At 51.7% G+C, this 54,293-nt stretch carries 39 protein-coding genes, 2 tRNA genes and 13 pseudogenes; 22 read left to right on the top strand and 32 right to left on the bottom strand.

The genetic code is table 11. From position 1 onward, the window contains the following. Window positions 1–141: 141 nt before the first annotated feature. The 4 genes from CS369_RS22735 (at window position 142) to CS369_RS01100 (ending at window position 2,767) form a co-directional block, all read left to right on the top strand. Window positions 142–708 carry a fimbria/pilus outer membrane usher protein gene (locus CS369_RS22735; RefSeq protein WP_244664684.1) on the top strand — a complete coding sequence of 189 codons (567 nt, stop codon included), beginning with the start codon at window positions 142–144 and terminating at the stop codon, window positions 706–708. Between the two features lie 66 nt (window positions 709–774). After that, complete coding sequence (locus CS369_RS22740; RefSeq protein ID WP_244664685.1) at window positions 775–1,344, top strand: hypothetical protein; 570 nt, start codon at window positions 775–777, stop codon at window positions 1,342–1,344. After that, window positions 1,274–1,876 carry a FimD/PapC C-terminal domain-containing protein gene (locus CS369_RS22745; protein ID WP_244664692.1) on the top strand — a complete coding sequence of 201 codons (603 nt, stop codon included), beginning with the start codon at window positions 1,274–1,276 and terminating at the stop codon, window positions 1,874–1,876. The genes CS369_RS22740 and CS369_RS22745 overlap by 71 nt, the downstream gene beginning before the upstream one ends. Window positions 1,877–1,879: 3 nt before the next feature. Next, window positions 1,880–2,767, top strand: coding sequence for a spore coat protein U domain-containing protein (locus tag CS369_RS01100; protein ID WP_196905676.1), 888 nt, complete (start codon window positions 1,880–1,882; stop codon window positions 2,765–2,767). Between the two features lie 33 nt (window positions 2,768–2,800). On the opposite strand, the gene fadJ is transcribed toward CS369_RS01100, so the two are convergent. From fadJ to CS369_RS01115, 3 genes and pseudogenes are all read right to left on the bottom strand, one after another. Continuing rightward, on the bottom strand, window positions 2,801–4,969 hold the full coding sequence (gene fadJ, locus CS369_RS01105; protein ID WP_196905677.1) for a fatty acid oxidation complex subunit alpha FadJ: 2,169 nt from the start codon (window positions 4,967–4,969) through the stop codon (window positions 2,801–2,803). Beyond that, window positions 4,966–6,285 (bottom strand): annotated as a pseudogene (gene fadI / locus CS369_RS01110) (acetyl-CoA C-acyltransferase FadI). Before fadI ends, fadJ begins: the two are co-directional and overlap by 4 nt. A 229-nt stretch (window positions 6,286–6,514) precedes the next feature. Next, window positions 6,515–6,811 carry a YfcZ/YiiS family protein gene (locus CS369_RS01115; protein WP_196905678.1) on the bottom strand — a complete coding sequence of 99 codons (297 nt, stop codon included), beginning with the start codon at window positions 6,809–6,811 and terminating at the stop codon, window positions 6,515–6,517. Window positions 6,812–7,205: 394 nt separating this feature from the next. On the opposite strand from CS369_RS01115, the pseudogene fadL reads away from it, so the two are divergent. Further along, window positions 7,206–8,492, top strand: a pseudogene (gene fadL, locus CS369_RS01120) (long-chain fatty acid transporter FadL). Between the two features lie 77 nt (window positions 8,493–8,569). Here fadL and mqo read toward each other — a convergent pair. Next, a pseudogene (mqo, locus tag CS369_RS01125) lies at window positions 8,570–10,156 on the bottom strand (malate dehydrogenase (quinone)). Between the two features lie 324 nt (window positions 10,157–10,480). Beyond that, entirely contained in the window at window positions 10,481–11,266 is a 786-nt protein-coding gene (gene mlaA, locus CS369_RS01130) for a phospholipid-binding lipoprotein MlaA (protein ID WP_196905679.1), read from the bottom strand. A gap of 352 nt (window positions 11,267–11,618) precedes the next feature. Here mlaA and CS369_RS01135 point away from each other — a divergent pair. Further along, a tRNA-Arg gene (locus CS369_RS01135) sits at window positions 11,619–11,693 on the top strand. A gap of 1,098 nt (window positions 11,694–12,791) precedes the next feature. Next, window positions 12,792–12,917: pseudogene (locus CS369_RS22750) on the top strand (excalibur calcium-binding domain-containing protein); the annotation flags it as partial. Window positions 12,918–12,941: 24 nt separating this feature from the next. Here the strand turns inward: CS369_RS22750 and CS369_RS24970 are convergent. From CS369_RS24970 to cspG, 3 genes and pseudogenes are all read right to left on the bottom strand, one after another. Next, window positions 12,942–13,109, bottom strand: a pseudogene (locus CS369_RS24970) (ash family protein); the annotation flags it as partial. A gap of 758 nt (window positions 13,110–13,867) precedes the next feature. Next, window positions 13,868–14,062 carry a cold-shock protein gene (locus CS369_RS22760; protein WP_244664693.1) on the bottom strand — a complete coding sequence of 65 codons (195 nt, stop codon included), beginning with the start codon at window positions 14,060–14,062 and terminating at the stop codon, window positions 13,868–13,870. Between the two features lie 17 nt (window positions 14,063–14,079). Continuing rightward, window positions 14,080–14,292 (bottom strand): cold shock protein CspG, encoded by a 213-nt coding sequence (gene cspG / locus CS369_RS01145; RefSeq protein WP_196905680.1) that lies wholly within the window; start codon window positions 14,290–14,292, stop codon window positions 14,080–14,082. 593 nt (window positions 14,293–14,885) lie between these two features. On the opposite strand from cspG, the gene CS369_RS01150 reads away from it, so the two are divergent. From CS369_RS01150 to CS369_RS01160, 3 genes and pseudogenes are all read left to right on the top strand, one after another. Continuing rightward, window positions 14,886–15,704, top strand: coding sequence for a hypothetical protein (locus tag CS369_RS01150; protein WP_196905681.1), 819 nt, complete (start codon window positions 14,886–14,888; stop codon window positions 15,702–15,704). Between the two features lie 175 nt (window positions 15,705–15,879). Continuing rightward, window positions 15,880–17,315, top strand: a pseudogene (locus CS369_RS01155) (MFS transporter). A gap of 445 nt (window positions 17,316–17,760) precedes the next feature. Further along, entirely contained in the window at window positions 17,761–18,318 is a 558-nt protein-coding gene (locus CS369_RS01160; protein ID WP_196905682.1) for a hypothetical protein, read from the top strand. Between the two features lie 330 nt (window positions 18,319–18,648). On the opposite strand, the pseudogene CS369_RS01165 reads toward CS369_RS01160, so the two are convergent. Next, window positions 18,649–19,718 (bottom strand): annotated as a pseudogene (locus CS369_RS01165) (alkene reductase). A gap of 548 nt (window positions 19,719–20,266) precedes the next feature. Here CS369_RS01165 and ypdK point away from each other — a divergent pair. Further along, window positions 20,267–20,338, top strand: coding sequence for a membrane protein YpdK (ypdK, locus tag CS369_RS01170; RefSeq protein WP_195314225.1), 72 nt, complete (start codon window positions 20,267–20,269; stop codon window positions 20,336–20,338). A gap of 122 nt (window positions 20,339–20,460) precedes the next feature. Here the strand turns inward: ypdK and CS369_RS01175 are convergent, their stop codons facing one another. The 19 genes and pseudogenes from CS369_RS01175 to CS369_RS22785 form a co-directional block, all read right to left on the bottom strand. Next, window positions 20,461–21,306 carry an A24 family peptidase gene (locus CS369_RS01175; RefSeq protein WP_196905683.1) on the bottom strand — a complete coding sequence of 282 codons (846 nt, stop codon included), beginning with the start codon at window positions 21,304–21,306 and terminating at the stop codon, window positions 20,461–20,463. A 127-nt stretch (window positions 21,307–21,433) separates the two neighbouring features. Beyond that, on the bottom strand, window positions 21,434–21,841 hold the full coding sequence (locus CS369_RS22770) for a type II secretion system protein N (protein ID WP_244664687.1): 408 nt from the start codon (window positions 21,839–21,841) through the stop codon (window positions 21,434–21,436). Next, window positions 21,842–22,192: a hypothetical protein gene (locus CS369_RS22775; protein ID WP_244664688.1), complete on the bottom strand. Its 351-nt coding sequence runs from the start codon at window positions 22,190–22,192 to the stop codon at window positions 21,842–21,844. It lies immediately after the preceding gene. Beyond that, window positions 22,182–22,694: pseudogene (gspM, locus tag CS369_RS01185) on the bottom strand (type II secretion system protein GspM). Before gspM ends, CS369_RS22775 begins: the two are co-directional and overlap by 11 nt. After that, entirely contained in the window at window positions 22,691–23,962 is a 1,272-nt protein-coding gene (gspL, locus tag CS369_RS01190) for a type II secretion system protein GspL (RefSeq protein WP_244664689.1), read from the bottom strand. The pseudogene gspM and the gene gspL overlap by 4 nt, the downstream one beginning before the upstream one ends. Window positions 23,963–23,973: 11 nt before the next feature. Next, on the bottom strand, window positions 23,974–24,963 hold the full coding sequence (gene gspK / locus CS369_RS01195; protein WP_196905684.1) for a type II secretion system minor pseudopilin GspK: 990 nt from the start codon (window positions 24,961–24,963) through the stop codon (window positions 23,974–23,976). Further along, on the bottom strand, window positions 24,960–25,598 hold the full coding sequence (gspJ, locus tag CS369_RS01200) for a type II secretion system minor pseudopilin GspJ (protein WP_196905685.1): 639 nt from the start codon (window positions 25,596–25,598) through the stop codon (window positions 24,960–24,962). Before gspJ ends, gspK begins: the two co-directional genes overlap by 4 nt. Continuing rightward, complete coding sequence (gene gspI, locus CS369_RS01205; RefSeq protein ID WP_196905686.1) at window positions 25,595–25,960, bottom strand: type II secretion system minor pseudopilin GspI; 366 nt, start codon at window positions 25,958–25,960, stop codon at window positions 25,595–25,597. Before gspI ends, gspJ begins: the two co-directional genes overlap by 4 nt. Beyond that, window positions 25,957–26,556 (bottom strand): type II secretion system minor pseudopilin GspH, encoded by a 600-nt coding sequence (gene gspH / locus CS369_RS01210; RefSeq protein ID WP_196905687.1) that lies wholly within the window; start codon window positions 26,554–26,556, stop codon window positions 25,957–25,959. The genes gspI and gspH overlap by 4 nt, the downstream gene beginning before the upstream one ends. 25 nt (window positions 26,557–26,581) lie before the next feature. Then, window positions 26,582–27,046 carry a type II secretion system major pseudopilin GspG gene (gene gspG / locus CS369_RS01215; protein WP_196905688.1) on the bottom strand — a complete coding sequence of 155 codons (465 nt, stop codon included), beginning with the start codon at window positions 27,044–27,046 and terminating at the stop codon, window positions 26,582–26,584. Window positions 27,047–27,087: 41 nt separating this feature from the next. Further along, complete coding sequence (gene gspF, locus CS369_RS01220; protein WP_196905689.1) at window positions 27,088–28,314, bottom strand: type II secretion system inner membrane protein GspF; 1,227 nt, start codon at window positions 28,312–28,314, stop codon at window positions 27,088–27,090. 1 nt (window position 28,315) lies between these two features. Then, window positions 28,316–29,803: a type II secretion system ATPase GspE gene (gspE, locus tag CS369_RS01225; protein WP_196905690.1), complete on the bottom strand. Its 1,488-nt coding sequence runs from the start codon at window positions 29,801–29,803 to the stop codon at window positions 28,316–28,318. Next, window positions 29,800–31,611 (bottom strand): type II secretion system secretin GspD, encoded by a 1,812-nt coding sequence (gspD, locus tag CS369_RS01230; protein ID WP_244664694.1) that lies wholly within the window; start codon window positions 31,609–31,611, stop codon window positions 29,800–29,802. Before gspD ends, gspE begins: the two co-directional genes overlap by 4 nt. Before the next feature lie 83 nt (window positions 31,612–31,694). Beyond that, window positions 31,695–31,829 (bottom strand): hypothetical protein, encoded by a 135-nt coding sequence (locus CS369_RS24355; RefSeq protein ID WP_280514695.1) that lies wholly within the window; start codon window positions 31,827–31,829, stop codon window positions 31,695–31,697. Between the two features lie 6 nt (window positions 31,830–31,835). After that, window positions 31,836–32,609, bottom strand: a complete 774-nt coding sequence (gene gspC / locus CS369_RS01235) for a type II secretion system protein GspC (protein WP_196905691.1) — start codon at window positions 32,607–32,609, stop codon at window positions 31,836–31,838. Between the two features lie 51 nt (window positions 32,610–32,660). Beyond that, entirely contained in the window at window positions 32,661–34,673 is a 2,013-nt protein-coding gene (locus tag CS369_RS01240; RefSeq protein WP_196905692.1) for a glycosyl hydrolase family 28 protein, read from the bottom strand. Window positions 34,674–34,759: 86 nt separating this feature from the next. Next, complete coding sequence (locus CS369_RS24360) at window positions 34,760–34,894, bottom strand: hypothetical protein (RefSeq protein ID WP_280514696.1); 135 nt, start codon at window positions 34,892–34,894, stop codon at window positions 34,760–34,762. 54 nt (window positions 34,895–34,948) lie between these two features. Next, the gene (locus tag CS369_RS22780; protein WP_244664690.1) at window positions 34,949–35,419 is read right to left on the bottom strand and encodes a hypothetical protein; all 471 of its coding nucleotides are present in this window, start codon (window positions 35,417–35,419) and stop codon (window positions 34,949–34,951) included. Further along, window positions 35,350–36,321, bottom strand: coding sequence for a hypothetical protein (locus tag CS369_RS22785; protein ID WP_244664691.1), 972 nt, complete (start codon window positions 36,319–36,321; stop codon window positions 35,350–35,352). The genes CS369_RS22780 and CS369_RS22785 overlap by 70 nt, the downstream gene beginning before the upstream one ends. A 617-nt stretch (window positions 36,322–36,938) precedes the next feature. Between CS369_RS22785 and gspB the strand changes: the two genes are divergently transcribed. Beyond that, window positions 36,939–37,424, top strand: coding sequence for a type II secretion system assembly factor GspB (gene gspB / locus CS369_RS01250; protein ID WP_280514697.1), 486 nt, complete (start codon window positions 36,939–36,941; stop codon window positions 37,422–37,424). Window positions 37,425–37,450: 26 nt separating this feature from the next. Here gspB and gspS read toward each other — a convergent pair whose 3' ends face one another. Together gspS and alaC are read right to left on the bottom strand one after the other, a co-directional pair. Next, window positions 37,451–37,852 (bottom strand): type II secretion system pilot lipoprotein GspS, encoded by a 402-nt coding sequence (gene gspS / locus CS369_RS01255; protein WP_196905693.1) that lies wholly within the window; start codon window positions 37,850–37,852, stop codon window positions 37,451–37,453. A 165-nt stretch (window positions 37,853–38,017) separates the two neighbouring features. After that, window positions 38,018–39,244 (bottom strand): alanine transaminase, encoded by a 1,227-nt coding sequence (gene alaC / locus CS369_RS01260; protein ID WP_196905694.1) that lies wholly within the window; start codon window positions 39,242–39,244, stop codon window positions 38,018–38,020. Between the two features lie 660 nt (window positions 39,245–39,904). Here alaC and dgcN point away from each other — a divergent pair. The 3 genes and pseudogenes from dgcN (at window position 39,905) to CS369_RS01275 (ending at window position 42,814) form a co-directional block, all read left to right on the top strand. After that, window positions 39,905–40,907: pseudogene (gene dgcN, locus CS369_RS01265) on the top strand (N-acetyltransferase DgcN). Further along, window positions 40,904–41,884, top strand: a pseudogene (gene dgcA, locus CS369_RS01270) (N-acetyl-D-Glu racemase DgcA). Before dgcN ends, dgcA begins: the two co-directional pseudogenes overlap by 4 nt. 69 nt (window positions 41,885–41,953) lie before the next feature. Beyond that, a complete protein-coding gene (locus CS369_RS01275; RefSeq protein ID WP_196905695.1) occupies window positions 41,954–42,814 on the top strand; it encodes a D-amino-acid transaminase in 861 nt (286 codons plus the stop codon). A 134-nt stretch (window positions 42,815–42,948) separates the two neighbouring features. Here the strand turns inward: CS369_RS01275 and CS369_RS01280 are convergent. Continuing rightward, a pseudogene (locus tag CS369_RS01280) lies at window positions 42,949–45,340 on the bottom strand (DUF3772 domain-containing protein). 928 nt (window positions 45,341–46,268) lie between these two features. On the opposite strand from CS369_RS01280, the gene CS369_RS01285 reads away from it, so the two are divergent. The 7 genes and pseudogenes from CS369_RS01285 to CS369_RS01325 all read left to right on the top strand — a co-directional run bounded on the left by CS369_RS01285 (window position 46,269) and on the right by CS369_RS01325 (window position 52,929). Next, window positions 46,269–46,421, top strand: coding sequence for a hypothetical protein (locus CS369_RS01285; protein WP_210769471.1), 153 nt, complete (start codon window positions 46,269–46,271; stop codon window positions 46,419–46,421). Then, window positions 46,421–48,532 (top strand): autotransporter-associated beta strand repeat-containing protein, encoded by a 2,112-nt coding sequence (locus tag CS369_RS01290; RefSeq protein ID WP_196905697.1) that lies wholly within the window; start codon window positions 46,421–46,423, stop codon window positions 48,530–48,532. Before CS369_RS01285 ends, CS369_RS01290 begins: the two co-directional genes overlap by 1 nt. Then, window positions 48,487–49,176, top strand: coding sequence for an autotransporter-associated beta strand repeat-containing protein (locus tag CS369_RS01295; RefSeq protein WP_196905698.1), 690 nt, complete (start codon window positions 48,487–48,489; stop codon window positions 49,174–49,176). The genes CS369_RS01290 and CS369_RS01295 overlap by 46 nt, the downstream gene beginning before the upstream one ends. 85 nt (window positions 49,177–49,261) lie before the next feature. Then, the gene (locus CS369_RS01305) at window positions 49,262–49,672 is read left to right on the top strand and encodes a hypothetical protein (RefSeq protein WP_196905699.1); all 411 of its coding nucleotides are present in this window, start codon (window positions 49,262–49,264) and stop codon (window positions 49,670–49,672) included. Beyond that, window positions 49,669–50,880 (top strand): autotransporter-associated beta strand repeat-containing protein, encoded by a 1,212-nt coding sequence (locus tag CS369_RS01310; protein WP_196905700.1) that lies wholly within the window; start codon window positions 49,669–49,671, stop codon window positions 50,878–50,880. Before CS369_RS01305 ends, CS369_RS01310 begins: the two co-directional genes overlap by 4 nt. A 27-nt stretch (window positions 50,881–50,907) precedes the next feature. Beyond that, window positions 50,908–52,660: pseudogene (locus tag CS369_RS01315) on the top strand (autotransporter outer membrane beta-barrel domain-containing protein). Between the two features lie 192 nt (window positions 52,661–52,852). Beyond that, a tRNA-Arg gene (locus CS369_RS01325) sits at window positions 52,853–52,929 on the top strand. A gap of 326 nt (window positions 52,930–53,255) precedes the next feature. Here CS369_RS01325 and CS369_RS01330 read toward each other — a convergent pair. Beyond that, window positions 53,256–54,219, bottom strand: a pseudogene (locus tag CS369_RS01330) (nuclease). Between the last annotated feature and the right edge of the window lie 74 nt (window positions 54,220–54,293).

Here is a 54,293-nt window from a genome sequence, read left to right on the forward strand (position 1 = left end):
TGATGGCCTCTCCTGAAAGAAAAACACCCTGCCAGCGTACCGCTACAGGGTGGGGGTGACCATCTCATTAGCCCCTACACCGACGATGGCAGCCGCTATCGTCGCTACGATACCTATTGGCGCTACAGCGACAGTGATCGGATGGTCAGCTACCAGTTTGGCGATCTCATCAGCAACTCGCTGACCTGGAGCCAATCAGCACGTATGGCGGGTCTGCGCATAGGACGTAATTTCAATCTGCGACCGGATATCGTCACCTATCCCATGTTGCAATATGCAGGCTCTACTGCGGTACCCAGCACGCTGGATCTGTTTATCAACGGCTTTAAAACCAGCAGTATGGCGCTCAACTCCGGCCCGTTCACCCTGACCAATACGCCCTATCTCAACAGTGCGGGTGAGGCGACAATCATTACCACCGATGCACAAGGGCGACAGATTGCTACCAGCGTGCCGTTTTATGTATCCAACACCCTACTGCGTCAGGGGCTTAGCAATTTCGACCTCTCCGTTGGCGTGCTGCGCCAAACCTACGGGCTAGAGCAGGATCGCTATGCATCAGATCCCGCATTCAGCGGCTTGTATCGCTATGGCGCCACACAGAACCTGACGCTCGCCGGCCATGGTGAAACGGTGCGTGACCTATCCCTGCTCGGCGCAGGTGCAGACATGGCCGTGGCGCGTTGGGCTACGCTCAGCACTGCCTAAAGTCACAGTGAACGGGACGGACGCGGACAACAATATGTCTTCGGCTACTCCTACTATGGCAATACCGTGGGGTTTAACGTTCAGCATCAGCGCCGCACGTTGCGCTATCAAGATCTCAGCACTTACGCTACACCGGGGAACATGAGCAAAGAGAGCCTGCAAGCCACCCTGAGCAGCATGTTATTTGGCCCGGCAAACGGTACCATCGGGATTGGCTATTTCGCCATTACCCCATTTAACGATCCGCGCACTGAGTTAGTGAATTTTTCCTATACGCGGCAGCTCTGGGGCAACAGTACGCTCTATATGGCGGCCAATAAAACGCTGGGCGATCGCGGTTACAGTGCACAGATTCAGGTGATTATCCCCTTTGGCAACAGAGATACGTTCAATACCAGCATGCAACGTAACAACCAGGGAGAGAACCTCACGACGCTAGGAGTGACGCGCACCCTTCCCCTCGATGGAGGTTTTGGCTGGAACCTGGCCTACAGTGCAGGCAACGATCCTTATCATCAAGGGACACTCAGTTGGCTCGGCCAGTATAACCAGATACAGGGGGGGCATCTATGGCAACGAGGGGAGCCAAACGCACTGGGGAGAAATGAGCGGCTCGGTAATCTATCTGGACGGTAGCCTATTCCCCAGCAACCGCATCAATGACGCCTTTATTGTGGTCGATACGCAAGGCTATGCCGACGTGCCAGTGCGCTACGAAAATCAGTTAGTTGGCTATACAAACCAGCAAGGACGGCTGCTGATCCCGTGGGTAACCTCCCACTACCCGGCGAAGGTGGAAATCGATCCGCTCGCTTTACCACCTGACGTAGACATCTCGGGCGTTGAAACCCGGTTAGCCGTGAAGGAAGGCAGCGGCACGTTGGCCTCGTTTGCCATTAAAAAGGTGCGTTCAGCCAATATAGCGCTACGAAACAGCAGCGGTGAAGCGCTGCGCGTTGGTACCTGGATTACCGATGAAACCAGCGGCAACACCACCATCAGTGGCTATGACGGTTTGGTCTACTTCGCCCATTTAGGTATTCACAACCGCCTGTCGTTTACTCAGGAAGATGGACGTCGTTGTCACGTGCAATTTTCACTGCCAGAGCAGCAATTCATGCCGGCACGGATTGGCCCACTGACATGCCAATCCGATAACCAAGGATAAAAAATGCGTATACTTTTCAAGTTCTTCTCACTTGTCCTGCTCGGTTTCAGTTATGCGCCAGTGACATGGGCGCAGTGTCGTGTGCCCAGCACTTCATCTTTGCTTGGCAGCGTCAGCTCGATCACACTTAACGGAGCATCGCAGACCTCTCAAGCCAGTACTGGTTTTAACTGCGACGCGCCCATGCTGTCACTGGCAGGCAACAACCGCGTCATTGCGACGTTCGGCGCCGGAAATAACGCCTCCGCTGGCCTGCGTCAGTTAAAACACACCACGAAAAGTGATGTTCTGCCCTATACGCTTTGCGTCGATCAAAGCTGTAGCAACATACTCGCCGTTAATGGCTCATACACCTGGAGTAGTCAGATGCTCTTGGGGCTATTAGGGCTGTTTACCGGCCCAAACAACACCTTGCCGCTGTGGATAAAAACAAGCACCGGTGCCGTGCTTTCTGCCGGCACTTATACCGATGTCATCGCCATTAACTGGGACTATCGCGTTTGCGATATTGGTGCATTCGATCTTTGCCTGTACTATTTCGGCACACCGACTTCCAACATCACGCTAACGCTTACTGTCACCAACGATTGCCAGATTAGCAATACCAACAATATCGAGTTTGGCAGCGCAGCCTTTCCCTCCGCCTTCACGGCTATCAACAGCAGTGTGGGCGTGCGTTGCACTAAAGATGGCGCTTACAGCGTAACGTTAACCATCACGCACCCTGACGATGCCAATTGGCGTCGGATGACCGAGAGCAACAGCTACGCGGGCACCGGCACTGGGGCGACGCAAACCATCCCTTTTACTGCACGCATCAACGCAAGCCAGGCCAACAAACCGGCCGGAAGCTACAAAGATACGGTGAGCGTGGCGGTGACCATCAATTGACGCCCTTCCAGCTGATGCCGGAAGGAGGAAAGATTAAGGATGAAAACGCGCCGCTTTTTCCCGCATGGTCAACAGGCGCTGACACGGGGCAAAACGGGGGCCATACTGATGCTCGAACGTTTCCAACGTTTTGACCACTGCATCAATACCCAAATGATCCATATAGTGGAACGGCCCTCCCAGGAACGGTGGAAAGCCAATGCCAAATACAGCACCGATATCACCGTCACGTGCGCATTGGATCACCCCTTCATCCAGACAGCGTGCCGCCTCATTTAGCATCATCATAACACAGCGTTGCGCCATCAACGCAGGATCAAGATGGGCTTTTGGCGTTACGCCCAGCAAGGGGTAGATAGCGCTGTCCACCTCGCGCGGTGCGCGCCAGAAACGGCGCTGGACGCCATAACGGTAAAAGCCCTTGCCGTTCTTACGCCCTTTGCGTCCATCCTGCAAAATGGCCTCGAAAGTGGCTGGTGCCTGAAACCGCTCGCCCCAAGCCGCCACCAGTATTGGCACTATCTTGGTCGCCACATCAATGCCCACTTCATCGAGCAGGGTTAACGGGCCAACAGGGAAACCAAAGCGCACCAGCGCGGCATCCACGGTTTCCACCGGCTCGCCTTCCAACAGGCAATAAGCGGCCTCATTGATATAGGGAGCCAGAATACGGTTAACATAAAATCCGGCTTTATCGGCCACCACAATGGCGGTTTTCCCCTGCTGGCGGGCAAAGGCTACCGTGGTGGCGATGGTTTCAGGGCTGGTCCCTGAATGGGGAATCACTTCCACCAACGGCATTTTGTCTACCGGGCTGAAATAGTGCAGACCGATGACCTGCTCAGGGCGCTGCGCCCGTTCGGCGATCTGATGTATAAACAAGGAAGAGGTGTTGGATGCGAACAGAGTTTCCGGGCGTGCGTACTGTTCAATATCTGCCACCATGCTCTGCTTGAGCGCCAGATCCTCAAACACCGCCTCGACAACGATATCGGCATATTCAAAACCGTGATAATCGGTGCTGCCCGAGACCAACGTCATCAGGCGCTGGCGTTCCGCTAGTTTCATACGTTTGCGCTGTACGCGCTTACTCAGCAATTCCCAACTGTAACGCAGCGCGTGGTTGATACCTTCTTCGTTGATATCCTTGATACGCACCGGAAGCTGCGCGCGCTGGGCAGTGACACAGGCGATACCGCCGCCCATCAATCCACCACCGAGCACACCGACACGGTGTATTTCACGCGGTTCAGCAGACGCTCCCGCCTGCTTTTTCAACGCATTGGTGGCAAAAAACAGGCTACGCAACGCCGCTGAAGCTGGCGTCATCACCAGTTTGCCAAACGCGCGCGCTTCCTGTTTGTACCCTTCGGCCAGTCCTTTATCCATACCCCGCCGTACCACCTGAATGATACGATCGGCCGCAGGGTAGTTGCCCTGAGTTTTGACGCGCGTCTTCTGCTTCACCACTTTAAACAACACGTGGCGTACCGACCAACTGTTTACCAGAGGCGTGCGCCAGGGCAGTACCGACTGTTGCCGCTTCCCTTTTTTCAGCAACGCAGCCGCCGTTTCCAGCAAAATACTGTTGGGAACGGCATCATCGATCATCCCCAACTTGAGCGCCTGCCGCGCTTTTACCGAGCGGCCCGTCAAGATCAAATCCAGCGCGCGATCGACGCCAATCAGTCTGGGTAAACGCTGCGTTCCGCCCGATCCCGGCAATAAGCCCAACTGCACTTCCGGTAATCCGAGTACCGTTTTTTCATCCAGCGAGCAGACACGATAATCGCAGGCCAACGCCAGCTCAAACCCGCCACCGAGGCAAGGGCCGTGGATCGCCGCAACCAGAGGAAAAGGCAAGTCACCAAAAGCGGCAAATGTCTCCTGCCCTTGCCGCGCCAGTGCTTCCGCCTCTTCTGCCCGCGTGCAGGCATCAAGCATGGAGATATCCGCGCCCACAATAAACGAATCAGGCTTACCCGATATCAAAATGACGCCACGCAGTGCCGCATTTTGTTGCGCCTGACGAAGCACCGTTTGCACTTGTTCAGCAAAAGTGCTTTTCAAGGTGTTCATCTTATCGCCCGGCACGTCCATGGCGATCACGGCAATATTATCGGGCCGTATAGAGAGCGAGAATGCCGAGGAGGTTGCCTCGACCTCGCTCGGTGCGTGCTCAACAGAGTGCACTTGTTTCATGGTGTGACCTCCAGAACCATTGCCGCTCCCAGTCCCCCCGCTGCGCAGGCGGTAACCAGCCCAAACCCGCCGCCGCGCCGCTGCAACTCATGCAGGGTCTGCGTAATCATTCTGGCACCCGTGGCCGCAAACGGATGACCGTAAGCAATCGAACCGCCCAGCACGTTGAATTTGTCCATGTCCACGTCCACGTCTCCCAATGCCGAGGTGCGCCCCAGTTTATCCCTTGCAAAATCAGCGCTGGCGAACAGCTTGACGTTTGCCAGCGTCTGCGCCGCAAACGCTTCGTGCATATCAATCAGCGTAAGATCGCTGAGGCTAAGACCCGCGCGATCCAACGCCAGCGGCGTGGCATACGCTGGTCCCAACAGCATATCTTGCTGAACACCAATGGCAGTAAACGCATAACTTTTCAGATAGCCCAGCGGGGTTAACCCGAAGCTGCGCGCCTTTCCTTCACTCATTAAGAGTACAGCAGCGGCGCCGTCGGTGAGCGGAGAGCTATTGGCCGCGGTGACAGAACCATGCAGACGATCAAACGCGGGCGATAAACGGGCGTAATGCTCCAGCGTCGAGTGATGACGAACGTTGTTATCCTCTTTGAGCGTTTGGCGGTACGGAGGCACATAAGCGGTCATCACTTCTTGGTGCAGCACGCCTTGTTGCCAGGTTTTCGCCGCCAGTCGGTGCGAGCGATGAGCAAAAGCATCCTGGTCGGCACGGGAAATACCGTAGGTTTTTGCCATCTGTTCAGGAGTATCTCCCATACGCAGCCCGGTGGAGTACTCGGCCACCGGGGGCGAGACTGGCAACAGATCGCGCGGACGCAAGCGCGACAGCAATTTGAGCCGTTGTCCCAACGTGCGAGCTTTACTTAGATCCAGCAGCGTCATCGCCAGATTTTTGGTTACACCGATCGGCGGCAGTGAGAACATGTCGGCTCCGCCCGCAATTCCCACGTGCGCAGTGCCCGTCATAATGCTTTCGGCCACATTGACCACGGACTGAAAGCTGGTCGCACAGACCCGGGAAACGGTGTAGGCATCGGTATGCACACACATTCCGGTGCCCAGCACAATTTCGCGCGCAATATTGGGCGCAGCCGGCATTTGTACTACCTGACCAAACACCAACACATCTACCTACTTGGGATCGATGCCATACCGTATCAGCAGTTCGCTCACCACCATTTTGCCTAAATCCATGGCGGGAATACCGCGATACGCGGTCGCTTGACGAGCGAAAGGCGTGCGCAATCCACTGACGATCGCGACCCGTTTGCCGCTCCGGGTTATCAGGGGTAACACCTCGCTCATAAACACTCCTGTAAACAGAGAATTAAGTATATGTTCTAACAGGTCAGACCTGAATAGAGTGTTAACCAGAGCATTACATTAAGCAAACCCTTTTACTACAAAATGCTAGTGCGCGCTGTCTGTAACCGGAGGTGAAATCTGAAAGGGGATGGCAAGACGAAGAATGGGGACAAGAAAAGGGGACATGCACAACGTGCGGCGCGCTGCACCGCACGTTATCACTGGATGCTTAACGTAATCCCAGTTGGAAAATCAGCGTTTCAGCCTGGCAGCTGAACGTGAAATCAATATCCAGTTGTACGCCACCGTTCACGTCAGCAAAACGACTGTCGATCTGGCACGGCTCAGATTCTACTGCACGGGCTTTTTCCGTTAGCACCGTCAGCGTGGCCTGCGGAGCGGCACGGTCAGCAAATACTTTGCTGTAAGATGCCGTGCAGTCGGTGTTGTCCATTACAGTACCGACATCGACGCAGCAGCAAGCGGCAGTTTTTTCAGCAGAACATTTATTTATTGCGTTTGTCATGATGCTTTTCCTCTACGGGTAACGATCTGCCCGGGCAGATTTGATCCGGTTCAAAAATATCATTTTTCCCGCTATTTTACTCAGCAGGCCCATCAAGCACTAGAACTTACTGCATGTAAGGGCATTTAGTGATCAAGCTCACATCGTTTTGTTATTATTAGGTATAATTAACTCACCGTAGACCGCACTTTTCTTAACGAATGTGTTAACTGGATCTGGTTTTTACATCAATCCGGAAATATTTCTAACACAAACTTGCAACATATCCATGCTCCCCACTTATACTTTCGCCAACTGGTCTGATTTGTCAGCCCACCTGCGCCCCCTACAATGCGCGTCCCTTGTTACGGTATGTAACAAAGTCAAATAACAAGTACACGATGAGGTTTTGGTCATGAGCCAGAAAAACCTGTTTAAACACTCCGCAGTAGCGATAGCAGTGGCACTGGTTTCAGCACAAGTTTCCGCCGCAGGCTTCCAACTCAATGAATACTCTTCATCCGGGTTAGGGCGTGCATTTTCTGGCGAAGGTGCCGTGGCCGATAATGCGACATCCGGCAGCCGCAACCCCGCCACCATGACAATGTTCGATCGCACCACGGTTTCTGGTGGCGTGACGTATATTAACCCAGATATTGATATTTTCGGCTCAAATCGAGTTACAGGTAATGATGCCAGTGCGAAAAATATCGCCCCGCACGCTTGGGTGCCAAACATGCACCTTATCATGCCGTTAAATGAGTAGTGGGCGATCGGTGCTTCAGCTACTACCAACTACGGATTAGTAACAGAATTTAATGATAACTATGCAGCAGGTTCGATTGGTGGCAAAACCGATCTGGTTACTTCTAACTTGAACCTGAGTGCAGCTTACAGATTGAATCAGCACTTTAGCTTTGGCCTGAGTGTAAATGCTGTTTATGCAGATGCAACTATTGTGCGTCATCTAGGGGACCTGAATGGGCTTCCCCCAATTAATGGCGGTCTTCCGCGTTCTACTGAAATATCCCGTCTAGAAGGTAAAGAATGGGGCTACGGTTGGAATGCCGGTATTCTGTATGAAATTGATAAAAATAACCGCTTCGGTCTAACCTACCGCTCAAAGGTTGATATTGACTTCAGTGGTGATTACAGCAACCAACTGCCAGCAGGGTTGGGTGGACTTAATGGGGCAACAGTGCCGGGTAAATTGACGCTGAACCTCCCCGAAATGTGGGAAATTTCTGCTTACCACCGTGTAGCCCCACAATGGGCAGTACATTATAGTATGGCCTATACAAGTTGGAGTCAGTTCACTGAACTGAAAGCAGCGGGTAGCAATGGCAATACCTTGTTTGAAAAAGAGGAAGGGTTCCGTGATGCTTATCGTATCGCACTCGGCACTACATACTATCACGATGATAATTGGACTTTCTGCGCCGGTGTTGCATTTGACGATAGCCCAGTCCCAGCAGGCAAACGCACCATTCCTATTCCAGACCAAGATCGTTTCTGGTTAAGCACTGGTACCACGTATGCATTTAACAAAGATATGTCCGTGGATGTGGGTGTTTCCTATATGCATGGTAAGAGTGTCGATATTTCCGAACATGCTCCAGGGGCCTTCAATTCTGTCGCTTATGACTTTAGCTCCAAAGGCCGCGCCTGGCTTTACGTCGTTAACCTGAATTACACTTTCTAATCACCAATAGTGATCTACACGAAAGGTCGCTAATGCGGCCTTTCTCTTTTGCTTAAAGCACTACAGCTTGCGCTGTATTACTCCGGCTTCACTTCAATGTAATTCAGGTGCAGCGTGTCGCTGGTGTAACGGCGGATCTGGTTGGTAAGATCGATATCGCCATCCAGTTTTTTGCCGTAAGAAGGCACGATAGCCTTCAGTTTGCTCTGCCATTCTGGCGTTGCTACCTGTTGCTTAAACACTTTTTCCAGCAGACTCAGCATGGTCGGTGCTGCGGTTGACGCCCCAGGAGAAGCGCCCAGTAGCGCAGCGATAGTGCCATCCTGCGAGCTGACGATCTCGGTGCCCAACTTCAGTACACCGCCTTTATCCGCATCCTTCTTGATAACCTGAACCCGCTGTCCGGCAACCGCCAAGCGCCAGTCTTCCTTTTTGGCCTCGGGGAAATACTCTTTCAGCGCAGCGAAACGAGCGTCATCATCCATCATCACCTGTCCGATCAGATATTTAACCAGATCGAAATTATCCAGCCCGACATGCGTCATTGGCATCAGGTTTGACAGCGTGACTGAACCCGGTAGATCCCAAAATGAGCCATTTTTCAATAACTTACTGGAGAATGTGGCAAAAGGGCCAAACAGCAGCGCAGGTTTACCGTTAAAGATTCGCGTATCCAGATGCGGCACGGACATCGGCGGTGCGCCCACGGAGGCTTTGCCATACACTTTTGCCATATGTCGTTTTACGATGTCAGGATTGTCGGTGACCAGAAACTCCCCGCCCACCGGGAAGCCGCCATAGAGTTCCGCTTCGGGGATACCGGATTTTTGCAATAACGGCAGTGCCGCCCCGCCCGCGCCAATAAAGACAAACTTGGCATTGATAGCATGCTCTTTCTCACCGTCCTTCAAATCCGCATAGATAATGCTCCAGGTGTGGTCCGCATTACGCTTTATCTCGCGAACTTCTGCATTCAAACGCAGTGAGAAGTTGGTTTTGGTCTGTAATCCGGAAACCAGCTGACGCGTGATTTCACCGTAATTGACATCGGTGCCAATCGGCATGCAAGTGGCGGCCACTTTCTGCGCCGGATCGCGCCCTTCCATCACCAACGGTGCCCAGGATTGGATCGTGGCGTGATCGTCACTGAACTCCATGCCATGGAACAACGTACTATGCTGCAACGCCTTGTAACGCTGGTTCAGGAAGGCGGTATTCTCATCACCCCAGACAAAGTTGATGTGCAGCACGCTGTTGATAAACAGATTCGGATCGTGCAGCACGCCATTCTTGACCTGGTAAGACCAGAATTGGCGCGAAATCTCAAACGCTTCGCTGATCTCAACCGCTTTACTGATATCAAAGGAACCGTCGGCTTTTTCTGGCGTATAGTTCAGTTCCATAAAGGCCGAGTGGCCGGTGCCCGCGTTATTCCAGCCGTTGGAGCTTTCTTCGGCAACCTTATCCAGACGTTCAACTATCGTGATTGACCAGTCGGGTTGCAGTTCCTGAATATAAGTCCCAAGGGTGGCACTCATGACACCACCACCGATCAGCACCACATCGGTGGTTTTTGCAGTATCCGCTGTACTTTCCGCCTATGCGGGCAACCCGGCGGTTCCCGCCAGATTCAGGCACAAGGCCAAAGCTCGTAGTTTTTTCATACTTCTATGCCTCTGTTTATTCTAATTTTGTTGTTGCAGATGAATCGCTACTCCAACCATCGCGAACGTGCGTCATTCCCACACGGCAGCCAGGCTTCGTGTAAAATGCGTATTACAGTGCATATACGCACAACATTATTGTTACAAAGGCGGTGAAAATAAACTTTTGTAATTAAATAAAAAATAACAATACAATTTTCATTGATTAACAAGCGGTAATAACACCTGCTAATTAGGATTATTGAAGCGTTTTATTTCGAGTGAATGCGCATAAAGCAAAAGGCTCCACCGGGAGCCTTTTTGAGTATGATGCCAGAGAAAGGGCTATTTGGCAGGTGCAGCGGGAACCGGATCAGGTGCATCGATCTCTTGCAGAGAATCTTCGATGGCAGCGGCGTTAGGGTTCTCTTGTGGAGCCAGACGGCCACCGCGCGCCAGGAAATCATGCCGTTGGAAATAGGCCTCGCGCACCATCAGATAAGGATCGGACGAGTTTCTCAGCAGACCATCCGAATCCAGCAGTTGTGCTCGCGTCTCTACCCCTTCCACGACCCATTTACCAGCGGAAGCCCAGAACGTCAGGTAACTCAGGACCGGATAGAGCGTATCAACCATGCCGCCGCCGTCTTCACGCAGCGTCGCGCTGCCATAACCCGGCAATACCACATAAGGACCATAACCCACGCCGTAGCTTCCCAAGGTCGTACCAAATCGGCGAGGTTCTTCTTTTGCCAGCTTCGGATTCGCCACCGAGGCAAGATCGAATAATCCTCCCATTCCCAAAAGGGTGTTCAGGAAGAAGCGGTTAAAGTGGATCATGGCCTTATAGGGATCGCCCGACACAAAATAGTTTGCCATCGCGGCGGGTTCTTCCAGGTTACTGAGGAAGTTACTCAACCCATTACGCGCGGGTTTCGGCACATAGTCACGCCAGGCAACGGCTACCGGCCGGACGACATACGGGTCCAGCACATTGTAGTTAAAGTTGAACATGGTGCGGTTGAATCCCTCAAGTGGGTCGGAACGCCCTTGGGCTGTTTTATCCGAAGAGCTGGCGCACCCAACCAGCATGACACTGGCCAGCACCACCCCACTCAAACGGTTATTCATAGTGATTCTCCCTGATAAAATTGCGTTTCACCCACATTACAACCCTATAGCATACCCCCGATCCGTCTCAACGCGTTGATGGCGAAGAACGCATTCGGACAAGAAATAGGCATGGGTAGTGTAACATTTATTGCGCTTCATCGAGGAAAGCTAACGTAATAGTGCTTATTAATGCGTGTGTTACTGAATTAGTAAGCCAAAAAACGGGTTTTTATGGTGCAGAGACTCAGATCCAATGCCTTGCATACGGACATTCTTCACACTTTTTTGCCACCGATTGACGGGATATTAATCAATCGCACATTCATGTGCTTATGCTTACGGCCAAAATGCGTATAATGTCCTCGCTGAAGTCTCCATAGTTAAATGGATATAACGAGCCCCTCCTAAGGGCTAATTGCAGGTTCGATTCCTGCTGGGGACACCAGTCACACTTTCTGCAAGACCAGTCCCCCCCAACTTTGTTGGTATAACCAAGACGATACAGTTGCCCTGACACAGTGCTATATAATCAAGATGCTCCTGATGTAACAGGATGATCCTCGAGGTATCCAATAGGACAACCGAGAAAAACGGCAGGCTTGGTATGCGTTTTTTTTCTTATGTGATACTCGTTGGCACCACATAAGAGACACTCTTTAGATAGCATCTTCTCAGCAAGCCATTTTTAGTGGGTCGCTTTTTTAGTTCCATATTTATGCGTGTATGGGTTGTAATTTCCTTTAGTACTGAAATTATTATATTGTGTGGAATCTTTTGTTGTCCTCTTATACGGAGAGACATATTTTCCATTGTTTTTAACGTACACATTGACTCTTTCATGGCTTGAACTACTGCCAGTACTATAGCTCTTCGGCGCTTTATAGGTTCCCTTATAGGCTGAATGATATCCGCCTCCTTTTGCAAAGGCACTTGTAGTAAGAGCAATAAAACAAAATGCAATAATTATCCTGATCATGATTATCACCATTAACGAATATAAATGAGTCTAGCCCTTTTTGTAATTTGCACTTGTTCCTAACGTACTCATTTTTTGTCTCTGTCTTCCCAATACCGACCAGCCGTGGCTGAAACTCTGACCGTTCTGAAACCAGAGTGCTTTGCCAGTCTACTGATATCCTGAGGGTAAATCTGCTTCACACAGCAGGATTTTGACTTAGCCCTCCTTCCTAGATGGTGCAGTTTTTAGCTATCCTTATTGTTTTTAGTAATGACATTCACTATCATTTGATCGTTTTTAACACATCCTCCGCAAATTTCGTGCTTATGTTTCTTATGAGGAATGCATTTTCCTAGTTATTGTTGCGTAAATAACATTAAAAATATTTTTATAAAAGGGGTAAACAATTTTACGAAGGTCATTAGTTTTATTGCTACTCACTACTTTTTCATTGACAGCTCAGGCCGAATACTCTGGTTACAATAAGCAAAGAAACAATATTGAAGATTGGAACAGCAATAAAAAAACAATAACAGTAGACGTACGACCGAAGAATTCACTTGCGATGGTCAGCAACACTGCTCACAAATGAGATCCCAAAAAGAGGCTTACTTTTTTCTTCAAAACTGCCCCAATACAAAAATGGACGGTGATAAGGACGGAGAACCTTGCGAAAAATATCGCTATCCTGAAGGAGTAAGACGAGATTAGACACCTATGCAGAAAAAGGCCACTACCAGAGCTACTAATCTCTAAATTGGTGGCAGCCCAGACAGGGTTAGCAGTACCTGCATTATCGGAAACCGGCCAGCCGGAAGGCTGCCACGCCTGAGCCACCATTGTGTTACGAATAAGATTCGTGAAGTATGGATGTGTCGAGGCTACGATACAATAAAGACGCATGGCGCGACTAGTATCGCCGATAGTACACACAGACTGCTAATCCCGGTTACCGATTTTACAGCAACCGGCAGACTATACAAGTGAGCTATTCGCTATTGTACCAGCATGTTTTTTATCCGAAATTCTGCGGCTCATTGGGTGATTATGTATACTGTCGTATCGTTTACAGGTGAAATCACGTTCAAAATTGAGGATTTATGAAAAGGAAATGGTTTCTTTTACTGTCTCTTGCGGCAACATGCAATTTTTCATACAGTTTGTATACTGTCTTCAACGACCTGCCCACATTGAATAAAATACAAAATATTTTTACTACTCTTATGTGCCTTTTTTTATTTTTATTTTATTTGGCACAAAACAAAAAGAGATCGTTGCGATAGTGAATGAGTATTACAAGAACTTTGATCTGAAATCCATACAAAAGGAAAAAGATTATCACTATACTTTTTTGTTCTGTTGTATTTTTTTGTCTTATGCACACTTTTGGCTCGCATCCATCACCGGAGTGTTTTTCCTTCAAGTGCTATACAAAACCCGATTGATAATCGAACATTTTACCGTTATTGAAACCACTACCATCATTTTTTCTCTTAACGCGATATTGTTTTTGATTTTTACACTTCCCGTGATTTCTATACTGAAGGGGATCAGGAAAACTACAACAATTTCCTCTTGATGCAAAAAACCACACCCCAGTCAATTAACATTGACGCACCAGGTGTGGTTTCATTTATACAGAGGTTTTTATTCTGAAATTATCAGGAATAATGTGCCAATGATGTTGGCGTTTTTATTAGCTGTCCTATATGCATGGCACTGTTGCTTTCCACTTGCATGACGGATTTGCAAAAAATGCATTTCGCACCATGCGGGTTCCACGGTGAAACGTCAAAATGCGACGTTCTGTATTGGGAACCGTGACAACACGGACATTTCAAATATAATGTAAAAATAACGAACTTATCCTTACTTACAGCGCAACCACGTTCGCTGCTGCTGGGCCTTTGGGGCCATTTTCAATCGAGAATTCAATTTTCTGACCTTCATCCAGAGTGCGGAATGTGTTGCTCTGAATTGCAGAAAAATGAACAAAAACATCTTTGCTACCGTCAGTCGGGAAAATGAAGCCAAAACCCTTCTCTGCGTTAAACCATTTTACTAAACCAGTCATTTTGTTAGACATATCTATTACCTTCTTAATGAGCCTTTCGGCGAACAGGGCTTGAGAACAGGATGGAACCATAGCGTAAAGATGAAACTCAAAAAGAAGGGGTATTGAGGATAACTTTTAGATAGCACTTAGATGTGAGAACTGCTTTAATAAACTGCGTTGATCATGTCTGCTTATCAAACCGACATCTTTATTAACGCACAAAATGGTTGGCATTGCAAGTGGTATCAAGAAATCCTTTTTTGCGCCGTGCCGGTAGCATGTGCAACGCGAATGCGAAGGTTGCATCGAATATGTTTGTTTAACCAAATACGCCTCAACAACTCAGCATGAATCTCCATCACAAATAAAATATTAAGACAATAATATAAAAACAGGTAAAATAATTACGCCACTCAATAAATTAAAAAAAGAACCTGTTACGTTGACATTGAATTATCCCTATGGAATGATAGCCAATACCCTGTTCAAGGATCTAGAATAGGGTTTATTCCCTATTTCCCCCGACGACCTGCCGCGCCATTATCACCTTATTAATGCGCTCCATCACCTTGCCCTCTAGAACATTTTGTACAGCTTTTACTCCCTATGGGAGATATAAAAACATGCTACCGCCCATTTCAAACCATACTATCACCCCAATCACTCTTCCTGTAGCACAAGCCCCTTGTGCGACGATCATGAAGGAGGCCATGAAGTCACTCCTTTCTTTTCAGTTCGGTGATTTCCGCGCCAGGATCGTGGAAATATTCCGTGTGTTGACAGACACCCACGGTGAAAAGCTCACGTGTTCAGAGCTTAATCTTCAGTTGGATACGCTGTTCAGCAAAGAAGAGGGGTGGACCCCCTTGAAAAGGGAATCTGATTATGTCTCCATCGAACGAACCGTCTATCGCAGCAGACAGATCAAGGACACCACCTACCTGATATCTGCACCAGCCCACGATCTACTCGACGAGCGTAGCAATGAAGCAATACGATCGGGTGGCCACTCTGCCGCCATCCTGTTGGAAGAAATAAAAAAAGAATTTCCAACGGGCAATGTAAAAACCTTAATGCCTATTGCCCAAAGTAATCCACTCGGGTACTTTGGGCTACGCGGCCACTTTGTGTTATGCGAGGTGGATATCAATGAGGGAATAATCAGCGCAATAACACTGCATGATCCTAAAGCGGGATTAATTGATGGTTTTTATAAGGGTGATAAGCACCTTAAAAAGCAACTTCTCAACCATGAAAGTCTTGGGTTGGACAAAAAATTTACCCTCACCGCACAGCATCACGGGCATCAGCACCTCTTTAATGGCAGTGACTGTGGCCGTTATACCCTTTATTACGCGGATACCATTGTAAATAACGGCTCTTTAACTGATGCGTCAGCAAAAGCTGCTATGGCATTTTTTTCACAGCACTGCGTTAAATAAACTTACGCGTCATCTGCCTGACTACGATTTGCGCAATGTTTGCATACCAAAAACCCTAACTCTGCTATGGAATTGTAGTTTTCCCCTGAAGTTAATAGTGGTATAACACCTTTATCAGTGCTGTTATACCATTAAATAATAATATCTTTTTTATTGTCACGTCCGTGGAATAATTATGGCTGTATCGGATTCCGCGCAGCAGCAAAGTAAACCTGCGTCAGCCCCCATTTCAGGTATCGCCCTTTTGGTGGCCAGCGCTTTCTTTATGGCGTTCCTTGATGGCACGGTGATCGCCACCGCCTTGCCCGATATGGCACGCTCGTTTGGCGTTTCTGCCGTTGACCTTAATATTGGTATTACGGCTTATCTGTTAACGCTGGCGGCGCTGATCCCTGCCAGCGGTTGGGTTGCAGAGCATTTTGGTGCCAGAACCGTTTTCAGTGTGGCATTGGCGATATTTACCTTTTCATCGTTGCTATGCGGCCTGGCGGAATCCGCAACGCAGTTTGTGCTGTTACGCGTGGTGCAAGGCATTGGCGGTGCCATGATGGTGCCAGTGGGTCACCTGGTGGTATTAAGAACCGCGCCAAAAGACCAGTTGATTAAGGCGATAGCTACGCTCACCTGGCCCGCGCTGGTGGCACCGATCATTGGACCGCCATTGGGAGGGTTCATCACCTCCTATGCCAGCTGGCACTGGATTTTTTTCCTCAACGTGCCGTTAGGAATTATCGCCATCATTATCGCTCTGCGTTTAATGCCAAATCAGAAACCGAAAGGGAAGCTGCCGTTTGATAGCCGGGGCTTTCTCTCTACCGGGATCACCATGCTGTGCCTGGTTTCCAGGTTGGAAATGCTCAGTCAACAGCAGAGTCACCCAACATATGCCTTTGCCGTCATCGCTGCCGGTATGCTCGCCCTGTTTTGGGCGATAAAACACCTGCGCACCGCGTCTACCCCGCTGATTCGCCTTGACGCATTGAGCGTTCCCACATTCCGCATCACCATGCGCGGAGGATTTGTTTTACGCGCGACTATCAGTTCCGTTCCCTTCCTGCTGCCACTGATGTTTCAGGTGGGATTTGGTATGGATGCCTTTCACTCTGGTGCGTTGATGCTGGCGGTTTTTGCCGGTAACCTGACGATGAAACCTGCAACAACGCCGCTTATCCGCTATTTTGGCTTTAAAAAATTGCTGATCGGTAACGGTATTCTTTGCGTGCTGTCGTTGTAGGCTGCGCACTGTTAAGCCCCGATACACCGCAAATGGTGACATTGGTGGTACTGTTTTTAGGCGGTCTGTTTCGCTCCATGCAATTCACTGAGATCAGTTCATTGGCCTTCGCCGATATTCCCGCGCAAGAAATGAGCTCGGCCAATACGCTTTTCAGCACCTCATTGCAGTTGGCTAATGGCCTCGGTATCACGCTAGGTGCGCTGTGTATTCGCTCGGGTGCCTGGCTCAGCGAGACGTTTTTGCTGCCCGCCATACCGGGAGTCAGTTTTCGCATCGGGTTTGCCCTGATTGCGCTGATTACCGCGCTGGCACTCTGGAATATCATCAAGTTAAGTGCGGATGCGGGCAACAATGTTTCCCGCAAACCCAAATGATCAATCTACCGGTCGGAATTGGTTTTCCCCTATCGCGCAGACTTTTTTCGCATTGACGGTTGTGGCCAATTCGCGTTGGCCAACTATCAAAAAACGCGCCACCCCCACAGTTATCGTACGGAATAACGGAAATCATCTATTATTCATTTTAAGTATTAAAAAAGCTCTTTTTTTTGGCTTATAGTGTCTTTAAAGGTTTGTGTTCTGTGCACATACAGATAAGCTCGATGCATTAGCGGGCAATGGCTAAAGCATCGACAACCAGCGATTGCTGGGCCAGACGTCGCGTTCTTCAGAACCCAACGCGTTTAGATTGCACGAAAATATATTAACTTACTGTTTTGCAATGAATATCTTACTGACATTTTTATCGTTTTCGCTTTATTTCAAAGTGACGTGTTGGCATTAAATACTGCCAGTAATGAATATATAAAGGAGTTATATTGTGGTTATTCCAGATATTCAGACTCAAAATCTACATGGCGCAACTTTTCAACCGAACGTCTCTGCCGTTGATGTGATTAAATCACCCAATGCGGTAGCGGCAGTCAATACTGAGAGTAAAACCGGATCTTCATCTACTAGCTCAGATCCTTCCGATACGTTCTCTCCGGCCAACAGCACTAAGGTGACCCTCTCTTCTGACAAGGCGCGCGCTTCCCGAGGCGATGCTGCTGAGAAAAAGCAGGCCGAACAGCAACAAGATGATGACGAGGCCGCTGCGGGCAATGAATATTCATTGACCATGACAGGCATTCCTCTGTTCGGCGGTAAATTGGTCTCCGTGATTAAATATCCTAATGGACAATCAGAGATGTTTGATTCCCTGACGGGAAAACGCATTTCACAACAAGACCTTGCTTTGATCGGTGTATTAAATGGTGTCGATCCTGATCAGGTGCTGAATTTTGAGAGTAATGAATCCTACAGCGGGCTCACAGCAGCTGAAGTCTATCAGCGTATTCAAGAGCTGCTCGGCAAGGAAAACGGAAGCGACGAGTAATGTCGATGACGGCTCAGTGCCCGCACTGATATCTGCTTTATCCGCGCGGGCTGCCGTATTACGTGATGCGGTTTACTCCTCTGAGTGACAGCAGGGGCATATATGCACCTCAGCGGCGCTAATTGCGGTAACGCCCGCACAATCCGACTCGACACGCACAGGCTGCCCTTCAGGAAGTGAATGGTGCAGGTACTTGCTGACAGCGTCCTCTGTCATTCCCGTTATTTCTTCCGTTGCCAGTAGCCTATCCCCAACATAGACCCGTGCCACTGCATGAGCCGGTTTTTTTTCATTACCTTGCAACTGTCACCGTTAATTTGATACTCGCCATCACGCACCTTCTAGGGGACTGGCGGTAGCGTCATCCAGACTGTGGTAATCGGTGTAACCCGTTCGATCGCTGGTATAGATAGTCTGTGCGTTCAAGGCATTGAGCGGCGCACCGAGGCACAAGCGTTGCACCAGATCGGGGTTTGCGATATACCAACGCCCAAACTACACAGCATCTGCGCCCCCTCATCCAACAGCGCCTGTGCCGATGCTATCGTCAAACCATCATTGGCAATATAGGCACCGGTAAAATGTTTACGCACCAACGGGCCATAAAGCGTACTGCCCGCAATATCTTCACGGCCAAAGATAAAGGCCAAACGACGTGCATCCAGTTGTTGGGCCACATAGGTAAACAGCGCCGCCGGATCGGAATCCTTCATGGAGTGCGTATTGGACACCAGGTTCAGGTGCACGCCAACCCGACCAGCAGGCCAGACGGTGAGCACAGCATCCACAGCCTCTAACAGAAAACGTGCCCGGTTTTCAATGCTGCCACCGTAGCGGTCCGTTCGCTGGTTTGAACCATCGTGCAGAAACTGATCGAGCAGGTAACCATTGGCCGCGTGTATTTCCACACCATCAAAACCGGCGCGCTTGGAATTGGCTGCCGCCTGACGGAAGTCCTCAACAATAGCCGGGATCTCATTGGTTTCCAGCGCACGTGGCACGTCATAGTTCTTGTAGGGGCGAATCGTAGCGACGTGGCCTTCAGGCGCAATCGCACTGGGGGCAACCGGCAGTTTCCCATCAAGGTAGACAGGGTCGGAAATGAGCCCGACGTGCCACAGTTGCAGGACAATCTTTCCACCGGCGGTGACGCGCACCCAACCGGCAATCTGTTCATCAGACCAGATACCCGGCGTATTCGGATAGCCTACACCCTGCGGTGAGATAGAGGTAGCTTCGCTGATAATCAGTCCTGCGTTGGCGCGCTGTACATAGTACTCCAGCATCAGCGGCCCAGGCGTTCTTTAGTTAAAGGCTTTCATGCGCGTCAACGGAGCCATCACAATGCGGTTAGGCAGCGTCAGTTCGCCGATAGTGACGGGCTCGAATAGATTCGGCATAGCATTTTCCTTTCTCAGAAACCGACCTCAAGGCTGGTTCAGGCAACCCTAATGTGTCTGGTGTTTTATCATGGCACTCACACTTGCTTCGCAACAAATAGTGCGAGATAGATCACATTATAGGGTTAAAACGTCCCTTTGGAGCGGGTATTATCCGCAAGAATGATGAGAAACATCGGGGGGTAAGATGAGTGAACGATAAAGCATAATTTCAAATACTTTTTCTGGCTTGATATCCTTTCTCGCATTTTCCTGTCAACAGCGCGATTATTGGTAGCATTAATCGCCATCGCATGCCTTTTTTTCGCTCAAAGACTCTCTCGAACAGGCTGCTTTTTAATGCTATTTATTGCATTTTCCTCCTTCCCCCTATTGATATTCAACCCCCACCAGGCGTAGATTTAGCGCCGATTCCATCATAACGGGCATGCCCTGTTTATGACAGACGGAAAGCCCTCGCTCTGCGTCGGTTCGCAGGGATAAATGCTTTCCAAAAAGACGCACAATCGGAATCGTTGCAGGCGTATGTTTGCTGGAGATGACAATCAGTGAAGTATTTTTTTATGGGTATCTCATTCATGCTGATGGTGTGGGCGGGTACTTTTATGCTGATGATTTAGTGACAGGTCATCGCGAGTTCGATACCAAACAGCATAAAATAAATAAAATCGAATAAAAGAAATGAATAAGGGCTGAAGGAAGAATCACTCAGCCCATTTTGTTGACGTCGTTAATGAAAACGTCAGAAGGAGAAACCGGGAACAAAAAGCAGAATACCGCCGCTTATCGCCAGCCAAGGGCCAAATGCCAGCGGCTGATCGAAATCGCCCCCGTGCCGCCATCTCCACAGACAGGTCATTACTAAACCGCCCAATGCCGCTAACAGCACCAATTGCGGTAGCGCTTGCCATCCGAGCCAGGCACCGAGCGCTGCCAACAGTTTAAAATCGCCCGCCCCCAACGCATCTTTGCCCGTCAGAGTTTTAAACAACCAATAGACCACCCACAGGGCAAGATATCCGGCCATGGCACCTATGACAGCACTCTCCAATGGCACAAAGGCATCGCTGAGATTGATGAACAATCCGAGCCATAATAGCGGCTGCGTCAACGCATCCGGCAGCAGCAAGGTCTCGGCATCAATCGCCGCCAGAGCAATGAGAAAGGCAAGCAGAGCCAATGCCCCCAGCAACGAGACGCCCGGCGGCCACAGGCTGCCAGCCGCCACAAACAGGATCCCGGTTGCCGCTTCCACCAGCGGATAGCGCCAGGCGATAGTCTGATTACAGCAGTGACTGCGCCCGCGCAGTACCAGCCAACCGAGTACTGGCACATTATAACGCAGCACAATCGGCTGATGGCAGTTTGGGCAGTGGGAACGCGGCCACCACAGATCGTAGCGAGTCTGTGCGAGTTGTACGTCGCCCTCAACGTTCAAAGCAGCTTCATCAGGCCACTGCATTTCCAGCATGACAGGCAGGCGATGAATCACCACATTCAGAAAGCTACCAATGAACAGCCCCAACACCAAAAGCGCGCTGCACCAGAGCAGAGGATACGCTTCCGAAAACGCTACCAGTTGTTCCACGCCGTGCCTCGCATATCATCATCCTCGTAATGGTTGGCATCGCCTTTACGCGCTATCTTTTCACAGGCAGCAAGGAGCAACAACCGGTAAAACATGCCCAAATGCAAGCGTGTGCACTCGCACGCAGTTAAAGCGCCAAACGCCCCTGAAAACGCAACAAACGGCCACCTTGCGTGTCAGCATTACCCTGCGTGGACAAGATACGCCCAATCGCTTGCGGCATGGCATCACCGCTCGCCACCCGACCATCAAACTGGTATTCCCCGCTGGCTGCCAAACTCCCCTTGCCGGTAATTTGCACATAGGGCGATTGCTGGCGCAGCGCCATTTCCAACCGACCCTCATTGCAATTGAGCTGTACCTGCGGCTGAGCCAGAGCAACCGTGCCAAGCGGTGTGCCTAATGCAGCATTCTGCCAGTTCAACGTTGCCGACAGCGATTGGCATCCGCACGGATCGACAACGGCGTGTTGCAACCGCAATTGCACGTTCCCTTGCGCACTGACGGGGACAATGAGCGGCAGCTTATTCACCACCTAAGCTGCGGGAACAGACACCTGCCACTGAAAAAGTTGCGCCTGCTGCCAGCCTCGGATCACGCCTTTTCCGTGCGGCCCATCGGGGCTATCGAAAGCCACCGCCAGCGCGGGCATCAGGTCAGAGAAGGTGACATCCCAGCTCACCGCGCCAGCGAACTGCGTCAATCTGCCCGTGCCAGACCGTGCCGTTAACACCAGATCCGACGGTAGCCACCGCGTCAGCAAACGAGCGAGGGCATCCAGCGTCAGGAAAAACAGATAGCCCAGCATGAACACGAGCGCTCCCAGCGCTTTCATTTTGAAAACTCGCCGCGTGTTCGAATCGGTATTGAGAGCGCTAGCTTTCATTGGCACACTCCATCACCAGTTTGCTGATATCCACCCTGCCGGGCGCGCCGTCCACGGCATTCACATCGAGTTGTTGCACGTTAACACCTACCTGTTCCATCTCCCCCAGCCACTGCATCAGCAACGTGAAATCACTGCGTTCCAGCGTCACGGCAACCTGATTCCCTTGCGGTTGTAGTCGTGTCGCTTTCAAGCCGTAGCGGCTACGGCTTTGAGAAATCAGCACAGGCAAGCTGACATGACGCGATTCTGCTGCCTGGGATGTCGAGGGGGCAGCGGCCTGTGCAATACGCGGAGCTTGCTAGCGCAGCCAGGAGACTGTTTGTTGCTCCCTGACCAGCGTGCGCTGCCACTGCTCGCTGCGTTGCTGCCAGGGTTGCCATAGCAGGAAATAGCAGGCGGCCAGCACCAGCGCACTGCCCGCCAGCATCAGCTGCCAACGCTCACGCGGCGTGATACTGAGCCAATAGTGGTGCCACTGCGTCGTGACGGCGTTTCTCATGCTTGTCCCTTTAACGTCATCTGTGCTTCAACGCGTGTGCCATTCTGGCGAATTTCACCGTGTTGGATCTGGTAATAGGTTTCAGCCTGTTGCTGGAACTGCTCCAGCTCGGGGTAGGCAGGCGCGCTGTAAGCCAGACTAATTTCCTGCCGATTACCGTCATAGGCCAGCGTGGTGAGGCGTATGTCCTGATTTTCTCCCAGCAACGCCTGTAAGCGATTCATTGATTGCAGCAGGCGCGGCGTATCGCGCTCACCGCCTGCCTGCTGTAAATGCTGTTGCATCTGAACCCGAGGATTCACGACCTGCGTTTCTGCCGGGAATATCTGCCGATATACACGCACGCTTTCTTGCTGCCAGTAGGTCGCTTGTTGATACAGTTGGTAATGCTGCCAGACAGCATCCGCCAGCAATAACAGCAGATAGCAGCCAGCCAGCGCCAGGCATTCCACCCGCTGCACCATGCTCTCGCCGGTGCGAATTCCCCCTGGTCCAGCCCTAACAGGGACAACCTCGGCGCCTGTGCTGCCCGGCGTGTTGGGTTGAGACGCCCAGATACCGGCGGACGGTGCCTGATGGCTGTAGCTGTCACCGTGCAGAACTGGCATCTCTTGGTCGGCGTCATTCCCCGCGGCACCGGGTTCATCATCGGGATGGGCCTGGGGCAATACGGCCAGCAACGCCGCATGCCAGCTCTGCTCTGCCGCCATGCCATCGCCGGTTGTGTGACGAAACAGCCACAGATCGCGGTGGCAGAGCGCGCTGAGCCCCGTGACCGGCAAAGGCAGCGCCATCACATCGGGCAGTATGATGTCCGGTTTGATGGACAATGCGCCGCAGAGCGCCATCTTGCTCTTTGCGACGACAGCCACCGTCGCACGGTCGCCATCCCATGCCAGTACGGCACAGTGTACGGTTTCCACATCAACGGCCAGCCGTTCCTCCAGCATAAATGGCAGCGCCTGCTGTAGCTGGCGGCGAGCCTGTCGGGCAATGGTCAGCGAGTGAAACGCCACGGCTGTCGTCGGCACCAGTAAGGTGGCTGAGTGAATGCCCGGATACCCCGCCAGCAGCTCGCGCAATTGCGCTACGCTGCCCTGCCCTTGCGTTACAACGCGTCCCTCACGACCGTGCGCTATCAGCCATTCAACATCCGACTCATCCCCCGCCAGGCGCGGCTTGTCAGAAGCCCGCACGCCTTCATTCGTCTGGCGTGAAGAAGCCAGCGCTCGGCCGGGAAATACACGTTGAAAATTAAACGTCTTCATACTGTTCCCGTTCATGGATTCACCGTGCGGTAACCGCCTGAGTACCCTCGTACCACGGACACTGTTTTTCCATCCCGATGCAATAGACTGGTTTGATAGACATCACCACTCTCGCCCATTCGAACCCGTATATGGGCAAAAAACCAATCACTTCTCGCCACCAACACCCGCTGCGCGCTGCTTTTATTGATGTTGGGAAAACCGTCTTGTGCTAAAAATGCAGCCCCGCTTTGCCACCCCGCCACAGGGCGTTGCTGCAACAGCGTTTTGGCCCGCTCTGCGTTTAGGGTGTTAAGAAACAGCGCGGAGAGCAGCGGTGCCTGATAGTCCCGCAACGTATTAATATTTACCTGCAACTTTTGTGTCGGCAGTGCACAGACAAACGGCAACAAGCGCTGGTAAAGCGCAGCATCCACCCCTTGCACCATGCGCAATTCACTGATATCTACCATCGACTGGTTGGCTGCACGGTAGGGATTGGGCAGTGCCATATAGGTTTCATCTTCAGCCCCGTTTGCCATTGGCTGGCTATCTTCGTCAATCCAATCGCGCACTGCCGCCACAATGGTCACGGCCTGTGCCGGATCGACTCCAAGGTTGATCAACAGCCAGCGAAATACCTGTGCGGGATACGGCGTGCTGACCGCAGTGCTGTCGTCACTGATGGTTTGATTAAGCGCATTCAAGTTGAAACACGCCAGCCCATCCTGCACATAGCCGAGGATCTCCCCGCCCTCAACCGGAAGCTGGCGTCCGCGCTGCGCCCAGTTTTGCGACAGCGTCGTGCGTTCCGGTGTGGTCAGCGCATCACGCAGGATCACCTTGCCCACAAAGGCTTCCGCGCCAAGGGCATACCATTTAGCCTGCTGGTGTCCCAACTGGCGGTCGGTGCGCATAAACACCTTGCCTTGTCGTTCAGCGATACTGACGGCGACCGTCACCATCAGCGCCAGGATCAGCAATACCACTAACAAGACGACACCACGCTGGCGCGACCTCATGTCTTCTCTCCCGGCGCGATAAGGAACATGCGTGACACTTCGCCGTAATCGCGCAGCGTTAAAATCACCTCAATCCCCTGTGGTAACTGCGCGGTGTTCCCCCACGATTTCTGCCAGCCATTACTGCCGTAAAAACGTAAGCGAAAACCCTCTACCTGGGTCAATATCGCTTTCTGTTCCGGCTTTTCACCGGGAATAGGATCGACATAGCGGTAAAACAGCCGCTTCAGTTGGTTATCACGTAATCGATATGCCACGCCCTGTAATTCACTGCGCGGTAAAATACCCAGCGGGTTAAGCCAGTCATTGCGCGTGAAACGCAGATAGTCGTCTTCACTTTGCATCTGCTTACTGCCGGTAAAGAAGAACGCAGCGCTGCCTCGACCATGGCGAGCAATGATGTGTGAAAGATCGTCCTCTACCTGACCAAACGCCCGCTGCAACTCCGATAACCTCTGCGCTTTGCGCGCTGAAATTTCATCGTTACGCATCACGCTGTTCAGTATCTGGAATGCGCTAACGCTCAGCGCGGCAAAAATCCCGATAGCCAGCAGCATCTCCACCAGCGTAAAACCGCGCTGTATGTGCAACGGCCTTGCTGTTACACCGTCAAGGCGGGCTGTTCCGCCCTTCATTGTTTCACCACATAACTGCGCAGCACGGCATCAGCCGCACTGCTGTTTTTGTCACGTCGCACTTCAACATCCAGCGCGCGAAACTGCACATCACCGGTTTCTACGCCTTGCCAACGCCAGAACCAGCGCTCACCGCCCTGCGAACTGACACCGCTTACCCAACGCGTTTCCGGCCAGCGTTTCTCCAGCTTCAACTGTACCTGCTGATTTTCTGCCACCCAGCCTGCGAAGGTTTTCAACTCCAGACGGTTCAGGGTGCTGACCTGATAGATAGCGGTCTTCATCACGGCCAGCCCCGCCAACGCAAACACCGTCAACGCCACCATCACCTCAAGCAGCGTCATACCGTGCTGCGTTTTCATAACCGCGCCCCTTGGATAGTCATGCGTTTTTCTTGCACATCCCGCGAGGTCATGATGTTGCCGACGGCATCCACCTGCACCCAGGCGTTCTGCGTTTTCGGCTCGGCGTTGAACACCAGACGAAACGGCGTTACTTCGCCACCGGGCATAATCAGGATGTCAGGCTCATCGTCACGCCCGCTCGAGACCTCTTCGTGGCCATTGCGTTTCAGCGCTTTTTTACTTTTGATATCTTGTAGTTCAAGGCGCAAGCGTGCGGGTAACGTCGCAGAGGGCGTAATGCTTTGTGGTCGCCAGGGCTGCCAGTGATAGCCCAGAAACTGATCGCTGTGCGAGCGTGACGTTTCACCACCGTCATTCGGCAACAGCTCGATAAACTGCCACCGGTTCTGATAAATACGCACACCAAGCACATGCTCGTTCAGTTGGCTCTCTTCCACAGCAAAATCGAGCTGAGCGCGAAAATAGGCCATCTGCCAGGCACTGTCACTCTGCCTGTCGGAAGGAAAGGCCATCATCACCAGGCTGGTAGCAATTCCTGCCAACAGAGCAACCAACATCATCTCCAGTAGTGTGAACCCGCGTTGCTGTTCCATCCTGCTCTACCTTGCGTGACTCACGCTATTTGCTGCCGATGTTCCAATTGTCAATATCATCTTCAGTGCCCTGCATGCCATCCGGCCCAAGAGAGAAGATATCCAGTTTGCCGTGCTTGCCCGGATTCTGTAGTTGATAATCCGCGCCCCACGGGTCTTGCGGCAAACGCCGGATATAGCCGTCCGGCTGGTAATTCTTCGGTTCAGGCTGGATCACTGGTTTTTTTACCAATGCGGTCAGCCCCTGCTCCGTCGAGGGATAGCGCTGGTTATCCAGGCGATACATATCCAATGCACTTTCGAGCGCCACAATGTCACTCACCGCTTTCTGGCGATCGACTTTGTCTTTATTCCCCATCAGGCTGGGGACCACCATGCTCGCCAGCACCCCGAGGATCACAATCACCACCATGATCTCCAACAGCGTAACCCCCTGCTGAGAAGGACGACGCCGCCTTAACTGACGGTAGATAGGGTTATGTTGTTGCATATTGTCTTCCTTATTCCTTACCCCCTTGAACGGGGATTACGTTACATGCTCATCATGGTATTCAGTTGCAGCAGCGGCTGAAGAATAGCCAGCACGATAAACAGCACTACTGCCGCCATCGTCACCACCAACAACGGTTCGAACAGCCCGAGCGCCATGGACATCTGCGCGTTGAACTCTCTGTCCTGATTATCCGCCGCCCGTTCCAGCATGCTGTCCAGTTCGCCGCTGCGTTCACCGCTGGCGATCATGTAGCGCATCATCGGCGGAAACAGTGCCGTTTGCTCCAGCGCCTTGTGCAGGCTGACGCCCTCGCGCACCGCCTCCGTCGCTTGCGACAGGCGATGGCTCGCATAATCATTGCTCATCACATCGCCACTGATGCGCATCGCCTGCAACAGCGGAACCGCGCTGGCGTTAAGAATGCTGAGCGTACGCGCATAGCGCGCGGTATTGAGGCCACGCAGAATACGCCCGATCACCGACACGCCGAGCTGGCGGCGGTGATACGCCAGGCGACGCGTTTCCTGCTTGAGCAGCGCGCGGACGACAAAGGCACCGACCACCAGCGCAATAGCAATCCACAGCCCGGCACTGCGCACCATATCGCTCAGCCCCATCAGCACGCGGGTTGACAACGGCAGCACCTGTTTCATGTGAATAAACTGTTCGACCACCTTAGGCACCACGACGGACAGCAAAATGCTGACCACGGCAATGGCAACCACCGTCAATACGCACGGGTAGATCAACGCCTGCTCAATGCGGCTGCGCATCTGCTGGCGCTGTTCGGTGTAATCCGCCAGCCGGTTCAACAGCGTATCCAGATGGCCCGAGGTTTCGCCTGCGGCGACCATCGCACAGTAGAGGCGGGTAAAGCAGCCGGGAAACGCTTTCATCGCTTCCGCCAGTGAATGCCCTTCCATCACCTTGCTGCGCACGCCGCTCATCAAGTTGCTCAAGGCCAGCTTTTCACTCTGACGCGCCACCGCATCCAGCGCTTCCTCCAGCGGTAGCGCGGCTGCCACTAGCGTTGCCAACTGGCGCGTCAACAGCGCCAGATCCGCCGCGCTGATGCGCGTGGTGCGGCGCAGCGAAAAACGCGGGGTAGCGGATGCCCTCCCGCTGCCTTCCCCTTCGCTCAACGCCAATGGCGTCAGGCCTCGCTCGCGCAGTAGCTGTCGCGCATGGCGAGCCGAATCGGCCTCCTGACTGCCGCGACAGCGTTTTCCATGCTCGTCCAATGCCTGATAGTGAAACAGCGCCATCTCACTCCTCCTGCGTTACTCGAATAACCTCTTCCCAGGTGGTTAAACCGGCCAACACCTTATTGATGCCGTCCTGGCGGATGGTGAGACGCTCCGGCCCCAGCAGGCGGGCAATCGCCAGTTCACCGTCGCCACGGTGGATGGCGGTACGAACGTCGTCATTCACCAGTAAAAGTTCATGGATCCCGGTACGACCCCGGTAACCGGTAAAGTTGCACTGCGTGCACCCGACGGCCCGATACACCGTGCTGAGTGGCGTAATACCCATTTGCTGCGCCTGCACGGCATCAACCGGGTGCGCTTCACGACAGTCAGGACACAGAGTGCACAACAGCCGCTGCGCCAGCACTGCCAGCAATGAGGTGGACAGCAGAAACGGCTCAATGCCCATATCTTGCAGACGCGACAACGCCCCCAGTGCACTGTTGGTGTGTAAGGTAGAGAGCACCAGGTGACCGGTGAGTGAGGCCTGTACCGCTATCTGCGCGGTTTCACCATCACGAATTTCACCGACCAGCACCACGTCCGGGTCCTGACGCAAAATAGCCCGCAGGCCGCGTGCAAAGGTCATGTCCACTTTGGTGTTGACCTGCGTCTGTCCGATGCCTTCCAGTTCATACTCGATAGGGTCTTCTACCGTCATGATGTTGCGCTCGGTGGCATTCAAGCGGCTCAGCGCCGCATACAGTGTGGTACTCTTACCGGAACCGGTCGGTCCGGTCACCAGAATGATGCCGTGTGGACGGTTGATCAGTGCATCAATGTGTTGCCGCAACGCTTGCGACATCCCCAGCGCAGCGAGATCGAGCTGGACGCTGTTCTTGTCAAGCAAGCGCAGCACCACGCGTTCGCCATGGCTGGAGGGCAAGGTAGAGACGCGCACATCAACGGCACGTCCGCCGATGCGCAACGCCATGCGGCCATCTTGTGGAATACGCTTTTCAGCAATATCCAGACGCGCCATAACCTTGATACGCGACACCAGCAGTGACGCCAGTTTGCGTTGCGGACGCAAAATCTCGCGCAGCACGCCATCCACGCGAAAACGGATCAGCAGGTGCCGTTCGTAGGTTTCAATATGAATATCCGAAGCTTTGTTTTTGATGGCTTCGGTCAGCATGGCATTGATCAGACGGATAATCGGCGCGTCATCGTCAGCGTCCAGCAGATCGTCGCTGTCCGGCAACTCTTCCACCAAGGTGTAGAAATCCATTTCGTTGCCAATATCTTCCATCAGACGCCGCGCTTCATCGGAATCGCGCTGATAGCAGACGATCAGTTGCCGATCGAACTCTTGCGCACTGACGCGCGCTACCGTGAAAGCATTGCCCGCCACGCGGCGCGCCTCTATCAGTGCGGTTGCCGTCGTCGTCGCATCACACATCAGGCTGTGCTGCTGCGTTGCGCTATCCTGCAACAGCAGGATGCGATGAGTGCGCGCGTAGGCAAATGGCCGCCATTCCGGCGTGCTGGCGTTAAGCTCGCTCATCGGCCCCCCGAGGGGTAGAGTGCAGTAATGGCGGTTTTCACCTGAAGGAATGTTTGTGTGTTACCGCTGCCCGGTAAGCGCAACTGTTTGTCATGCAACAGGTTATCTCGGTTGTCCCCTTCACGTTGCTGCCCGCGCTCTTCGCTGAATGAGCGGTATTTATCGCTGGAAGCCGTCTGGTACTGCTGGCGATCGCGGATGATAGTGGGTCGAATAAACAGCATCAGGTTACGCTTTGTGACCTGTTTGCTGTTGGAGCGGAACAGCGCACCAAGCACCGGAATATCGCCCAATACTGGCACGCGTGACGCGCTCTCGGTGGTGCTCTTATCCAGCAAGCCCCCCACGACGACGGTCTCACCATTCCCGACCAACACCGCATTGCTCACAGTTCGGGTGTTAAAGGTCGCCCCCAATTCGGAACTGCTGCTGGAGGCGGAATCGGCCACGCTGGAGACCTCTTGTTCGATCTCGATCAGTACCGAGTCTCCCTCATTGATCTGCGGCTTGATCTTGAGTTTGATCCCGACCGTTTTACGTTCAACGGTTTGGAAGATATGGTCCCCGGAAGTGGTTTGCGATCCCGCCAGTACCGGCACTTCCTGGCCAACGTTAAAATTGGCTTCCATATTGTCTAGCGTGACGATGCTTGGCGTCGCCAGAATGTCGTTTTTGCTGTCGCTGGAAATGGCCGTCAGCAGCATCGACCTGTTGCCCTGGTAGAATCCAGCTGCCATGCCGTTAAAGCTGCCGAGTGCCGTACTTAGTGCGGTGGATACGGTGCCATCTTTATGGTACTGATCCACGCCGGTCACTACGGTGGAAAGCGGCAATCCGGTGTTGGTGAACTGTGTCATCCCGGCGTGTTTATTGCCCCACTGAATGCCGAGATTAAGGCCATCGGCGTCCTGCACTTCGGCAATGATCGCCTCTACCAGCACCTGCGGACGGCGAATATCGAGGCGGTTTATCACCTGCTCCAGATCGCGCATCACATCCGGCGCGGCATTGACAATCAAGGCATTGGTTTGTTCATGTGCCTTGATTGAGATATCGCGGCGTAGCGCGGTACCCGGCTGTGTCGTTTGCTGATCTTTTTGCAAGCTGTCGCTGACGCCAGTAAGCACTTCCACTAAATCAGCGGCCTTGGCAAACCGGAGATAAATTACCTTGGTGTTACCCTGCGCCGCCTGCTGCCGGTCGAGCTGTTTGATCATGGTGATCACGCGCTCGCGCGATTTAGGCTCACCACGCACCAGCACCGCATTGGTGCGCTCATCGGCGACGACGTTGGCGGTCATCGCCCCCGGCAGTGCGGTTTTTTCGTCAGATTTATTCAGCTCATTGACCAATTTGACCACTTCGGCAGAGGAGGCATAAGAGAGCGGCACCGTCACCACGTTGCGATCGCCGGTACGGTCGAGGCGTTCAACGATCTCCATCAGGCGTTTCACTACCGCGGCGCGGCCGGTCATCAGCAGCACTTTAGACGGTTGGTAATACACCACTCTGCCAGACCCTGCATTATCATTAAGCTGGCGCAACAACGGCGCTAAATCACGCGCGGCAACATTATTAACCGGCACCACGCCGAAACCGTACACGTCCAGCACGCTGAGGAAGAACTGGTAATACTGCTCTTCGTTCATCATGTCGTAGCTGCGCACCGTAATAGAACCACACACCGCAGGATCGATAATCACGGTTTTATTCAGATTCTTGCTGACGGTATTGATGAACTCCTGAATATCCGTCCCTTTAAAGCTGGCGGAAAATTCAGCGCCCCAGCACCAGGCAGAAACCATCATGAGAAGGCCCGCCCCCGCCAACCGCAAACCAGTCATCCGCCGCCCTTTGCTAAAAACACGTTGCGCCACCTGTTCGTCTCCCGTTACGGCTCATCTCTGCCCGCGTGCTGTTCACTCTCATCGTCCGCCGCCCCATCCAGGGTCAGCGTAATATCCTGGCGCTGTCCGTCGCGCTCTATCGTCAACGTCAATTCGCTCAACTGCGGCAATTGCGCCATGGCTTGCTACCCTTGCTCCGCATCACGCAAATCCATGCCGTTGAGCGCCACCGCCAGGTCGTTGTCATGCAACCCCAGGAGGTAGAACAGTTCAGTTTTTTTCCCCGGATTCAAGCGATAGCCCGCCAGCGCGTTATCTTTCATCTGAGGGACGATCGAGAGGTATTCCATCACCTTCATAGGCTCTGATTTCAAAGTATTACGTACCGCGCTCAGTGCCGCCAAGGGCGGCTTGGACGCACTGCTGCTATTACTGTTGGTTGCGCCAACTTCATCGCGATACAGGTAGAACGCTTCATAACGCCCCTGGTGTTCAAGTACGATACGATCGGCAGAGATGGTCAAAATCCGGGCCTCGTAGCCAGGAACGGCGTCACCGACGCCACGGCTGAATTGCCGACCATCTTTGGCGATAATCACAATGGCGCGATCGGTCTGTTGGCTTGCCAGAATGCCGGTCACGGTCAGTTGCAGGGAAAAAACGGGGATATCCCCTTCTAATACGCCTTCTGGAACAGGCTTGAGCGAAGTAGCACTGGGAGAGCGACCAAACAGCGTATACACGGTGGTTTGTGACGGTGTTGACGGGGCATGTGCAGGCGAGAGAGAGACGGCGTTCACTATCGGTTGCGCTGGCAACAACACGCGCCAGGTCCAGACGGCGAGCTGTTGGCAAATCAGTAACAACAACCCCATAATCCCGAGCCTGAGCCAGGAGGAAGGCAGGCGCGCGCCGATTGTCAGCAAATGTTGTACGCGTTGTTGTATCACCTGAGACATTCTCCTTTCCCCACGCCAGTAAAGGCGTGGGGATAGCGTTACACTACGGCGTTACTGCGTTGCGCCATCAAGCGTGATGGTTTGCGAGCCCGTCGTGGTGATAGTTTGATCATTCAAGCTGCCTTTCACCTTGACGTTGGAAACCCCTTCACCGAAGCTCCAGGCTTGTGCTCCGCCAGATACGTTCTCAAACGTGACGTTTTTGAACTGACTGTTATGTAGGAAGCCAATGGCTGTCGCTTTGACGTTGCGGAACTTCACATCTTCAAAATCGAAGTTTTCATGGTACGCATCGCGACCTAGATCGAACGTATACGCGTCCAGCATTGCACTTTGCGTCATGCCGTCCACCGCGATACTGCTCTTCTTGTTGGAGCCATCGATCGTGATGTTGTACACGGTGATATCGCGGAACTGCGCCGGTTGTTTAGCAGGGGCCGTGTCGTTGGTATCCACGCTGTAAGCGATGGTGAAAATAAACGGCTCGTTGCCGCCAATGTCTTTCATCGCATTATCACGGAACAGCACGTCACGTGCGCCACCACCGTAATACGGACGGCTCTTCATACGCAGACCGACGTCAGTCAGGTACATCACGTTGTTTTCAGCAACGATCTTCTCGATCCAAGCACCAGTATGACTTCCTGCAACCACCGCACCGTGACCTTCACGGAAGTAGTTGTTGAAGATCCAGGCACCGCTTTGGGCTTTCTGATTGTTTTCTTCCACACCCGCACCATAACCTGCGGCGAAGTTGACGCTGTCATCCCCGGTATCGAAGAAGTTGTTGAACACCATGACGTTTTGGCTATTACCGAACTCAATACCATCGGCATTGTTACCGTCATAGGTTTTGTGTTGCAGTCCGTGCATCACCACATTTTCTGATTCCAGCGCCATCACACCGTGGTAGGCCGGGTTCAGAATGGTCAGGCCGCCTACGTAGAGGTTGCTCACCCCGCGCAGCGTCATCATGGAGGAACGGCGGTTTTTATAGGCATCTTCCTGTGTCAAATTATCAGGCGCAGCCATCGCCGCTGCGGTCTGGTTTTTTGCCAGAATACCGTCACTGCTAACTTTACTGGCGCTACTGGCACGAATTTGCGGAAGTTCATTGCCCAGCTCATCGGTGAAGGTTGCAGCAGGTTTGCTGGTACTCAGCCCTGCCACCCAGCCATTACCGTCAATACTGCCTTTACCCACGATACGGATATTTTTGAAGGTTCCTGCTTCAGTGTGCCGGTGATCATTCGCTTCCAGCACGTTAAGCAAGGACGGAGAACGTTTGGTCAGCTTCTCACCTTGAATAACATACGGATAAAGGTAATAACCTTTACCCAGTGGGTAATCCGCCGGATTTTCGGAACCGAGCAGCTTGGCACCTTCAGCAATTTCAAAGGTCATGTCGCTGTGCAGGAACATCGCGCCACTTTTAAACACACCGCCACTCAGCAGCACCTTACATCCTTGTGGATACGCTTGGATGGTGCAGGAATCGATCGCGTTTTGGATCACCGTGGTGTTTACCGTCGTACCATCATCCACCGCCCCATCGGCTTTTACATCAATGACGTGCGGCGTTTTGCTGGTGCGCTGCGTGAGGGTTTCAATGTCTACCGACTCTTTGCCGTCTGCATAGACGGTACGAACCGTAAACTTGTATTCGGTATCCGGCTTCAAACCATCCGTGCTGTCGGCGGTGAAGTTGTGGAATTTGACGCGCACGTGCCAGTTATCCGCATCAAATTTGCTGTAGAAGTTGTCGATATACGGTTTGGCAGGTGAGTGTTTATCCTGGTTGTCCAGCGTGCTGCCCAGCAGCTTGCCGTTCATGTACACGTTGTAGTCTTTAATCTCACCGCTCGCTGCCGTGGGTTTTTCCCACGCCAGCGTAATCGAGCTGTCATCGAAGGCCAGCGTAGGCACCTGCAATTTCTGCGGTGCAGCGGAGCGGTCAACCGGCGTGGTGGTATGGCTGGAGTTATTATCACAGCCCGCTAACAGCCCCCCTAATACCAAGGTTGCGCACAACGTTAATCGGGTTCTGGGTAAAAATTGCGTCATAAAATCATTTCCCGTGTTATAGTGAATATTAACTGTTCTATTGCTAGCCTTAAAAAGCGGTGTTAAAAACCATACCTGGCGAATAATTAGTCAGGCAGCGATATTGACAATTTTCCTGCGCCCGCATTTTCCAAAACATATTTTTCGACGGCAGCGATAGATTTACCCACGGTATAGGTATAGGGCGGTTCCCAATCAATATCATTGGTACAGGTTTTCAATGCCCAGTTTCCTGGTGCTTTACCTGCACTCTCCGCAGCGGCTTTTTCTTCTTCTTACAATGCTGTGCATTTTTCAATAGCTATCTGGTTCAAGTTTTTGGCCTGTACGCCATTAAACCAGGAGCCGTTATCTTTAAACTTGCTGCCTTTATAGGCGCCAATAATGGTGCTTTCCTCTGCGCCCGCCCCTTGGAAATTAAAAACGTTTCCTTCGGATAAAATAGAAGAAGCGAATCCCATAACGATGGAATAAAGAATGGGATAATCCGCATCGGTGGCACCACAGTGGTAGTTATTCACCAGATGCACCTGCCCAAAACGCACGCGCGGTGCACGCTGGGTTAAATTGCTCCACAGGTTACCCTCAAAGGTAATGCGGTATTCCCCTTCATCGCTGTCACCCGAACCGATAATGGTGGTTTTATCGTGCTCTTCGAAAACGTTATAGGATATGGTCAGGTAATCCGCGCCATCTTCGATATCCAGCAAACCATCATGACGTTGAATGTGTTTACCAAACAGCACCTGCTCTTTGCTGTCCGGGTGCTCACCGTCAGTAAAGGTACAGTGATCAATCCAGACATTTTACTGGCATTGATAGAGACCGCATCGTAACGCGCGTTCCAGTTCCCTGATGCACCATCACCAGCATCCCAGGCAGGAGCAAAGTCACGCGGTGCCTGGAAGGTAATATTACGAATAATGATGTTGCTGTTATCCGTTTTGTTGAAGGTATGGCTCAGGGTATTGATTGACAGATAGCCCTCTTCCAGCCTTGCATCTTGTCCTACGCCCAAAATGGTGGTGTTGGGCGGCACCTGGAACTGAATCTGCGCTTTCTGGTTGTTGGCATATTGCAAGCGCTGGCCGTTCTGTTTTTTCAGCAGAGAGAGTTCGGTCTGCGCCGCTGTAGCCTCTGCGCCACCGGCATCGATCGTCGCTTGCAACTGCGCCAGATAATCCTTGTCAAACGCCTTCACATACAGATCGAAATCAAAAGTGGTTTTATTGGGTTTGGTTTTGTAATAGGTGGCGTCCGCATAAGTACCATTGCCTAAATCATCCCCACAAATGGTGCCAACCCAGTAGATAATTTTGGGTTCGAGTTTGGCGGTCAGTTCCGCTGTGGCATCCCCGGCGAGGTAATTGGGACTGCGTACATTGCTTAACGCATCCTTCAATTCCTGGCGAGAACTCACGACGTAAATGCTTTCAGCCCGTGCTCCTTCTCCACCGGTTGTGGCCGCTGCCGTGCCATCCACATCCTTATACTGTGCTGTCCAACCAAACGGTGCGGTTTTAACCGGTAGCGTTTCATCAGCCGATTCGGTATGCGATGAACTGTTATCGCATCCGGATAAAAATAAAGACGACAATGCTACACAGAGAACGCTGTAACGGAAACGCCGACTATTTTTGACTAACATAAAGTTTTATCCCTCAGTATTGTGACAAAAAAAGACAATATAATGCCCTGCGGCTTTTTTTCACCGCATATAAAAATTACTCTTTAGATTCTTTGATATATTTTTATTATTTAGATAAAAGACACCCTGATCAAGGGTAACCATGGCTTGTGGTTGTTAAATTTTTATTTAACGTAAAAATTACTTAAATTTTCACATGCAAATTTTTCACATCATTTATTGACCGCCATGTAGCACATCACACAAAAGAAGCGATATGCCTTTATTAATAAAACACCATTTCATTAGTTTGGTTATTAAAGCATATCTACACCTTTTTTTTGAGACTAAGCTCAAGGTTTCATTGGTAGTGCAAAGGTAGATTATGACTTTTTCATGAAATCAAATTTCCGTCACAGAACCATCAGGTAAAAGCATTTAGCGCTGTTCATTTGCCATAAAATCGGGCATGTAAAGAGACCCTCAATACACAGGTGTTGTGTATGTTGCCGCTGCCGCCCTTCTCGCATCCAATCTGACGAGCAGAGGCACATGTTGATGTAATAAGAAAATCCCGCGTGGAACCGATAGCACCCCCTCGCCTTTCGCCACGTATGCCCCTGACAGCGACTTATGCTATGCCGGGGTATCTGTTGGCGACCTATGCGCTATTGCTGCTATCACTGGGGTGGTTTGCTCACCAACGCTGGATAGAAAGGCCCACGAGCGTTGTGCCACCAACGAGCACAGTACAGCCGCACAGCGAAACCCCACCGAGTGAAAATACGCCGCCCCTGGCGCAAGCCGTTCCCGCAACCCCAGCGTCGGCACCGAAAGCCGATCCATCGCCGCCCCCAACGGCAGCCCCAAAACCGGCTAAAGTCGAAAAGGGACAGGTGCCGCCGCTGACTTATAGTGCGCACGTGTTCACCTCGGACCCGTCGCGACGCAGCGTGACGCTCAATGGCGTGCGTTATCAGGAAGGAGAGAGTCCGATGGAAGGGTTAGTTATCGAACAGATTCAGCAGGACATCACGCTATTCGATGCCAACGGCGAGATTTTTATTCTGGATGCGCTTTCGGACTGGCCTGGCGGCGATATCAAAGAGGTGGGCGCTGAGTAGCACCCGGCGACATAATGCGAGACGTATTACCTGAAATCTTTTCTGATGAAATCAATAAAGGGGGCCAGTGAGCGGTTGAACTCAGAACACTGCGCCTTTTTCGGCGTACCATCTTGCAATAACCCTTGATACAGGTTTTCGCTACGCGAGGCCAACTGTGTGAAATGGGCGGTGTTCCACCCTTTTTGCTGCGCCACGGCCAGGGCTGCGCGTTGGATCGTGCCGTCATCGGGGAAATCGCTGCGATTGCATTGGGATTTCAAATAACGACTTGCCGCCACCAACGACGCAATCTGATTCAGTTGTTTGGTAGCACTGACCGAAGACACTGACGATGCCGGCGTACTGGAGCGCGTCGGTACCTGGCAACCGACCAGCGTAATGCACAACAAGGTGACTGCTGAAAACGTCAACAAAGGGGACCGCATGACTACTCTCATCTTTTGTTGTAATGAAAACCGGAGAAGGAGTGTAGCAAAACCGCCCGCGTGATGGCGCAATGCCAAACCCACTTTGCTCACAAAATGAAAAAAAAGAGACGGTGCATACAAAGGAATCTCCCCGGCGGGCCGGGGAGAAAAAGGACAAGACGATCAGGCTACCGATGATTTTCCAGCAGAGAGAAGCCCGTCAGCACGGAACATGGCCTTGATACCGCGCACCGCTTGACGAATACGATCCTGATTTTCAATTAACGCGAAGCGCACGTGCGTATCACCGTAATCACCAAAACCGATGCCGGGAGAGACACACATTTTTGCTTCGGTCAACAACCGTTTGGCAAATTCCAGCGAGCACAGATGCGCATAAGGTTCAGGGATTTTCGCCCAGACGTACATGGACGCTTTGGGTTCATCCACCATCCATCCCGCTTCATGCAGTCCTTTCACCAACACATTACGGCGTTGACGATATTGCTCAGCAATATCGCGCACGCATTGCTGATCCCCTTCAAGGGCCCCAATGGCGGCGACTTGCAGCGGCGTAAAGGTGCCGTAGTCGTGATAACTTTTGATTCGCGCCAGCGCATTGACCAACTCTTTGTTGCCCACCATAAAGCCGATGCGCCACCCAGCCATGTTGTAACTTTTGGACAAGGTAAAGAATTCGACGGCGATATCCTTCGCGCCCGCTACTTGCATGATAGACGGGGCTTTCCACCCATCGTACACGATGTCGGCATAGGCCAAATCGTGTACCACCAGCACGTTATACTGCTTCGCCAGCGCTACAACGCGCTCGAAGAAATCCAGCTCAACGCACTGCGCCGTGGGGTTCGACGGGAAGCCCAGAATCATCATTTTGGGTTTGGGAATACTTTCGCGGATGGCCCTTTCCAGCTCGTTGAAGAAATCAACGCCCTCCACCAGCGGCACAGAACGCACCTGTGCACCCGCGATCACCGCGCCGTAGATATGAATGGGATAGCTGGGATTCGGTACTAATACGGTGTCACCGTGATCCAGCGTTGCCAGCATCAGGTGTGCCAACCCTTCTTTGGAGCCAATCGTGACAATGGCTTCACTTTCCGGATCGATCTCGACGCCATAACGTTCGTCATACCAACGTGAAATGGCCCGACGTAAACGCGGAATACCGCGTGAAGTGGAATAGCCGTGGGTATCATCCCGCTGCGCTACCGTACACAGTTTCTCGACGATGTGAGGCGGTGTCGGCCCATCCGGGTTACCCATACTGAAGTCAATGATGTCCTCGCCACGACGGCGGGCGGCCATTTTTAGCTCAGCGGTAATGTTAAATACATACGGGGGAAGACGATCGATGCGCGTAAAACGGCGCGGAGAATTGGAATCAGCCATAACATCCTCAAGATACGTGAGCGCCCGGACCGTCCGAGCGACGCTTAGCCCTTGTGGGCTAATGATTACGCTATCGTAGAAATTGTCGGCTGTCGAGAGTGCGGACAAGAAAAATGTAAAGTGAGATCGCTTATCACCAAATTTTATGCTGACATTTGTCATCACTTTTCAAGGTTCAGCATATTATTCCAAAGCGCCACAATGACTTTTCATTACTTTTTATTGTTTTCAGCACAATGATATGAGTAACGTGAATGAGGCTCTAACGTTCATTGAAAAAATAATGACTCACTGCATTATTAGTGAGCCCAACTTTATGGCATTGCGCCAAAATGAAGCAGACAGTAAAAAACACTTAAAAAAAACAACAAAATAAAAAGAATAAGAAAACAGTATGACCGTGCGTTTTTATAAAAAACCGAGGAAATAACAAAATAACGCACAACGCAGACTAAAACACCAAGTAAAAAAACATCCAATTTACTCAATCGCCAAAAAAATCAACCATACCCATATATTATTCTAAAAACATCGTTATATTGACAATAAAAAGCCTATGAATATTATCAAAGGTAATCAGCTGTTATCCAGATAACAATCACTGACGCGCCTGATAGCGATTTATCATTTATTACGTCAAAAATTTAATGAGGAAAAATAATGGATATCAAAAAGCCCTATTTGCTTTTTCTTGGTGATGCGCACGATCAGTTAGCCGCCAAGGTCGCTATCGACATCAAGCAATGGCATCCCGAATATTGTGTGGGCCAATACTGTATGGCGGACTGTCACGCGGATTGCGGCCTGCCGGATCTGGATATCGCAGCAGCACACGCCGCCATAGCACAAACCCTAGTGATTGGCGTAGCCAACCGGGGGTGGCATTATCTCTCAGCAATGGATCGCCATTTTGCGTGAAGCGTTAGAAAGCGGCATGGATCTCGCCGCCGGACTGCACAACAAACTCGCTGACGTACAAGAATTGCGCGAACTGGCGGCAAAACTGGGACGTTCCTTGTTTGACGTGCGCCATCCAACGGAAACCTACCCGGTGGCAAACGGCCGCAAGCGCAGCGGCAAACGCCTGTTGCCCGTCGGTACCGATTGCTCCTGTGGCAAAATGTACACGGCGCTGGCCATCGAAAAAGAGATTCTGGCAAGCGGCGGCAAAGCGACGTTCCGCGCCACCGGCCAGACCGGTATTCTGATCAGCGGTGCTGGTGTCAGTATTGATGCAGTGGTTTCTGACTTCATCGCCGGTGCCGTTGAAGTGTTGGCGCCCACCAATGATACAGATCATTGGGATGTGATTGAAGGCCAGGGTTCACTGTTCCACCCTTCCTTCGCAGGTGTAACCACTGGGATTATTCACGGTGCGCAACCGGATGCGCTGGTACTGTGTCATGAACCGACACGCAAAACCATGAGTGGTGTTGACTACCCGATCCCCTATCTGGCGGCCTGCATGGCACTCAACCTGTCAATGGCGCGGCTGACCAATCCTAACGCCCGATTTGTTGGTATCTCGGTGAATACCTCGGTACTGGATGAAGACGCCGCCCTCTCTCTGCTGGCAACCATTGAAGCTGAATTCAACCTGCCGGCGGTTGATCCGGTGCGTCACGGTGTGGGCCGTATCGTTGAAGCATTGGCCAGCCTATGACCGAACTTACCTTATCTCGTGAAAGCTGGCCGCTGCGTGAAGTGTTTACCATTTCACGCGGCAGCAAAAGGCAGGCCGATGTGGTGGTTGCCGCCCTTCGGGCCGGTGATATTACCGGCTACGGTGAATGTCTGCCTTACGCGCGCTACGGCGAGTCGGTCGACAATGTCGCAGAGCAAATTGCTTCGCTTGAGAGCGACTTGCGCAACGGTCTGGACAGACTCACGCTGCAATCCCGTTTGCCTGCGGGAGCGGCGCGCAACGCGCTCGACTGCGCCTTATGGGATTTGGAGTGCAAGCTCTATCGTCAGCGCATCTGGCAGCGGCTCACTCTGCCGGTACCGCACACGCAGGAAACCGCCTATACCCTGTCGCTGGACACACCAGAGCACATGCGCCAGGCGGCATAGAAGCAGGTACACCGCCCTTTGCTAAAGCTGAAGCTGACCGATCAACACGATCTGGAACGGGTCGCCGCCATGCGCGCGGGGGCCCCTTCAGCCCGCCTGATCGTGGATGCCAACGAAGGGTGGAATGAAGCGCTTTATACCCGCCTGGTGCCAGAACTGGTCAAACTGGGTGTTACCATGATTGAGCAGCCAATGCCCACAGGGAAAGACGAGGTGCTGGCATCCTTGCCACGTCCTATCCCGATTTGTGCCGATGAATCCTGTCATGACAGCCATTCATTGGCCGGACTAGTGGGTCGTTACGACATGATTAACATCAAACTGGATAAAACCAGCGGTTTAACCGAAGCGCTGCGTCTGCGCGATGAAGCAGTCAAGCATGGGCTAAAAATTATGGTAGTCTGCATGGTCAGTACATCGTTGGCGATGGCACCTGCGTTTATCGTAGCACAGGGGGCTGATGTGGTGGATTTGGATGGCCCGCTGTTGCTGCAACGCGATCGCGATAACGGGCTGGACTACCAAGACAGCATCATCAACCCGCCTTCAGCCGCGCTGTGGGGCTAGTGCTGATTCGCGTGTGGTCTGGCAAGCATTTTTAGTGCCAGGCCATTTACCTTCTTTAGGAGTGTTGTAATGCAACGTATTATGTATGTTGACGGTCAGTATGTAGAAGAGCAGGACGCCAAGGTTTCCGTTTTTGACCGCGGTTTTTTGTTCGCCGACGCCGTCTACAAAGTGACAGCGGTCATCAATGGGAAGCTGGCTGAATATGACGGCCACATCACGCGCTTGCAGCGTTCCTGCCGTGAACTCGCACTGCAACTGCCAGTCTCTATTGATGAACTGAAAAAGATCCATTTGGCGCTGATCGACAAAAACCAACTGCACGAAGGGGCGATCTATTTACAGCTCAGCCGTGGCAACGCGGGCGATCGCGATTTTCATTTTCCCGGTGCGGAAGTGAAATCCACGCTGGTGCTGTTTACTCAGGCACGCTCGGTTATCAATAACCCGAAAGCGGAAACCGGCCTGCACGTAGTGACCTGCCCGGATATTCGCTGGCACCGCCGTGATATCAAGACCGTCAGCCTGCTGGCTGCCTGTCTGGCAAAAGAAGTGGCCCACAGCAAAGGCGCGAATGACGCGTTTCTGGTGGAAAACGGGTTTATCACCGAAGGCAGTTCCTGCAACTGCTATATCGTGCTGGCCGATAACACCGTGGTAACGCGCCAACTGAGCAATGACATTTTGCACGGCATCACCCGTCAGTCACTACTTGAACTCGCCACCAAGGACAATATCGCACTGGAAGAGCGTCCGTTCACACCGGAAGAGGCCTACCACGCCAGCGAGATTTTCCTCAGTTCAGCCACCACATTTGTACTGCCGGTGGTTTCACTGGATGGTAAAACCATAGGCACCGGTAAGCCTGGCCCGATCGCCAAACGACTGCGTGAAATCTATATCGCGCGAGTGAAAGCACAGGTCGAATAGCAGCGTTATTCAGACTAATGACAAAGTCACTTGCCCCCTCGTCATTCCCGCGAAGGCGGGAATCTCTGTGAGAAGAAACGCGTTTCACCTCTACGAGATTCCCGCCTTCGCGGGAATGACGATGGGCGTTTTTGTTATTCTGGCAGCAAGGTCGTGTCCGAGGCGTTTTCCAGCACCATCTTCTGCGGGGATGCCAGCCGAATGCTGGCAATGCGCAGCCGCTTGATAATCTCAAACAACAGGTCGCTTTTTGCTCCTGAAACCATGCGGGGTCTGGGGACATAACCGGTCACACTCAGTACCATCCCCGTCGACGTAAGCTGGCTAAAGGTTACCGAAGGCGCGGGGGTTTCCAAAATGGATTCATGATCGCCATAAGCGCTGAGCAGGATCTCCCGAATGGTTTCAGGATCGGCATCCAAAGGGAAGGTTAACGCCAACGTTGCCACCCCCATCGCATTCCCCATGGTGATATTGCGCACGTTTTGCGAGATGAACTGCGAATTCGGCACGATGACCGTGGAGCGATCGCCGAGTTGAATTTCCGTCGCGCGCACGTTGATGCGCCGAATATCCCCTTCTACACCGCTGATATTAACCAAATCCCCTACTTTGACCGGACGTTCGGTGAGCAAAATCAGCCCGAAGATAAAGTTTTTAACGATCTCTTGCAGACCAAAACCGATCCCAACCGACAGGGCGCTGACAATCCACGCCAGCTTGTTCCACTGGATCCCTAACGCAGCCAGCGTCAACAGAATAAGCAGGATATAACCAATATTGGTAAACAGGGTGACCAGCGAAGCGCGAATCCCCTTTTCCAGCGTGGTCTTCGGCAGAAAATCATCTTCTAACCAACGCCGGGATGAGCGCAAAACATAGATACCAATCACCAGACATGCAGCGGCATTAACCAGATTAGCCGGAACGATGCTTAGCGATTCCAGCCCTTTACCGCCCCAGATTTCCACCGATTTTTGCAACAACTCGATCGGTGTCGTGGTGCCAAAGGTGCCGTTTAATAATGCCACGGCGCCCATCAGAATCAGAAAGACTTTCCCACACACCGACACCAAGGAAGCCGCCTGCGCCAGATGACGATCGTCCAGATTCAGAGAGCTTTTAATACGGCGCCCGCTGGCGGTATTTGGCGAAAAAATGCTTTCGCTGAGATCGGTCACCAGGGTTATCAACAGATACAGGCAGGAAAGCACCATCCCCACCCATATCAGCTCATAAATCAAGAAACTCGCCAGTGAGATATAGCCAATTGCCAATGAAATCAGCACAGCAATCGCCGTCAGCAAGGTAGCTAAATGCACCAACCCTGACAGTGTAGAGCGCGCTTCCGGCTGTTCACCCGCTTCTACCATCTGCCGTCGCACCTGATTGCTACGCAGCGCAATCGCCCCCACCGTTAACGCCAATGCAGACAGCCCGTTCCCGACGATAGTGACAGCAACGGAGGTGCCCACTGTGGTGTTAAGCTGTTCAAGCATGCCAAACACAAACATCAGACTGGCGGCAATAATCGGGAACGGGTCCATCGCTTTGGCTACCGGGTTAGCCATGGCAGGTAAGCGCCAGGATGGACGATGGTTGGAAAGAAACGCCCGCCCCAACCCAGTAATCATGGCGCTAAATACGGCAAGCCGCACCAGGTTATCGAGAAAACTCCCGATAGCAGCCGGTACATCGCCGGGGCGCACCAATGTATAGTCAAGCAGATTCGTGGCAAGCCCGATGGTCGTGACGGAAGAGAGCACGGTAGCAGAAGCGAGGAAACTGCGGCGCAGCCGCCCTTCCGGCAGCCAACGTATCCCGGCACGTGCCAGATATTTTTCCAGTAGTCGCTGACCCACCGTGGCTAACGCCAGCGCCAACAGCAGATAAAACAGCGTTCCATACCGCCAGTCCGGCTCCCAGGTCGCACTCAGCGTATCGCTGAGTTGCGCCTGAAACTGCTTCATCTTCAGCCTGAGATGCCAATAGCGGGGACCAGAAACTCGCACCCAGAATGCTGCCCGAGTTAAGCGCCAGTTGCGTTTTTAGCGCATTGCGACGTAGCGTAATAATCTGCGCCGAGAGATTGAGGGCACCCGTTCTGATGGCCTGAATTTGCTCCAGTTGCGCGTCCAGTTTGGTTTTTCGCACACTCAAACTGGCACGTTTACGCGTAACTTCACTGGTTTCCGTTATCGTTGCACCCTGCTCTGGCGCAGGCCCCAGCACATCGACTTGCGCCTGAAGCTGTGCCTGAAGCGGTGCCAACGCGGTTGCGAGATCGGTGGTGTTGCCGATCAACTGCTGCACGGCGTCATTCAATTCGCCGTATTTGCTGTCGCTGGCGGCGTTGGAGATCTGCTGCTTGATGCCATCCAACTGCTTTTGCAATTTGGCGACTTCACTGTTTACATTGATTTTTGCAGCAGCAGCAACATCCGCAGACGTGGTGTTATCAGCGGCTGTAGCCGGTGGCGAGGCGCACAACAGCGCAAACAGTACGGCAAAATGACGGGAAGCCATACCTGCACAGCGCGTTGAGGCACTCGCATCAAAAGGTTTCGTTGCATCAATAGGGCTCTTCTCTTGGCAATTGTCAGACCTGCATGTGCTTAATACACAATAGATTGCTGTTATACGCAAGGGGGATGTGTCAGTATTGTAACGCCATATACGCTGTTAGATAAAATGGCGGCAGTCTAAATCAAGGACTTTAGGTTGATTCTTAGAAAAGAACCTAAAAGAAGGAAATGACACATCAGCTTTAGTTAATTCCGCGACATCAAATGACACCTATAAACACATATCAAATTTAAGAAATTGATTACAATGAAAATATATAACACTGAATCATAATAAAAAGAAACCTTTAGCTTGCACCTGCATCAACACAGCTGGCTAGCACTGGCATTATTGCTATTAAAAAACTTAACCCATTGAATTCATATAACAGAAAAAAATTCACTCACACATTAAACGCTCGCAAGAAAAACATATATTACAAGTCATATATACAGAGGCCAGTAATGAAAAAAATACGGCTCATCTCACATTGAAAGTTATATCAACAAGGCAAGATCATTCTAACTCCTTTAATAAAGAAACACTGAAAAAAAAGTATGCCTTCTATTGGCTGGAATTCTTTATATCATAATACCGCCCGTATTCGCTGATGGAAATGGGGGAAACAGTGGCTACAATTCGAATGACCAATTTGGCATAAACGGTGGTGGTGGCGGCGGAGGAAGCGGTGGACTCGGCTCTCCTAATGTCTCTTCTGCAAATGATGGTAGCAATATTCGAGGAGGAAATGACAGCAATGGTAACTCGGTGTCAGGGGGTACAGCGGGTAATGGAGGTATAGGAGAAAATTCAGGAACAGCATCTTCTCCAATAGGTGCTTCGGGTTCAAATGGGGGTGATGCGGTATGTAACGGTTGCACACAAGGAAATGGTGGAGGTGGCGGCTGAATTGGTTTTCAGGGAAATTTATCTTCTGTTTCATCTGCAATTATCGGTGGCAATGGTGGTAACAGTGGTAATGTTACTTCAGCGGGTGCTGACGGCGGCGGTGGCACGGGAGCAGTGCTCTCTGGTGGAATAATGAGCACCGTGGCTAATATTACGGGTGGGTCAGGCGGAAATGGGGGGTCAGCAGAAGGAATTGGTGGTGCAGCCTATGGCGGTGAAGGGGGATCTGCTATTCGCGCACAAAACGTTACCCTTAACATAGGAAATCACCTTATTACTGGAGGCAACGGTGGCAGAGGGGGCAGTAGTGGCGATTCAACACTTATCCGTGGAAGGTACGGAGCGAATGGCGGAGTAGGAATTTACGGTGATAATAGCACCATAACGAATAGTGGAACAATTTCTGGTGGTAATGCTGGGGCAGCAGGTAATTATGCGACAGGAACACTTCCTGTCGGTGGATTCGGCATTACCGGAAAGAATATCAATACTATTAATAATAACACCATCCAGGGTGGTTTTAATGCAAATGGTTCAATTCGGGCAAATTCAATTTATTTCACCGAGGGTATCAATAGCTTGGAATTGCAATATAATTGGCTTTTTAATGGGAATATCTCTGCAAATTCAGGCTCCACTAACAAATTCATATTAGGGGGCACGGCCAGCAACCTGACGAGCGACACCACAGGGACTCAACGGTCGACCATCTTTGATGTCTCGCAATTCGGCAACAAATTCCAAAATTTCTCCAGTTTTTATAAAGCTGACTCGAGTACCTGGAGAATGATTAACACCACAACAGCTAACACCCCCTGGACGCTGGCGGCAGGTATCTTGCAAATTTCCGCAGACGGCGCGCTGGGTAGTACAGCAGGCTCCTTGACACTTGATGGCGGTACATTGCAATTCATCAGTAACGCCATCTTGTCGGCGACAAGAGCAGTGAACATCACTGACGCAGACAGTATTTTTGATACCCAGAATAACGCTGTTACCATCAACAGTACCATCACGGGAAATTCCCTAACCAAAAATGGCTGCGGAGTACTGACACTTACTGGCGCCAATACCTACAATGGTACCGTCATCAATCAAGGTACCCTTGAGGTAAGCGGCAATGCAGGGTCAATCAGCGGGAATACGTCTGTCGCCAATAATGCATTACTCTCTTTCAACCATTCTGGCACACTGACCTACAGTAGTTTGATTTCTGGTGATGGCGCTCTTCTCAACACGGGCTCAGGTACCGTCATACTGACGGGAAATAGCACGTATACGGGCGGTACAACGCTATCAAGCGGTACGTTGCAATTAGGTAACGGCACAACATCAGGTTCCATCACCGGCAATATCATCAATAACGCAACGCTGGCTTTTAACCGCAGCAATGCGATTAACTACAGCGGTACTATTTCCGGAAACGGTGCGGTCATCCAAAACGGTAGCGGAGCGACAACGCTGAGTGCCAACAATAGCTACAGCGGCACCACGTCAGTGAATAATGGCAGGCTGTACATCAACGGTAATCAGACCAGTGCCACCGGAACAACCACTGTCAGTAACGGCGCAATGCTGGGTGGCAATGGCACTATCGGTGGTGCTGTCACCGTGGCGAATGGAGGCATCTTATCGCCCGGCGCGGCCTCTGGAAGTGTTGGAACCCTGACAATTAACGGGAACCTTAGTCTTAACAACACCTCAGTACTTAACTACACCTTGGGTAAAGCAGGTGTCATCAACAGCAGTAACAACGATTTGACCGTGGTCAACGGCAATCTCACGCTGGACGGCATACTTAACGTCACCGAAACCGCCCCCGGTGCGTTTACTCCTGGTCTCTATCGCCTTATCGATTACAGCGGGACATTAACCAATAACCAATTGAATCTCGGAAGCCTCCCTGAAACGAGTGGCATGTTTATTCAGACATCCGTTGCCAATCAGGTTAATTTGATCAATAGTGCAGGACTCACACTAAATTTTTGGGACCGTGGAGCACTGACCAATAAAAACGACGGTATTGTTAATGGCGGAAACAGCATCTGGCAAGCTTCTACCCCTGGCAGTAACGATAACTGGACCCTCGACCCTGGCACTATTAACCACCCTGGAGCAATGCTGAGTTTGCCATCTTCACTGCTGACCCCGGTACAGTCACCATTGATAACAGTGAAGGACAGGTTATCGCAGCAGGAATGCAGTTTGCCTCAGACGGTTATACCCTCAATGGCGCAGCGCTAACGTTAGTTGAAAGCGAAGCCGGTTCAGGAGAAACCATTGTTGAAGTCGGCGACCATACCTCCGACGGTGCCGGTTATGTTGCCACCATTGACGCTCTGTTACAGGGAGCAACCACTCTGGTGAAGAGCGATCTGGGCACATTGATATTAAACGGGCTCAATACCTATTCCGGCGGTACGGCGATCGAAGGCGGCACTCTGCAAGTCAGCTCAGACAGTAATCTCGGTGCCTTTGCAAGCAGCCTTAGCATGAACACCGGAACCCTCGCCACAACGGGCAGCTTCTCCTTAACTCGTACAGTCACTCTGGGCATTGGTGGCGGCACATTTGCTGTAGCCCCCACGACGACACTGATAATGAATGGCGCTATCGGCGGTTCAGGCTCACTCACCAAAGCGGGAAGCGGCACGTTGACACTTACAGGAACAAGTAACTATACAGGCCAAACCGATATTTTGAACGGTACGCTACAGCTAGGTAACGGTCTTGACACTGGCTCCATTAGCAGTAATATTGATGTAAGCACCAATGGCGTGCTGGCATTCAATCGTAAAAACAGCTTCTCTTATGGCGGAGTCATTTCAGGTAGTGGTCAGGTCAATCAACGTGGCAGTGGTGTTACCCTTCTGACCAGGAGAGAATAGTTACACGGGCATCACCACTGTCGCTGCCGGAACGCTGCAACTCGGTGATAACGGAAACACGGGCTCAATAGCAAGCGATGTCAATGTGGAGAGTGGTGGCACACTGGCGTTCCAACGCAGTAATTTACTCACCTATGGTGGCAACATTTCAGGTAATGGCGCTGTATATCAAACCGGTTCAGGAAACACGGTATTAACGGGCAGCAACGCCTATGTGGGTGCCACCAGCGTTACTGCTGGTGGACTGTATATCAATGGCAATCAAAACGCAGCCACAGGCATGACCACGGTAAACAGCGGAGCCACATTCGGCGGCACCGGTATTATCGGCGGTGATGTAACCATTGCCGACGGAGCTACCCTATCCCCCGGCGCGGTGGGAGGGATCATTGATAAACTGACCATCAATGGCAATCTTACGTTAAACAGTGGCTCAATTCTCGATTACCACTTCGGATTACCTTATGAAGTGGGGGGCCCCTTAACGATCTGGTGAAGGTCAACGGAGATTTGGTTCTGGATGGGACAATCAACGTTACGGCCACAACAGAAGGCTCATTTGGTCCCGGTATCTATCGCGTCATTGACTACACAGGAACCCTGACCAATAACGGTTTGGAACTCGGTGATATTCCGCCGGGCAGGGTTGAATATGTACAAACATCGGTTGCAAATCAGGTAAACCTGGTGGATACCACAGGTTTGACGCTGAATATGTGGGACGGCGGCGCGGTGGGTAATAAAAATAACGGTGTAGTCAATGGTGGTAGCTGTGTCTGGCAAACCGCTATTGTGGGTAACGACAACTGGACGGTTTCCGATGGCATATTAAACGCCCCTTGGCAGGATGGTGCTTTTGCCATTTTTCAGGCGGAAGCAGGTAACGTCACGGTTGATAATAGCCTGGGTCAAGTTACCTCATCGGGAATGCAGTTCGCCTCTGATGGATACGTTTTGAATGGCGCGGAACTGTCACTGGTAGAAACTGAAACCGGCTCAGGGCAAACCACGGTGCGAGTTGGCAATGGTAGCCTGCCAGGAGCAGCCTACACAGCGACCATCGATGCCATCTTACAAGGCGATGGGCAGTTGGTGAAAACCGATATCGGTACACTGGTGCTTAACGGAGCCAACACTTATACCGGGGGCACTGCAATTAACGGCGGTACGCTGCGCATCACTAGCGACAGCAATCTTGGTCAGTCCGATGGGGGGCTATCTTTTAATGGAGGTACGCTTGCCACTGACGCAATCATGTCCACGTCACGCGCGACCCTATTGGACGCCCTCAGCGGTACAATTGATATCGCCCTCGCCTCCCCGTTAACCTCAAGCGGTATTTTTTCAGGCGCAGGAACCTTGACCAAAATCGGTACCGGTTTGCTCGCACTGACTGGGGAGAACACGTACACCGGAGATACGGTACTCACCCAAGGGACATTACAAATTGGCGACGGCAGCAGCACCGGTTCAATCGTCAGTAATGTGATCAACAATGCTACGCTGGCGTTTAATCGTAATAATACGTTTGTCTATGATGGTGTTATTTCCGGCACAGGTGTGGTCAACCAGATAGGCACGGGCTCAACGGTGTTGACAGCAAACAATACCTACACGGGGCTCACCACGATATCCGCAGGAACTCTGCAATTGGGTAATGGCGGAAACACGGGTTCACTCATCAGCAACGTTAACAACAATTGAACACTGGCTTTTAATCGTGGTGACACATTGATTTTCAACAGTACCATTTCCGGTAATGGTCTAGTTGATCAACGAGGTAGTGGCACCACAGTATTAACGACGGCCAATAACTATCTCGGCGGCACTCTGATTTCCGCAGGCACATTGCAACTGGGCAACGGCAGCAATACCGGCTCAATCCTCGGTGATGTAAATAATGCAGGGACACTTGCCTTTAACCGCAGTGATGATTATTTCTTTGACGGACTTATCTCTGGCACCGGTGGGCTACGGCTATTCGGCACTGGTATCGCCACGCTGACAGCAAACAACACTTACTCAGGTTCAACCTCTGTAGAAGCAGGCACACTGCAAGCAGGCGATCTCAATGTATTCAGCCCAGATTCCGTCATTACTGTTGAGCAATCAGCCACGCTAGCACTCGATGGGCTAAGTCAGATCATCGCCGGGCTCAATAATGCGGGGACGGTAAATATGACCGACGGCAGCGGCCCCAGCGCAGCGCTGACAGTGAAAGGCGATTATGTTGGGAATGGCGGGATCATTGTGGTCAATACCTTGCTCAGCGGGGATGCATCCCCCAACGATCGCCTGATCATTGATGGCGGCAACGCCTCAGGCCATACTTCACTTCTGGTGAAAACCGATAATAGCTTGGGAGGGCTCACCAACAAAGGCGTTGCCTTGGTACAAACTGAAAATGGCGGTACGACCAGTGCTGACGCTTTTCAACTTGACCCCAACTCCGACGGGTACAACAGTACAGGGATATTGAACGTTGGTGCATATAATTACAGTTTAAAACGCGGTGGCGACAGTGGCGAGGCGCAAGATTGGTATTTGGTTTCGCTACTTTCACCTGTGGTTGGCTCATACCTGCAAGAACGCCAATCGGCAATGGTGATGCATAAACATACTCTGCACGACAGACAGTGGCAGGTGCCGGGGCAAGAAGATTCGTATACCTGGCTACGCATGGAAGGCTCAATGGTTCAACAGGATGGTGTTGATAACCAGGAAACAGAAGACAGGCGCTGGGTGCTACACGGAGGGAGTGACATCGCACGTTTCAGTGACGGGCACGGTGGCAGCATTCGGGTTGGGCTAATGGCTCAATACGGCACCAGTTCCGGTAACATTGAGGATGAAGTCTCGCGTTCATCCCACAGCGTTAAAGTCTACAGCGCAGGGATCTATAGCACCTGGTTTGGCCACAACGATCCGCAAACCGGCCCCTATATTGATACCTGGTTGATGCATGGGCGATTTGACAACGACGTGACAAGGCCAGGGGCAACGTACCGAGAGTTATCGCTCGCACAACACGACGATGTCCATTGAGAGCGGATATAAACTCAAGATGACTGAATCACCCACGGCACGGTATTACCTGGAACCACAAGCTCAGATCATTTACTCCCTGTATCGTGCAAAAGATCACACAACGGCCAGCGGCTCCGTAGCATCTGATATGTCCGATAACAGCGCCACCACACGGTTAGGGGTTCGGCTTTATGAAGACAGGCTGGACCAAAATGGCCAAACGTTGATGCAGGGGTTCATTGAAGCCAACTGGTGGCATGGGCCATCATCACAAACAATGCGCATGGATGACACGGCTGTACGGAAACCGATGCCTGCCGATCGGGCTGAATTCAAATTTGGCGTGAAAGGCAATGTGATGCCGAACCTGAGTGTAACGGGCGCAGTCGGCGTAGATACCAATATGTCGTCTTATAAGGCTGGACGGGTTTCACTCGGCGTGAATTATTCTTGGTAACCGCTCGCCGTTATCATTATCGGTAATGATAATGGCTTTAACACATAGCATACTGAATGGTGGGCTCGGCAATAGAACTGTACAGTGATTTACCGTACGGCAGAAAATCGGGCCCAATTCGTTGACTCACTGAGGCGTGTGGGTATAATCCAGCTCACTATGGTTATCCACCATAGTGACACTGCACTATATGCGCCCTTAGCTCAGTTGGATAGAGCAACGGCCTTCTAAGCCGTAGGTCACAGGTTCGAGCCCTGTAGGGCGTACCATTTCGACGTCTTTTTTTATTCCTAAAATTCAGTGAATTAGCTATAAATTCGCTGTTTTTAGTCAACCAGACTCTACCGACATCTACGTTCATCAAGTAGGATTTGTGAGTATAAGTTATGGTACAAGCGCGTTCAACGAATTTTTATACCAACAGCCAACGTATGCCACTTACCGACGTAAAAGTCAGAAGAACCAAATCACAAGACAAGGCTTATAAGCTTACCGATGGTGAAGTGTCAGTCTCCTGATAAAACGAGCGTTTCACGTTTAGCGCGCTTCTGACATACGCATTTCTTGTATATTGGAAAAAATCCTCATCTGGACATTACAATTCCGCATTCCATTTCCCGAAATAACGCTTTAATCTCTCTACCGTGTGTCGCCATTTCGGCGTGGTAGGTTTGCACACCGTATTTTGGTTGCCGAAGAACCCAACTTCGTTGATCGCTTCTTGTTCACTTCGGGTTTCCAGCCACTTAACGGGGACAAAATACTCGGACTTATCGGGGTCATCCGCATTCCGATGATAGAGCTCGCTATATTTCAGCACATCCATCGCCCGCTTTTCACCGTCTGCGGTGTTAATGGTGAAGCTACTGGCAGTCTCAACGGCGCTCTGCACAATACCAACGCCAACAAAACCCGTTTTCGGGATGTTCACCCAGACTCGATTACCGGGCTGAAGCTGTTTTAAGGTTTGGCTATACCAACTGCCACCACCAGCACTGATAAACCCGTGGCGACGAGCCTCTTCCCAGTTGCGGCTATGCGGGTCGCCAAACGAGACGTAAAACTCACCGTTCCACAGTTCCTTCGCGTTGGCGCTTTCCCCTGCGGTGGCAGGTCTGCGTTTCGCTCGGGTCGATAAGCAAGGCGCGGCTCAGGAACTGCTCATCACCGTGCTGGAACACCTTGAAGAACAGGACATTAATCGAGATGTCGTTTTTGCTCAGATAGTCCACGATGCGTTCGGTGGACGGGTCCAGTTCTGCCGCCACAATGATGATTTGGTGCGACTGATTGAGTGACTCCTCTTCCAGTTCCGTATTAAAGCGCTGCTTAAACGCTTCGCCCAGATTGCCGCCAGCGGAGAATTTTTCGTAAATCTGCGACAGACGATCGGCAGTCAAGTCATCCACCCAAGAGGCTTAATCCAGCGCCTGCACTACCACCTCACGCGGCGTGCGGTCGCGCTTGAGTTCAATCAGAATCAGCGAAGCATCCGGCGCGATTGCCAACAGGTCGATACGCCCTTTATCAAGCGTCGGCTCCTGATGGCCGATGATCATCCACTGGTCGTGTAAGTATCCCGGTAAACCGAACCATTCACTTTTAGAGATCTTCTGACATACTGATTATGTCC

It is taken from the genome of Candidatus Symbiopectobacterium sp. 'North America' (assembly GCF_015762685.1).
Classification (GTDB): Bacteria; Pseudomonadota; Gammaproteobacteria; order Enterobacterales; family Enterobacteriaceae; genus Symbiopectobacterium.

Bases quoted from the DNA above. Each gene is read 5' to 3' on its own strand.
- gspD (WP_244664694.1), bottom strand. From the start codon at position 31,611: ATGATGGTTTCTGCCTGGTGCTGGGGCGCTGAATTTTCCGCCAGCTTT.
- CS369_RS01115 (WP_196905678.1), bottom strand. From the start codon at position 6,811: ATGACAAACGCAATAAATAAATGTTCTGCTGAAAAAACTGCCGCTTGC.
- alaC (WP_196905694.1), bottom strand. From the start codon at position 39,244: ATGGCTGATTCCAATTCTCCGCGCCGTTTTACGCGCATCGATCGTCTT.
- gspH (WP_196905687.1), bottom strand. From the start codon at position 26,556: ATGGAACAGCAACGCGGGTTCACACTACTGGAGATGATGTTGGTTGCT.
- CS369_RS01295 (WP_196905698.1), top strand. From the start codon at position 48,487: ATGCAGTTTGCCTCAGACGGTTATACCCTCAATGGCGCAGCGCTAACG.
- CS369_RS22775 (WP_244664688.1), bottom strand. From the start codon at position 22,192: ATGAAAGCTAGCGCTCTCAATACCGATTCGAACACGCGGCGAGTTTTC.
- gspF (WP_196905689.1), bottom strand. From the start codon at position 28,314: ATGGCGCTGTTTCACTATCAGGCATTGGACGAGCATGGAAAACGCTGT.
- CS369_RS01285 (WP_210769471.1), top strand. From the start codon at position 46,269: ATGGTGGAGGTGGCGGCTGAATTGGTTTTCAGGGAAATTTATCTTCTG.
- gspG (WP_196905688.1), bottom strand. From the start codon at position 27,046: ATGCAACAACATAACCCTATCTACCGTCAGTTAAGGCGGCGTCGTCCT.
- CS369_RS01150 (WP_196905681.1), top strand. From the start codon at position 14,886: ATGCTACCGCCCATTTCAAACCATACTATCACCCCAATCACTCTTCCT.
- gspE (WP_196905690.1), bottom strand. From the start codon at position 29,803: ATGAGCGAGCTTAACGCCAGCACGCCGGAATGGCGGCCATTTGCCTAC.
- gspI (WP_196905686.1), bottom strand. From the start codon at position 25,960: ATGAAAACGCAGCACGGTATGACGCTGCTTGAGGTGATGGTGGCGTTG.
- gspS (WP_196905693.1), bottom strand. From the start codon at position 37,852: ATGCGGTCCCCTTTGTTGACGTTTTCAGCAGTCACCTTGTTGTGCATT.
- gspC (WP_196905691.1), bottom strand. From the start codon at position 32,609: ATGTCTCAGGTGATACAACAACGCGTACAACATTTGCTGACAATCGGC.
- gspJ (WP_196905685.1), bottom strand. From the start codon at position 25,598: ATGAAGGGCGGAACAGCCCGCCTTGACGGTGTAACAGCAAGGCCGTTG.
- gspL (WP_244664689.1), bottom strand. From the start codon at position 23,962: ATGAAGACGTTTAATTTTCAACGTGTATTTCCCGGCCGAGCGCTGGCT.
- gspK (WP_196905684.1), bottom strand. From the start codon at position 24,963: ATGAGGTCGCGCCAGCGTGGTGTCGTCTTGTTAGTGGTATTGCTGATC.
- fadJ (WP_196905677.1), bottom strand. From the start codon at position 4,969: ATGAAACAAGTGCACTCTGTTGAGCACGCACCGAGCGAGGTCGAGGCA.
- CS369_RS01275 (WP_196905695.1), top strand. From the start codon at position 41,954: ATGCAACGTATTATGTATGTTGACGGTCAGTATGTAGAAGAGCAGGAC.
- CS369_RS01240 (WP_196905692.1), bottom strand. From the start codon at position 34,673: ATGACGCAATTTTTACCCAGAACCCGATTAACGTTGTGCGCAACCTTG.
- CS369_RS01290 (WP_196905697.1), top strand. From the start codon at position 46,421: ATGAGCACCGTGGCTAATATTACGGGTGGGTCAGGCGGAAATGGGGGG.
- CS369_RS22785 (WP_244664691.1), bottom strand. From the start codon at position 36,321: ATGTTAGTCAAAAATAGTCGGCGTTTCCGTTACAGCGTTCTCTGTGTA.
- mlaA (WP_196905679.1), bottom strand. From the start codon at position 11,266: ATGAATAACCGTTTGAGTGGGGTGGTGCTGGCCAGTGTCATGCTGGTT.
- CS369_RS01100 (WP_196905676.1), top strand. From the start codon at position 1,880: ATGCGTATACTTTTCAAGTTCTTCTCACTTGTCCTGCTCGGTTTCAGT.
- CS369_RS22735 (WP_244664684.1), top strand. From the start codon at position 142: ATGGTCAGCTACCAGTTTGGCGATCTCATCAGCAACTCGCTGACCTGG.
- gspB (WP_280514697.1), top strand. From the start codon at position 36,939: ATGCCGGGGTATCTGTTGGCGACCTATGCGCTATTGCTGCTATCACTG.
- CS369_RS24355 (WP_280514695.1), bottom strand. From the start codon at position 31,829: ATGGCGCAATTGCCGCAGTTGAGCGAATTGACGTTGACGATAGAGCGC.
- cspG (WP_196905680.1), bottom strand. From the start codon at position 14,292: ATGTCTAACAAAATGACTGGTTTAGTAAAATGGTTTAACGCAGAGAAG.